48 protein-coding genes and 7 pseudogenes (1 of these 55 cut by a window edge) are annotated in these 57179 nt (G+C 72.5%); 30 read left to right on the top strand and 25 right to left on the bottom strand.

Translation table 11 applies throughout. From position 1 onward, the window contains the following. Positions 1–164: 164 nt before the first annotated feature. A pseudogene (locus tag BLW82_RS04265) lies at positions 165–358 on the top strand (class II fructose-bisphosphate aldolase); the annotation flags it as partial. 37 nt (positions 359–395) lie between these two features. Here BLW82_RS04265 and BLW82_RS04260 read toward each other — a convergent pair. Continuing rightward, complete coding sequence (locus tag BLW82_RS04260) at positions 396–1526, bottom strand: methyltransferase (protein ID WP_093497534.1); 1131 nt, start codon at positions 1524–1526, stop codon at positions 396–398. Between the two features lie 67 nt (positions 1527–1593). On the opposite strand from BLW82_RS04260, the gene BLW82_RS04255 reads away from it, so the two are divergent. Further along, the gene (locus BLW82_RS04255) at positions 1594–2244 is read left to right on the top strand and encodes an alpha-ketoglutarate-dependent dioxygenase AlkB family protein (RefSeq protein ID WP_093497533.1); all 651 of its coding nucleotides are present in this window, start codon (positions 1594–1596) and stop codon (positions 2242–2244) included. Between the two features lie 102 nt (positions 2245–2346). Next, complete coding sequence (locus tag BLW82_RS04250) at positions 2347–3582, top strand: ROK family protein (RefSeq protein WP_093497532.1); 1236 nt, start codon at positions 2347–2349, stop codon at positions 3580–3582. 143 nt (positions 3583–3725) lie between these two features. Here BLW82_RS04250 and BLW82_RS04245 read toward each other — a convergent pair. From BLW82_RS04245 to BLW82_RS04230, 4 genes and pseudogenes are all read right to left on the bottom strand, one after another. Next, positions 3726–4633 (bottom strand): annotated as a pseudogene (locus tag BLW82_RS04245) (phosphotriesterase). Next, positions 4630–5214: a DUF4865 family protein gene (locus BLW82_RS04240; RefSeq protein WP_093497531.1), complete on the bottom strand. Its 585-nt coding sequence runs from the start codon at positions 5212–5214 to the stop codon at positions 4630–4632. The pseudogene BLW82_RS04245 and the gene BLW82_RS04240 overlap by 4 nt, the downstream one beginning before the upstream one ends. Positions 5215–5229: 15 nt before the next feature. Further along, positions 5230–5618 (bottom strand): annotated as a pseudogene (locus tag BLW82_RS04235) (cupin domain-containing protein). A 5-nt stretch (positions 5619–5623) separates the two neighbouring features. Continuing rightward, on the bottom strand, positions 5624–6193 hold the full coding sequence (locus BLW82_RS04230; RefSeq protein ID WP_093497530.1) for a TetR/AcrR family transcriptional regulator: 570 nt from the start codon (positions 6191–6193) through the stop codon (positions 5624–5626). Between the two features lie 159 nt (positions 6194–6352). On the opposite strand from BLW82_RS04230, the gene BLW82_RS04225 reads away from it, so the two are divergent. After that, positions 6353–6643: an SHOCT domain-containing protein gene (locus BLW82_RS04225; RefSeq protein WP_093497529.1), complete on the top strand. Its 291-nt coding sequence runs from the start codon at positions 6353–6355 to the stop codon at positions 6641–6643. 49 nt (positions 6644–6692) lie between these two features. Here BLW82_RS04225 and BLW82_RS04220 read toward each other — a convergent pair whose 3' ends face one another. Then, entirely contained in the window at positions 6693–7298 is a 606-nt protein-coding gene (locus BLW82_RS04220; protein WP_093507845.1) for an ATP-binding protein, read from the bottom strand. 213 nt (positions 7299–7511) lie between these two features. Beyond that, entirely contained in the window at positions 7512–7835 is a 324-nt protein-coding gene (locus tag BLW82_RS04215) for a hypothetical protein (protein WP_093497528.1), read from the bottom strand. 368 nt (positions 7836–8203) lie between these two features. On the opposite strand from BLW82_RS04215, the gene BLW82_RS04210 reads away from it, so the two are divergent. Further along, complete coding sequence (locus BLW82_RS04210; RefSeq protein WP_093497527.1) at positions 8204–9328, top strand: L-cysteine desulfhydrase Cds1; 1125 nt, start codon at positions 8204–8206, stop codon at positions 9326–9328. A 4-nt stretch (positions 9329–9332) separates the two neighbouring features. Here the strand turns inward: BLW82_RS04210 and BLW82_RS04205 are convergent, their stop codons facing one another. Together BLW82_RS04205 and BLW82_RS04200 are read right to left on the bottom strand one after the other, a co-directional pair. Next, positions 9333–9803, bottom strand: a complete 471-nt coding sequence (locus BLW82_RS04205; protein WP_093497526.1) for an SRPBCC family protein — start codon at positions 9801–9803, stop codon at positions 9333–9335. A gap of 88 nt (positions 9804–9891) precedes the next feature. After that, on the bottom strand, positions 9892–10710 hold the full coding sequence (locus BLW82_RS04200; protein WP_093497525.1) for a DeoR/GlpR family DNA-binding transcription regulator: 819 nt from the start codon (positions 10708–10710) through the stop codon (positions 9892–9894). Positions 10711–11003: 293 nt separating this feature from the next. Between BLW82_RS04200 and BLW82_RS04195 the strand changes: the two are divergent. Continuing rightward, positions 11004–13349: pseudogene (locus BLW82_RS04195) on the top strand (hypothetical protein). Here BLW82_RS04195 and BLW82_RS04190 read toward each other — a convergent pair. The 4 genes from BLW82_RS04190 to BLW82_RS04175 form a co-directional block, all read right to left on the bottom strand. After that, a complete protein-coding gene (locus tag BLW82_RS04190; RefSeq protein WP_177232829.1) occupies positions 13350–15788 on the bottom strand; it encodes a right-handed parallel beta-helix repeat-containing protein in 2439 nt (812 codons plus the stop codon). 175 nt (positions 15789–15963) lie between these two features. Beyond that, complete coding sequence (locus tag BLW82_RS04185) at positions 15964–16569, bottom strand: Rv1733c family protein (protein WP_093497524.1); 606 nt, start codon at positions 16567–16569, stop codon at positions 15964–15966. A 283-nt stretch (positions 16570–16852) separates the two neighbouring features. Then, on the bottom strand, positions 16853–17677 hold the full coding sequence (locus BLW82_RS04180) for an MOSC domain-containing protein (protein ID WP_093497523.1): 825 nt from the start codon (positions 17675–17677) through the stop codon (positions 16853–16855). Between the two features lie 42 nt (positions 17678–17719). Then, positions 17720–18178 (bottom strand): DUF6643 family protein, encoded by a 459-nt coding sequence (locus tag BLW82_RS04175; RefSeq protein ID WP_093497522.1) that lies wholly within the window; start codon positions 18176–18178, stop codon positions 17720–17722. A 298-nt stretch (positions 18179–18476) separates the two neighbouring features. Here BLW82_RS04175 and BLW82_RS04170 point away from each other — a divergent pair, with 298 nt between their 5' ends. Beyond that, on the top strand, positions 18477–19742 hold the full coding sequence (locus tag BLW82_RS04170; protein ID WP_177232828.1) for a TerD family protein: 1266 nt from the start codon (positions 18477–18479) through the stop codon (positions 19740–19742). Positions 19743–19753: 11 nt separating this feature from the next. Here BLW82_RS04170 and BLW82_RS04165 read toward each other — a convergent pair whose 3' ends face one another. Continuing rightward, a complete protein-coding gene (locus BLW82_RS04165; protein WP_093497520.1) occupies positions 19754–20947 on the bottom strand; it encodes a glycosyltransferase in 1194 nt (397 codons plus the stop codon). A 39-nt stretch (positions 20948–20986) separates the two neighbouring features. Here BLW82_RS04165 and BLW82_RS04160 point away from each other — a divergent pair, with 39 nt between their 5' ends. Then, positions 20987–21778, top strand: a complete 792-nt coding sequence (locus BLW82_RS04160; protein WP_093497519.1) for a glutamate racemase — start codon at positions 20987–20989, stop codon at positions 21776–21778. An 89-nt stretch (positions 21779–21867) separates the two neighbouring features. Beyond that, entirely contained in the window at positions 21868–22425 is a 558-nt protein-coding gene (locus BLW82_RS04155) for a hypothetical protein (protein WP_093497518.1), read from the top strand. Positions 22426–22435: 10 nt separating this feature from the next. On the opposite strand, the gene BLW82_RS04150 is transcribed toward BLW82_RS04155, so the two are convergent. Beyond that, positions 22436–23407: an O-antigen ligase family protein gene (locus tag BLW82_RS04150; protein ID WP_256216182.1), complete on the bottom strand. Its 972-nt coding sequence runs from the start codon at positions 23405–23407 to the stop codon at positions 22436–22438. A gap of 250 nt (positions 23408–23657) precedes the next feature. On the opposite strand from BLW82_RS04150, the gene lnt reads away from it, so the two are divergent. From lnt to BLW82_RS04130, 4 genes are all read left to right on the top strand, one after another. After that, on the top strand, positions 23658–25271 hold the full coding sequence (gene lnt, locus BLW82_RS04145; RefSeq protein ID WP_093497517.1) for an apolipoprotein N-acyltransferase: 1614 nt from the start codon (positions 23658–23660) through the stop codon (positions 25269–25271). A 66-nt stretch (positions 25272–25337) separates the two neighbouring features. After that, positions 25338–25817 carry an NUDIX hydrolase gene (locus BLW82_RS04140; RefSeq protein WP_093497516.1) on the top strand — a complete coding sequence of 160 codons (480 nt, stop codon included), beginning with the start codon at positions 25338–25340 and terminating at the stop codon, positions 25815–25817. 54 nt (positions 25818–25871) lie between these two features. After that, positions 25872–26696, top strand: a complete 825-nt coding sequence (locus BLW82_RS04135) for a 3-hydroxybutyrate dehydrogenase (RefSeq protein ID WP_093497515.1) — start codon at positions 25872–25874, stop codon at positions 26694–26696. A 76-nt stretch (positions 26697–26772) separates the two neighbouring features. Beyond that, positions 26773–28740, top strand: coding sequence for a helix-turn-helix domain-containing protein (locus BLW82_RS04130; protein WP_093497514.1), 1968 nt, complete (start codon positions 26773–26775; stop codon positions 28738–28740). A 31-nt stretch (positions 28741–28771) separates the two neighbouring features. On the opposite strand, the pseudogene BLW82_RS04125 reads toward BLW82_RS04130, so the two are convergent. Both BLW82_RS04125 and BLW82_RS04120 read right to left on the bottom strand, forming a co-directional pair. Next, positions 28772–29862, bottom strand: a pseudogene (locus BLW82_RS04125) (MFS transporter); the annotation flags it as partial. Then, positions 29828–30031: pseudogene (locus BLW82_RS04120) on the bottom strand (transposase); the annotation flags it as partial. The pseudogenes BLW82_RS04125 and BLW82_RS04120, both read right to left, overlap by 35 nt. 103 nt (positions 30032–30134) lie before the next feature. On the opposite strand from BLW82_RS04120, the pseudogene BLW82_RS43075 reads away from it, so the two are divergent. From BLW82_RS43075 to BLW82_RS04085, 7 genes and pseudogenes are all read left to right on the top strand, one after another. Further along, a pseudogene (locus tag BLW82_RS43075) lies at positions 30135–30257 on the top strand (IS5/IS1182 family transposase); the annotation flags it as partial. 200 nt (positions 30258–30457) lie between these two features. Then, on the top strand, positions 30458–30961 hold the full coding sequence (locus tag BLW82_RS04115) for an RNA polymerase sigma factor (RefSeq protein ID WP_256216181.1): 504 nt from the start codon (positions 30458–30460) through the stop codon (positions 30959–30961). After that, positions 30958–31773: a zf-HC2 domain-containing protein gene (locus BLW82_RS04110; RefSeq protein ID WP_093497512.1), complete on the top strand. Its 816-nt coding sequence runs from the start codon at positions 30958–30960 to the stop codon at positions 31771–31773. Before BLW82_RS04115 ends, BLW82_RS04110 begins: the two co-directional genes overlap by 4 nt. Beyond that, complete coding sequence (locus BLW82_RS04105) at positions 31770–32603, top strand: ABC transporter ATP-binding protein (RefSeq protein WP_093497511.1); 834 nt, start codon at positions 31770–31772, stop codon at positions 32601–32603. Before BLW82_RS04110 ends, BLW82_RS04105 begins: the two co-directional genes overlap by 4 nt. Further along, the gene (locus BLW82_RS04100) at positions 32600–34000 is read left to right on the top strand and encodes a hypothetical protein (RefSeq protein ID WP_093497510.1); all 1401 of its coding nucleotides are present in this window, start codon (positions 32600–32602) and stop codon (positions 33998–34000) included. The genes BLW82_RS04105 and BLW82_RS04100 overlap by 4 nt, the downstream gene beginning before the upstream one ends. Next, entirely contained in the window at positions 33997–34572 is a 576-nt protein-coding gene (locus tag BLW82_RS04095; protein WP_093497509.1) for a hypothetical protein, read from the top strand. Before BLW82_RS04100 ends, BLW82_RS04095 begins: the two co-directional genes overlap by 4 nt. Before the next feature lie 891 nt (positions 34573–35463). Beyond that, positions 35464–38790: a S8 family peptidase gene (locus tag BLW82_RS04085; protein WP_177232827.1), complete on the top strand. Its 3327-nt coding sequence runs from the start codon at positions 35464–35466 to the stop codon at positions 38788–38790. A gap of 142 nt (positions 38791–38932) precedes the next feature. Here the strand turns inward: BLW82_RS04085 and BLW82_RS04080 are convergent, their stop codons facing one another. The 5 genes from BLW82_RS04080 to BLW82_RS04060 form a co-directional block, all read right to left on the bottom strand. Continuing rightward, positions 38933–39931 (bottom strand): helix-turn-helix domain-containing protein, encoded by a 999-nt coding sequence (locus BLW82_RS04080; protein WP_093497507.1) that lies wholly within the window; start codon positions 39929–39931, stop codon positions 38933–38935. A 127-nt stretch (positions 39932–40058) separates the two neighbouring features. Beyond that, positions 40059–40475, bottom strand: coding sequence for an extradiol dioxygenase (locus tag BLW82_RS46180; RefSeq protein WP_371131472.1), 417 nt, complete (start codon positions 40473–40475; stop codon positions 40059–40061). 91 nt (positions 40476–40566) lie between these two features. Continuing rightward, entirely contained in the window at positions 40567–44280 is a 3714-nt protein-coding gene (locus BLW82_RS04070) for a S8 family serine peptidase (protein ID WP_177232826.1), read from the bottom strand. 102 nt (positions 44281–44382) lie between these two features. Next, positions 44383–44811, bottom strand: coding sequence for a hypothetical protein (locus BLW82_RS44220; protein WP_093497505.1), 429 nt, complete (start codon positions 44809–44811; stop codon positions 44383–44385). Positions 44812–44992: 181 nt separating this feature from the next. After that, positions 44993–46504 carry a hypothetical protein gene (locus BLW82_RS04060; RefSeq protein WP_093497504.1) on the bottom strand — a complete coding sequence of 504 codons (1512 nt, stop codon included), beginning with the start codon at positions 46502–46504 and terminating at the stop codon, positions 44993–44995. A gap of 571 nt (positions 46505–47075) precedes the next feature. Here BLW82_RS04060 and BLW82_RS04055 point away from each other — a divergent pair. The 4 genes from BLW82_RS04055 to BLW82_RS04040 all read left to right on the top strand — a co-directional run bounded on the left by BLW82_RS04055 (position 47076) and on the right by BLW82_RS04040 (position 51098). Further along, positions 47076–47648, top strand: coding sequence for a TetR/AcrR family transcriptional regulator (locus tag BLW82_RS04055; RefSeq protein ID WP_093497503.1), 573 nt, complete (start codon positions 47076–47078; stop codon positions 47646–47648). A 40-nt stretch (positions 47649–47688) separates the two neighbouring features. Further along, complete coding sequence (locus tag BLW82_RS04050) at positions 47689–48672, top strand: zinc-dependent alcohol dehydrogenase family protein (RefSeq protein ID WP_093497502.1); 984 nt, start codon at positions 47689–47691, stop codon at positions 48670–48672. 255 nt (positions 48673–48927) lie between these two features. Beyond that, the gene (locus tag BLW82_RS04045; RefSeq protein ID WP_093497501.1) at positions 48928–49683 is read left to right on the top strand and encodes an IclR family transcriptional regulator; all 756 of its coding nucleotides are present in this window, start codon (positions 48928–48930) and stop codon (positions 49681–49683) included. 98 nt (positions 49684–49781) lie between these two features. Further along, complete coding sequence (locus BLW82_RS04040) at positions 49782–51098, top strand: PP2C family protein-serine/threonine phosphatase (RefSeq protein ID WP_093497500.1); 1317 nt, start codon at positions 49782–49784, stop codon at positions 51096–51098. 79 nt (positions 51099–51177) lie between these two features. On the opposite strand, the gene BLW82_RS04035 is transcribed toward BLW82_RS04040, so the two are convergent. Continuing rightward, positions 51178–51603: an ATP-binding protein gene (locus tag BLW82_RS04035; RefSeq protein ID WP_093497499.1), complete on the bottom strand. Its 426-nt coding sequence runs from the start codon at positions 51601–51603 to the stop codon at positions 51178–51180. 199 nt (positions 51604–51802) lie between these two features. Between BLW82_RS04035 and BLW82_RS04030 the strand changes: the two genes are divergently transcribed. The 3 genes from BLW82_RS04030 to BLW82_RS04020 all read left to right on the top strand — a co-directional run bounded on the left by BLW82_RS04030 (position 51803) and on the right by BLW82_RS04020 (position 54551). Further along, positions 51803–52570: an IclR family transcriptional regulator gene (locus BLW82_RS04030; protein WP_093497498.1), complete on the top strand. Its 768-nt coding sequence runs from the start codon at positions 51803–51805 to the stop codon at positions 52568–52570. Between the two features lie 54 nt (positions 52571–52624). Then, a complete protein-coding gene (glpK, locus tag BLW82_RS04025; RefSeq protein WP_093497497.1) occupies positions 52625–54145 on the top strand; it encodes a glycerol kinase GlpK in 1521 nt (506 codons plus the stop codon). Positions 54146–54320: 175 nt separating this feature from the next. Then, positions 54321–54551 carry a hypothetical protein gene (locus BLW82_RS04020; protein WP_093497496.1) on the top strand — a complete coding sequence of 77 codons (231 nt, stop codon included), beginning with the start codon at positions 54321–54323 and terminating at the stop codon, positions 54549–54551. Between the two features lie 360 nt (positions 54552–54911). Here BLW82_RS04020 and BLW82_RS04015 read toward each other — a convergent pair whose 3' ends face one another. Further along, positions 54912–55124 (bottom strand): hypothetical protein, encoded by a 213-nt coding sequence (locus tag BLW82_RS04015; RefSeq protein WP_093497495.1) that lies wholly within the window; start codon positions 55122–55124, stop codon positions 54912–54914. A gap of 80 nt (positions 55125–55204) precedes the next feature. Between BLW82_RS04015 and BLW82_RS04010 the strand changes: the two genes are divergently transcribed. Then, positions 55205–55732 (top strand): MarR family winged helix-turn-helix transcriptional regulator, encoded by a 528-nt coding sequence (locus BLW82_RS04010; protein WP_093497494.1) that lies wholly within the window; start codon positions 55205–55207, stop codon positions 55730–55732. Positions 55733–55762: 30 nt separating this feature from the next. Here the strand turns inward: BLW82_RS04010 and BLW82_RS04005 are convergent, their stop codons facing one another. Continuing rightward, entirely contained in the window at positions 55763–56674 is a 912-nt protein-coding gene (locus BLW82_RS04005; RefSeq protein WP_177233258.1) for a LysR family transcriptional regulator, read from the bottom strand. A 137-nt stretch (positions 56675–56811) separates the two neighbouring features. On the opposite strand from BLW82_RS04005, the gene BLW82_RS46175 reads away from it, so the two are divergent. Both BLW82_RS46175 and sfnG read left to right on the top strand, forming a co-directional pair. Next, positions 56812–56895, top strand: coding sequence for a putative leader peptide (locus tag BLW82_RS46175; RefSeq protein WP_350760414.1), 84 nt, complete (start codon positions 56812–56814; stop codon positions 56893–56895). A 127-nt stretch (positions 56896–57022) separates the two neighbouring features. Continuing rightward, positions 57023–57179, top strand: the beginning of a protein-coding gene (sfnG, locus tag BLW82_RS03995) for a dimethylsulfone monooxygenase SfnG (RefSeq protein WP_093497492.1). The gene runs 965 nt beyond the window's last position; the window shows 157 of its 1122 coding nt (coding positions 1–157); it begins with the start codon at positions 57023–57025; its stop codon lies beyond the right edge, outside the window.

Here is a 57179-nt window from a genome sequence, read left to right as displayed (position 1 = left end):
GCACCTGAATTCGTGCGGGATGCGTGGTTGTGCTTGGAGGGTGGCTCTATCGTGCACAAACAATCATCCGCTCGATCGGCATCCCCACCCTGGCCACGGCGACCTGGACGTTCGGCCCCGCGCCGGCCGGACTCTCCCGACAGGTCACCGCCACCGGCACACTCCTGGGCCGGCCGCCGAAGTCCGGTCCGCCGTCGCCGCGTTCCACGTCATCACCCGGGGACACGTGGTGGCCGTCATCGCCGGCGCCGAGGCGGCCGGTTCACCCGTCGTCCTCCAAGTCGGCGAGAACGCCGTCAAGTTCCGCCTCGGAAGCCTCCTCCCACCGGCTCGCGCCGCCACCGCGGCCGCCGAACGCGAGGTGACCCGGATCATCGCCGCGCTCACCGGCGGGACTACCCGCGCCTGACCGCCTTCAGCACCACGAACTTCGGGTCGCTCGCGACCAGTTGACTGTTGCCGAACAGGCGGCGCAGCGTCACGTGGTAGCCCAGGTGCCGGTTGCCGACCACCCACAGCTCGCCGCCCGGCCGCAGCGCCCGCTTCGCCCCGCTGAACATCCGCCACGCCGTCGCGTCGGTGGTCGCCTGGTGGGAGTGGAACGGCGGGTTGTTCAGCACCACGTCCACGCTGCCGGCCGCGACCCCGGCCAGCCCGTCGCCGACCCGGAACTCGGCGTGCCCGGGCACCCCGTTCGCCTTGTAGGTGGCCTCCGCCGAGGCCACCGCCTGGAACGACTCGTCCACGAACAGCACCTCCGCCGTGGGGTCGGCCAACGCCACCGCCGTGCCCACGACCCCGTTCCCGCACCCCAGGTCCACGATCCGGCGGCCGCGCCCGGGCAGATGCGCCAGGAAGAACCGCGTCCCGATGTCGAGCCGGTCGGCGCAGAAGACCCCCGCGTGGTTGACGACCGTTCGACCGGAGACGGCGCCGATGCCGGCGGGGAGCGCGTAGCTGTACGGCCACGGGTTCTCCGGGCGCTCCAGCGACGGATCCGGCGTGCAGTGGATCAGCCGGGCCTTCTGCTCGGCCAGCGAGGTCCGGGTCGGCCCGAGGATCCGCTCGAACAACCGGAGCGTCGACGTGTGGATCTCCTTGACCATGCCGGTCCCGATCACGACCGTCCCCGCGTGCACGGCGGGCGCCAGTCGCAGCAGCTGGTCCTCGAGCAGCGCCAGGCTCTTCGGCACCCGTACCAGCAGCACGTCCACCCGGTCCGGCGGCGGATCCTGGGTGGTCAGCAGCTGCACCGCGCCCGGCTCGACACCCGCGCGCGCCAGGTTCGCGCGGGTCGCCTCCTGGCTCAGGTACGAGTCGGTGATCTGCGCCGGCCGGTGCGCCGCCAGCGCCGTGACCAGCGCGCCCCAGCGGTCGCCGAGCACCACGACCGTGCCCGAAAGGTCGGTCCGCTCCTGGTCGAGATGGCGCAGCAGGTACGCGTCGGAGGCGTCCCAGGCACGCAGCCGGTCGCGCGGATCCTCCGGGAAGCGGGACAGCTCGTACTCGCCCCAGGCAGTCGTCATACGGTCGCTCATCGTGCGTCCAGGCTAGCGGAACCGCAGCTCAGGCCCGGTCGGGCAGGATGGGGGCATGGAGGATGAACTGTTCCCGAGGGCGCGCGCCCGCATCGCACCGGGCGCCGTGCACGTCCCCGACTGGCTGGACCCGGACCGGCAGCGCGCGCTGCTCGCCGCCTGCCGCGACTGGGCCCGGCCACCGGCGGGCCTGCGCACGGTCCGCACGCCCGGCGGCGGCACGATGACCGCCCGCCAGGTCTGCCTGGGCTGGCACTGGCATCCGTACGCCTACGCCCGCACGGTCGTCGACGGCGACGGCGGCCCCGTCAAGCCGTTCCCGGCCTGGCTCGGCGACCTGGGCCGCCGCGCGGTGACCGACGCCCTGGGACCGGCGGCGGCCGGCGGATTGTCGTACGACATCGCACTGATCAACTTCTACGACGCCGACGCCCGCATGGGCATGCACCGTGACGCCGACGAGAAGTCGGACGCACCGGTGGTGTCGCTGAGCCTCGGGGACACCTGCGTCTTCCGCTTCGGCAACACGGAGACACGGACGAAGCCGTACCAGGACGTCGAACTGCGATCCGGGGACCTCTTCGTGTTCGGGGACGAGTCGCGGCTCGCCTACCACGGGGTGCCGAGGGTCTACCCGGGGACGGCACCCCCGGAGCTGGGCCTGACCGGCCGTCTGAACGTCACGCTGAGAGTGAGTGGCCTGTGAAATGCCCGAGCCCGAGCGCCTCGTAGCGGGCGTGGGGAACCGGGAACCGGCCACAACGCACCGGCGCCTTTCAGGACTGCGGATCATGGCAGACTCCCTCTCATGAGCGGAAAGGCGGCCCCCGGCCCGACGGGGAACGGAACCTCGAAACCCCGGCTGGACCGAGGACGTGGCGCACTCGGGCCCGCCCTGGAACTCGTCCACACCGGCCGCGCCCCCACCCGCGCGGTGCTCACCGCGGAACTCGGCGTCACCCGGGCCACGGCCGGCGCCGTCGCCGCCGAACTGGAGGCGCTCGGCCTGATCAGGGTCGACGCCCACCCGGGCGCCGCCGCCGGTTCGCAGGGCCGCCCCTCGCACCGCCTGGAGGTCGCCGAGAACGGCCCGGTCGCACTCGCCGCGCAGGTCCACGCCGACGGCTTCCGGGCGGCGCTGGTCGGCCTGGGCGGCCGGATCGTCGCGACCGCGCCGGGCTGCGAGACCGTCGACGCCGACCCGGCGAAGGTGCTCGGCTCGGTGGTCGAGGCGGGCGCCGAACTGCTGCACAGCACCGGCCTCCGCTGCGTCGGCGCGGGTCTCGCCGTGCCGTCCGCCGTCGCCGAACCGGAGGGCCTCGCCCTCAACCCCCTCCACCTGGCCTGGCCGGCGGGAGCGCCGGTACGCCGGATCTTCGCGGAGTGCGTGCGCGCGGCCGGCATCACCGGCCCGGCGTTCGCGGGCAACGACGTGAACCTGGCCGCGCTGGCCGAGCACCGGCACGGCGCGGGCCGGGGCGCCCGCGACCTGCTCTGCGTGGCCACCGGGCACCGGGGCGTCGGCGGTGCACTGGTCCTGGACGGCCGCCTGCACACGGGGAGTTCGGGTCTGGCCCTGGAGGTCGGCCACGTCGCCGTGAACCCGGACGGCCGCCCCTGCCACTGCGGCAGCCGGGGCTGCCTGGACGTGGAGGCCGATCCCCTGGCGCTGCTGATCGAGGCGGGCCGCGCACCCGGCCCCGAGGTGTCGCTGCTGCGGCAGGCCGAGGACCTGATCCGCGACCACTACGCCGACCCGACCGTCCGCGGGGCCACCGAGGCGCTGATCGACCGCCTCGGCCTCGGGCTTGCGGGCCTGGTCAACATCCTCAACCCCGACCGCATCATCCTCGGCGGCCTGCACCGCACCCTCCTGGACGCCGACCCGGAGCGGCTGCGCGCCGTCGTCGCCGACCGCAGCCTGTGGGGCCAGAGCGGCAGCGTGCCCATCCTGCCGTGCACGCTGAGCCACAACAGCCTGGTGGGAGCGGCCGAGCTGGCCTGGCAGCCGGTACTGGACGACCCGCTCGGGGCACTTCGGTAACGGCCCACCGCGGCCCGGTCACCACCGTGCCGGCAGGCTCCACGACGGCGCCACCAGCGGCCGCCCGAGGCCGGACCGGCGCACGCGGCCACGACGGCGCCGCAGTCGGCACCCGGCAGGCCGCGGCGCTTCCCGCGGAGCGCTCAGCGCCAGTCGACGGCGAAGGCCCGAGCGGGGTTGTCCACGAGGATCCGGTCGACGGCCTCCGCGCCCGACTCGGCCTCCAGCCGCGCCCGCACCCGCCACAGCAGGTACGGCATCCCGGGTCCGCCGTCCACCGACCTTGCCTCCGCCACCACGGTGTCACCGCCCAGCAGCAGCCGTCCCCGAACCCCGCCTCGGCCAGGGCCCGTACGGCCTCGGGCATCCGCCAGTCGGTGGCGTGGTCGGCCCGGGACGGCCCGTCGAAGGCCAGCCAGCAGCCGGAGGCGGCGGCCTGCCGCTGGACGGTGAGGTCGGGGGAGCGGTTCAGGTGGCCGAGGATCACCCGGTCGGCGGGGACGCCCAACTCCCCGCAGAGCAGGTCGAGTACGTCGAGGGCGCCGGTGCCCAGCTCCAGGTGGACGGCGACCGGCGCGCCCGTCGCGTGGTGGGCCTCGGCCGCCGCGGTCATCGTCCAGCGGGCGTGCGCGTCGAGGTGGTGGAAGCCGCCCGCCACCTTGACCAGACCGGCGCGTACCCCGGACGTACCGATGCCCTCGGTCAGTTCGGAGACGAACACCTCGGCGAGCCGTCCGCGCAGGCCGTCGAGCGACTCCGGTGCGTAGTGCGCCGCCTGGTGGAGTCCTGTCGCGCAGACCACGTGTACCCCTGTGGACCGGGACAGCAGGGGAAGGTCGGCGGCCCGCCGCCCCATACCGGACGGCGTCCACTGCACGACGGCCGCGCCGCCCGCCGCGCGGAACGCCGCCAGTTCGGCCCGGGCGGCGCCGGCGTCGTCCAGTTCCTGTCCCGGCAACCGGGGGCTGCGGAGGAAGAGGTGGTCGTGCGCGTCGCAGACCCCCAGCTCGGCGGGCCGGATGTCACCGAGGACCGTGCGGACAGCGCTCACCACTGCCGCCCTCGCGGCAGCGCACCGCGCCCCGGCTCGGACAGATGCAGTACCTGGAAGACATCGCCCTCGGCCTTGGGCGCAGCGTGCTCCCAGAGCGAGAAGTGGACCAGCTCCCAGGCGTCCGTGTCCACGGCGCACGCCGCCAGCACGGCACCGTCCTCGGCCGCCAGCCTCCCTGTCTCGTCCGCCGCGTCGGCCATGAAGGCGGCCAACTCCACACCGTCCGGCACCGGTCGGCGCCGCCGCACGGCGAACGCGGCGGGGGAGCCGGCGGCGCTGCCCTCCTCGAAGGCCAGGCCCGTCCACTGCCGCACGTGCGGCCGGCCGAAGTCGTCGACGGGGCCCTGGAAGGGGCCTCCCCACAGGAAGCCGTTCATGCCCCGCACGGTGTTCCAGAGGTAGAACGGGCCGTACTGGTTGACCGGCGAGCCGTGCCGGCCCCGCTCGCGCATGAGGTAGGTCTTGACGCCGAGGCCGTCCCAGTCGTCCAGCAGATGCCCGACGCGCGCGACACGGGCGCGGACGACGTCCATGTCGTAGTCCGCGGGCAGGGTGAACTCGTACTGCATGGCGTGCATGGCGCTGGTCCCTCCTCAGGCCGGGTAGTCCGTCACGTGTTCGTGCCACTCGGTGGTCGTGCCGTCCTCGGCGGCCTCCACGACCGCGAGATGCGTCATGAAGGTGCGTGGCCCGGCGCCGTGCCAGTGCCGTTCGCCCGGCTCGATCCACACCGTGTCGCCCGCGCGGACCGCCTCCGGCTCGCCGCCCCGCGCTGCACCAGCCCCTCGCCCGCCAGGACGGGCAGCACCTGACCGTGCGGATGCCGGTGCCAGGCGGTGTGGGCGCCGGGCGGGAAGTGGACGCTGAACACGCGCAGCCGGGACGGGGCGGCGGGTGCCGCGATCCCGTCCAGCCACACCGTGCCCGTGAAGTTCTCCGCCGGGCCCCGCCGGGTGTCCGGGCGCTCTCTGGGGATGTGCACGTACGTCAACTCCTCAGCAGGGACAGCAGTCCGCGCACCCCGGCGTCGAACGCGGCGGGGGAACCCGACGCCCGGGCGAGCACATAGCCGCCCTGCACGGTCGCGAGCACGGTCGCGGCGATCTCCTCGCCGTCCACCTGGGACCCGAACTGTCCTAGTTCCTTGCCTTCCTCGACGATCCCGGCGATCAGTTCCAGGATCCGGTCGAGTGTCTCGTCGACCGGCGCGCGCAGTTCGTCGCTCGCGACGATGTCCGGGTCCATGGTCAGCCGGCCGACCGGGCAGCCGCGCAGCACGTCGCGCTCACGCCGCAGATACGCCTCGATCCGCTCGTACGGGGTGCCCGGTCCGGTGAGCACGGCCTCGGCGGTGGCCAGCAGTTCCTCGGCGGTCCGCCGGATCGCGGCCAGCGCCAGGTCCGGTTTTCCCTTGAAGTGGTGGTACATGCTGCCCTGGCCGGCGCCCGCGCGCTCCAGGATCGCCTTGGGGCTCGTGCCGACGTAGCCGCGATCCCACAGCAACTCGCGGGTGGACTCGATCAACCGCTCCGACGTGCTCACACCGCGACTGTACATACTAGTAGTTACAGAATGCCAGTCCTTTCGGGAGCAGGGATGGCACCGCCGCGTACTCCCCGGGAGGTACGTGCGGTGCCGTCGGTCGCACGACGACGCCGGGCCCTCCCAGCGGTCAGTCTCGGTACATCACACCGAGACCCTGGGGAGTTGACCGGCATGGAGACCCTGGCGAACTGGAACGGCGGGCCCGGCCCGTGGATCCTGTTCTTCCCGCTGATCTGGGCGGCCGTCGTGATCGGCGTCGGCGCGTTCCTGCGTCGCGCCGTGTGGCGTGGCCGCGGCGGGCCCTGGCGCCCGATGGACGCCGGCCGGCCGGCCGGTGACTCGCCGCTCGCGGTCCTCGGCCGCCGCTTCGCCTCCGGCGAGATCGACGAGGACGAGTACTGGCGCAGGCTGTCCGTCCTGGAGGAGCAGTTCGGCCGCGTCGGCAAGGGCGGCGCGGTATGACGGACCGGTGAGGCCGGGGTGAGACTCGGCGAGGAGGCTCACCGCCCGCTCAACTGGCGACAGCCGAGCGGGCGGGAGTGTGTGCGGCACCGGGGACCGCGGCGACCGCGTGGGCGGGCGCGGGGGCGGCGGCGCCGACGGGGGCGGACGCGACGGCGGGTGCGGGGGAGGCCGCGGGTTCCGGCTCGACGATCCGGTGGGGTGCCGGTTCGGCGGCGCGGTGCTGCGGGCGGGCGGCGGCCCTCGGGGTGGCCGTCGGTGCCGGCAGGGTGAACCACACGACCTTGCCGTCGTCGTGCGGGCGTACCCCCCAGCTCTCACTGACCGCGGCCACCATCGCGAGGCCTCGCCCGCAGGTGGCCATCGGCGCGATCTCCGTGCCGTCCTCGACCACCGGAAGGCGCGGATCGTGGTCGCGGACCGAGACCGTGAGGCGGTCGAGCTGGAGCTCGATCTCCACGGTGCAGTTCTTGTCGGTCCGGGCGTGCCGGTGGACGTTGGTGAGCAACTCCGTCACACCGAGCGCGGCCCGGTCGATCAACGGGTCCAGATGCCAGTAGCGCAACTGTGCAGATACGATTCTGCGGACCTGACCGATCCGCGACGGCAAGGCTTGGAGCTCCACCGAGCAGTGTCTGCTTGGGTGTTTGATCACGACTGCGACTCCCCGACGTGAGGTCCGGAAGAACACGGAGAACGGATCCAGCAGCGCGCCGCCGTCCATGGGGCCGCCTGCTGTCGTGGCCGGCGGACTGCTTCGAAGCGTTATCGCCGGTAAACCCAGAGTGACGTGAGACAAGCGTGACCCAGTGCGTTCGGTCCCGCAACTCGCCGTGGTCCGGCGGTCACGCCCGCAGGTCGGTGCGGTTCAGTGATCACGCCCCGCGGCCCGCCGTACCGCCTCGATGAAGCGGCGCGCGGCCGGCGGTCCCGGCTCGCCCGGCGCCGGGTCGTGGTCACCGAGGGTGAGTGAGTAGCGCTGGCCGTTGAGGTCGGCCAGGGCCCGGTCCTCCGACGCGAACCACGGCTTCGAGGCCCGTACCGCCTGGACGGGCGCGCTGTCGATCTCGCTGCCGTAGCTCGTGAGCAACTGCAGCCTGCCGTCCCTTATCCGGACCTGCCCGGCCCGGGTGAGCGAACGCAGCCGCTTGTCGATCCGCACGCCCGTCGCCGTGAACTCCGGCTCCGCCATCCTGCCCCGCCCCTTTTCGAGTACGTCGGCCGCCGTCCGCAGGCTTGTGGCCCCGGTCCGGCGCGCTCCGGCTCGTTTCGTGGTCCAGTGTGCGCCCCCGTTCGGGACGTTCGTCCCGTCCGGTGGCAGTCTGCCCGCCTCCGGCGTGGAGCACCAGTGCGCACGGGGCACCGGACGGGGGGCGCTCGGAGCATTCGCCGCCGTGCGCCCCCGAAGGGTTCGCGCCACTGTCCGGCGCTGTCCCCCAGGGGTGCCTTTGAGGCGCTCAAAGATGCGTTTATGCAGGTGAGGGGCGTGCGGAAGGTGTCTATGATCGGTGCGTCGGCTGCGTTCGGGCGCCGTCGGCGCGAAGCGTAAGGAGTCCCGCCGTGAGCACCACCCCGCAGATCCGGCCCGGCGCCACCCTCGACGTCGACCGCAGCGACGCCGTCTACCGCGACTGGCTCAAAGAGGCCGTCCGCAAGGTCCAGGCGGACGCGAACCGCTCGGCGGACACGCACCTGCTGCGCTTCCCGCTGCCCGAGGCCTGGGGCATCGACCTCTACCTCAAGGACGAGTCGACGCACCCGACGGGAAGTCTCAAGCACCGGCTGGCCCGCTCGCTCTTCCTGTACGGCGTGTGCAATGGCTGGATCCGGCCGGACCGCCCGGTGATCGAGGCGTCCAGCGGCTCGACGGCCGTCTCCGAGGCGTATTTCGCCAAGCTCATCGGCGTGCCCTTCATCGCCGTCATGCCGCGCACCACCAGCGCCGAGAAGTGCCGGCTCATCGAATTCCACGGCGGCCAGTGCCACTTCGTGGACGACTCCCGGAAGATGTACGAGGAGTCCGCGCGCCTGGCGGTGGAGACCGGCGGCCACTACATGGACCAGTTCACCTACGCCGAACGGGCCACGGACTGGCGCGGCAACAACAACATCGCCGAATCCATCTTCCGCCAGCTGGAGTTGGAGCGGTTCCCGGAACCGGCCTGGATCGTCGCCACGGCGGGCACCGGGGGCACGTCCGCGACGCTCGCGCGCTACGTCCACTACACCCAGCGCGACACCCGGATCTGTGTCGCCGACCCCGAAAACTCCTGCTTCTTCGACGGCTGGACCACCGGCGATCCGGACGTCACCTGCGACTGTGGGTCCCGCATCGAGGGCATCGGGCGCCCACGGATGGAGCCGAGCTTCGTACCGGGGGCCGTCGACCGCATGATGAAGGTGCCGGACGCGGCGAGCGTGGCCGCGGTGCGGGCCCTGGAGCGCGCGATCGGGCGGAAGGCCGGCGGGTCGACCGGGACCGGGCTGTGGAGTGCGCTGAAGATCGTCGCCGAATTGGTGGCCGAGGGACGGCAGGGCAGCGTGGTTACCCTGCTGTGCGACCCGGGGGACCGGTACCTCGACAAGTACTACTCGGACGCCTGGCTCGCCGAACAGGGCCTGGACGTCGCGCCGTACGCGGCGGCGATCGACTCGCTGCTGGAGACGGGGGTCTGGCCCGGCTGAGGCACTACCCGGACAGGCGCCGGTCCAGTTCGACGACCGCGCCCCGGAACGCCCGGCCGAGCCCGGCACGTGCCGCCCTGACCACGAGACGGAACGGTGCCGTGCCGTCCACGGCGAAGGTCCACTGCACGCGGGTGCCGCCGCCGGACGGGACGAGCCGCCACTCCTCCGCGATGGCGTGCGCGCCGGGCGCGTTGGTCAGGTCCACCCGGTAGGCGTACACCTCCGCCTCCTTGGCCGCGATGACCGTCTCCCGGAACCGCCCGCCGCCCTTGAGCCGGATGTCGCGCCCGGCACCGTCGTCGACCGACTCGGCGTGGGTCACCGCGTCGAACCACTCCGCCCAGCCCGGTACGTCGTCGTTGAGCGCGTGAAAGACCCGCCCGGGCGGTGCGGACATCTCCTGCGCGAAGACCAGGCGTACGGGCGCGGTCTCGACGAAGTCGAGCCCCACGGGGCGCAGACGGCGTGCCATGGAAGAGAACCCCCTTGACCGGAAAGGCGGTTGACCGGCTCGGCCACGATAACTGGCGGGCCGTCAGATGTCTGTACCGCCGGCGCGATCAGGCCTCCGCCTCGCCCGCCACCACCAGCCGGCGCAGATGCTCCGAGATCTCCGCACGCGCGTCGGAGGGCAGCCCCGCGTCCGTGACCAGCGTGTCGACCTGCTCCAGCTTGGCGAACGAACTCAGGCCCACCGTGCCCCACTTGGTGTGGTCGGCGACCACCACGACCCGCCGGGCCGACTGCACCAGGCGGCGGTTGGTCTCCGCCTCCGCGAGGTTCGGTGTGGAGAGGCCGGCCTCGGTCGATATGCCGTGCACGCCGAGGAAGAGCAGGTCGAAGTGGAGCGCCGCGATCGCCTGGTCGGCCACCGGTCCCACGAGGGAGTCGGACGGGGTGCGCACCCCGCCGGTCAGGACCACCGTCGCCGCGCCCTGGCGCTGCCCGGCGACGCGCTGGGCGGCGTGGAAGACGTCCGCGACCCGCACCGAGTTCGTCACCACGGTCAGGTCGGGGACCTCCAGGAGGTGATGCGCCAGCGCGTACGTCGTCGTACCGCCGGACAGGGCGATCGCCGCACCCGGCACGACCAGTTCGGCGGCGGCCCGGGCGATGTCCTCCTTGGCGGTCAGCTCCAGCCCCGACTTGGCCTCGAAACCCGGCTCGTGCGTGCTCGCCTCGACCACCGGCACCGCACCGCCGTGCACCTTCTCCAGCACACCCTGGCGGGCCAGCGCGTCCAGGTCCCGGCGGACCGTCATGTCCGACACACCGAGCTTGCGGGTCAGTTCGTTGACGCGTACGCCGCCCCGGCGCCGGACCTCGTCCAGGATCAGGGCGCGGCGCTGCTCCGCGAGGAGGTTCTGGTTCTCACTCACGTACGCTCCGGTCCTCTCGCCTCAAGCCGTCCGACACGCCCCGCGTACCGGCCCCGACCAGGACATTCCGTCCGGCTCCGGTGCACGGGCGCCCCATCCTTTCACGGGACCGCGCAGGTTGCGCCACTCCCTGTGTCCGCGCACACATGTCATGTGGACACCATGTGTCGCACTGGGCGTCACGCACCACGGGGAGATTCCGTGACGAGTGGTGTGCGTCACACCGGAATCGGCGATCCTGGGACCCGCACGGACACAGACCATCGGTGCGTCACGGGGGAAGTGCGAGAAGAGTGGAACGCGCGCAGGACATCGCCACCGGCGGCGACCCCGCCGGGCGGCCCACGACCGCGAAGCCCGGCCCGGCCGGCCCGCCGGCCGCACCGGAGATCGACCTGGAGCTCCTGGTCCACGGGGTCGGCGGCACCACGCCCGGGAAGATGCTCGACGACCCGCGCACGGTGCGGATCACCGGCGACGACACCGCCGCCGTCTTCCGGCGCGCCGAGGACGTCGACGCCGAGTCCCGGCCCGGCGACTACCGCGACCGCACCGTGCCCGAGGCGTACGTCTGGTGCAACCTCACCTCGGGCAACGCCTCCCGCGCACTGTGGCTGCTGCTTCTGCCGTTCATGGTGGTCAACCTCGCCCACTGGATGCGCCCCGCCGCCGAGGACCGGCCGCGCACCGTGCGCTTCTACGGCCTGGTGGTCCGGCTCGCCGGGCTCACCCTCACGGTGTTACTGACGGCCGCCGCCTGCGAGGTCGCCCTGGACCTCGCCGCCTGACAGTGCGCGGGCGTCACGGCCTGCGCCCGCCGGCACACCTGGCTCGGTTTCCTGTCACCGGCCGGCTCCGACGGCGGCTGGTGGAGCGCCCCCGGACGCAGGCTCGCCCTGGCGGCCCTGGTCCCCACCGCCCTGACCGGCCTGCTCTGGTACCTCTCCCACCGCACCTGGAGCGCCTACGAGTCCACCCGGCCCATGGCCAACGACCCGGAGCCCGGCCACACTTCCCTCGGCAGCCCCGGCTTCTGGTACGGGCGCCGACTGGTCGCCCGGCTGCGTGCCGCGCACACCGCGGCGGGCCTGCTCACCGTCGCCGCCGCGGTCCTCGCACCGGCGGCGGCCTTCGACCGCGGGCCGGGCGGGGCCGCCGTACTGGACACGACCGGGTGGCTGCTGACCGGTGCGCTCGTCGCCGGGGCCTTCGCCGTGGTGTGGGTGGTGTGCCGCCGGGGCCGCAGCGAGAACCTCGTCGACCAGGAACTCGACCGGCACCTCGTACGACGCCTGCCGCTCGGCGCGCTCGCCCTGCTGGTGCTCGCGGCGCTGTACGCCGGCTGGTCCCGGCCGGGGTGGCACTCCGCGGGGCGGCTCGCCGGGGACACCGCCTTCGGCGGTCTGGCCCTGTCCCAGGGCGCGCTGGTGATCGTCCTCGCCGCCGTCGCCCACGACCTGCACCGCCGGCTGCCCGACGCGCGCGCCGCGATGCGCGGCCTCGGCGGGCCCGCGGTCGCGCTGCTCGCCTGTGCGCTCGGCGGGGTGATCTCGGGCGGGGTCGCCCAGCGGTTCTCCGACTGGCTGGACGGCACCGGCACTTCCATTCCCGGACCGCCGGTACTGCTGACCTGGCAGGCGTCGGTGATCCCGCCGGTACTCGTGGTGCTGCTCGCCGCGGTCGCCCGGCTGTCCTGGCACACCTCGCGGCTCGGCCGCACGGAGCGTGCCGCCGTCGCCCTCGGACACCCCGGGGAGCCGGAGGACTCGGCCCGCAGCCGCCGTATCGCCCGGGTCCGGGCCAGGGCCGGGCTCACCGACCGGGCGCCGTACGTGATGACCGTGCTGTGCGCCGCCACGCTGGTGCTGGGCGCCGGGGCGCTGGTGGGCGCACTGGCCACCGGAAAGACCCCGGACACGGCGGCCGACCGGACGTACCCCCTGGTGCACGGCGCGGCCCAGACCTCGCAGGCGCTCGGCTCCTGGCTGGTCGGGCTCGGCTTCATACTCTTCGTCACCTGGGGCCGGCGCGCCTACAAGGACGCCTCCGCGCGGCGCACCATCGGCATCCTCTGGGACGTCGGCACCTTCTGGCCGCGCGCCGCCCACCCCTTCGCCCCACCCTGCTACGCCGAGCGTGCCGTCCCCGACCTGACCTGGCGGATGGCCACCTGGACCCGCCGCACCGGCGGCCGGCTGGTCATCTCCGGGCACTCCCAGGGCAGCGTCCTCGCCGCCGCGGCCGCCTGGCAACTGACCCCGTCGGTCCGCGGCCGGGTCGCCCTGCTGACGTACGGCTCACCGCTGGAGCGGCTGTACGGCCGCTGGTTCCCGGCCCACTTCGGCCCCGCCGAACTCGGCTCCCTGCACCGCGAGGTCGCCTGCTGGCGCAACCTCTACCGTCTCACCGACCCGATCGGCGGCCCGGTCCGGATCCCCGAGGCCGACGGCCCCGAGGTCGACCACCCGCCCCTGAAGGACCCCCTCGCCTACGGCCGCACCCCCGGGTACCCGCTCCCGGCGCCGATCCTGGGCCACTCCGACTACCAGGCGGACCCGGCCTTCGCCGAGGAACGGCGGCGGCTGCTGGCCCGGCTGCGCCCGGAGCTGCCCGAACAGCGGGCGCAACCGGGCCGCTGATCAGCCGAGTTCGGGCAGGTCCTCCGGGTACAGCAGCGTGAGGTCGTCGGTGGTCGGGTCGGCGAGCTGGGCGACCCGGCTCGCGTGCCGCTCCACCATCGCCTCGAAGGTCTGCCGGGCGGTACGGCCGTTGCCGAAGGCGGGGCCCTTCGGGAGCACCGTGAAGTACTTCAGCAACGCGTCCGAGGCACCCGGAGCCAGCCGGTACTCGTGCTCGTCGGCCTGCTGCTCCACGATCCGCAGCAACTCGTCCGGGCCGTAGTCGCTGAAGGTGATGGTCCGGGAGAAACGCGACGCCACACCGGGGTTGACCGAAAGGAAGCGCTCCATCTCCTCGGTGTAACCCGCGACGATCACCACCACGGCGTCCCGGTGGTCCTCCATCAGCTTCACCAGCGTGTCGATGGCCTCCTTGCCGAAGTCCCGCCCCGCGTCCTCCGGCGACAGCGCGTACGCCTCGTCGATGAACAGCACCCCGCCGTGGGCCCGCTGGAACGCCTCCTGGGTGCGGATCGCCGTGGAGCCGATGTGCTCGCCGACCAGGTCGACGCGGGACACCTCGACCAGATGGCCCTTCTCCAGCACCCCGAGGGAGGCGAGGATCTCCCCGTAGAGGCGGGCGACCGTCGTCTTGCCGGTACCGGGGGAGCCCGTGAACACCAGGTGCCGCTTGACCGAGGCGGCCTTCAGCCCGGCCCGCTGGCGGCGCCGGCCGACCTCGATCATGTCGGTCAGCGCACGCACCTCGCGCTTGACGCTGTCCAGGCCCACCAGCGCGTCGAGCTCACCGAGCACGGCCTTCGAGGTCCGGGCCGGCTCCTGGGCCGCGGCGGGGGCGAGGAGCGGTTCCTGCTCGGTGCTGCGCTGGCCGGGGATCGCGCCCAGCAGGCCGGTCGACTGGTGCGAGGTCTGCACGACCGTCTCGCGCGCCGCGGGCGGGCGCAGGCCGCCGCTCTCGTCGCTGGTGCAGTCCTCCACCAGCGGGCCGCCGCCCGACCCGGCGTCCGGACCGCCGTCCGCGAACTCGTAGCCCCCGCGCGCGCACCGCTCCGTACGGCACCTGCGCAGCGTCGTACGGCAGCCGTCGATCACGTGGAAGCCGTAGCCGCCGCTGCCGGTGACCCGGCAGTTCTGGAAGGTGCCGCGACCGCCCGCCGACACGTAGAAACCCGCCTCGGCCGGGGAGTCGACCGTGCAGCGCTCGATGGTGGGGTCGGCGCCCTTGGTGACGATCACGCCGGTCTGGGTGCCGTCCACCGTGCAGTTGCTGAGGGTGCCGCCGCTGCCGTGGTCGCGGAACCAGGCGCCGGTGGCCGCGTCCCGGATCCGGCAGTCGTCGAGCTGCGCGATGGCGCCGTCGCTCACCGACACCGCCGTGTTGCGCACCTGGGAGAGGTCGCTGTCGACGACGTCCGCGCGGGAGCCGCGGTCCAGCACGAACAGGGCGTCCGGCACGTCGTGCACCCGGCAGGAGTCCAGGACCACGGTGGCGCCGTCGCTGACCCACACCGCCGGATAGTCGCCCGTGCTGTCGAAGATCTCGCACTGGTTCGCGTCCACGCGGGTGCCCGGGTCCCACACCGACAGCCCGTTGCGCCCGAACTGACGCACGGTCGTCCGGGTCAGCGTCAGCACCGACCGCGAGCGCAGGTCGACCGCGTTCTCCGGGATGTCGTGGATGCGGCAGTCGGCGAGGGTGAGCACCGCGTCCGTGTCGAGGGTGACCCCGTCGGCGGTGGTGCGGTGCACATCGCAGTCGGTGAGGTGCGCCGTCGCCCGCGCGGTGACCTGCACGCCGGAGCCTCGCACCTCGTAGATCTCGCAACCCACCGCTTCCAGCGCGGAGTTCTCTCCGGTCGCGGTCAGGCCGGCGCCCGAGGCGTGGTGCACCCGGCAGCGGTCGAGCCGCGGGCGGCCGCCGCCGCGGACCGCCACACCCGCCTGGCCCGCCGCCACGATCTCGCACTCCTCGAACACCCCGCCGCCGCCGTCGAGTACGGCGATGCCGATGCCCGCCGGGTTGTCCACGGTGCACCGCCGAACCGTCGGCCGGGCGCCGCCGCGCACCTCGATCCCGGCGGCGGACCGGGTGACGATCCGCACGTCCAGCAGTTCGGGGGTGCCCTCCTCGACCAGCAGCGCGGGCGCGGCGGCGTCCTGACCCTCGACATGCAGGTCCTGGACGACCGCCGAGGCGCGCACGGTGAGCGGGACCCCGTCCACGGGGGCGATGCGCACCGAACCGGGCGAGCCCTCGGGCCCGCGCAGTGTCACCGCCCGCTGGACGACGAGGTTCTCCCGGTAGGTGCCGGGCGCGACCGTGAGGACGTCGCCGTCGGCGGCGGCCTCCAGGGCGGCGGCGAGCGACGCGTACTCACCCGTGCGGCGCCGCCACCGCGATGTGCCGGTGTGCGTCACCTGGACCGTGCCCTGTGCCATGGCGTTGCCGTGCCCCCACCTCGTCGTACAGATCGCTCGCTCGCCCTGCGGGCCGCACCGCGGACGGTGCCCGGCCCCTGCGGTCCGCTCGCGCGCGGGTCGATGCCGAATGCGCTTCGGCCGGTCCACCGTAGCGTGCGCCGGGGTGGTGGGTTGACCAGAGACGGAAAGGCCGTCAGCTGCCCGTCCCGGCCTTGCCCCAGTCCGGGCCGGCCCGGTCCCAGGCCTGGTCCCACCGTGCGTACCTGCGACGGACCATACGCCAGACGATCATCCGTCTGATGCCGTCGACCAGCCCCGCGGTCAGCAGGGCCGCGCCGAACCCGGCCAGCACGGCGTGCGTCGTCGCCGTCACGGCGTCCAGCGGGCGGGCGGTGATGACCCCCTGCTGGTCGGTCCAGACGTCGAAGTGGTCGCCCCTGTGCGGGGATTTGAGGGTCGTCAGGACCGGGCCGTGCTGCCGGGTGCCGTCCGGCGCGGTCCAGTCGGCGAGGACGCGGCTGCGGGGGTCGTGGGCGCTGGTGGCGTCGGGGTCGGGTTCCACCGGGGCGCCGCCCAGCTTGCGCACCACCGTGGCCAGGACGAGGTGCCGGTCGTGCTGCTGCTGCCGGACCGACCGCTGGAGGCTGGACTGGGCGGCGGCCCCGACGAACGAGCCGAGCACCGGCGCGGCCACCACGATCAGCACCAGTGCCGCCAGGGCCACCCATGCCTCGGCGAGGTCGGTCGTCCGGCGCAGCGGATTGTGCCGCCAGCGCCACAGGCCGCGGATCGCTCGCACCGACCACCACCCCCTTCCCGCTCCGTGATAACCCCCGTCCGGTCCGTTCACCCGGGCCCCTGGCCGAAGAGAGAGCGAAGTCACCCCCGGCAGGGACTCTCATGAACTTCTCACGACCTCCAACGACCGGGCCGTGGCCCCGGGTTCCCGCCGGGAGACGGAGATCGCCCGGTGGAGGGGACGAGGACGGAGCACGGTCAAGGTGGTGCGGTCGGACCGGCGGACGGTCGAATGCGGCGCGCGGGTGGCCCGGGCCGCGGACGTCCGCCGCCAGGACCAAAAGTCAGCCGAGGACCCGGACCGGGTCCCCCACCCGGATCGTGCCGGGGGAGCGCGGTACCAGGTTCTGGCCGAAGACCAGCCGGCTGCCGAAACGGCGGTGGCGTGCCAGCGTCCGCAGTGGCTCCCGGCCGCGCTCGGCGGTGACCTGGTCGGTGGTGGTCACGACGCACCGTCCGCACATCTTGGCTACCCGGAACTCGACCTCGCCGATGGCGATCCGGTTCCAGTCGTCCTCCGCCCAGGCCTGGGCGGACCGCACGACCACGTTCGGCCGGAACCGGTTCATGGGCAGCGGGCCCTCGTCGGGGTACTCGCCCCGCGCGATCAGGGAGTTGAGGGCGTCCAGCGAGGCCTGCGTGGTGAGCAGCAGGGGATAGCCGTCGGCGAAGCTGACGGTCTCGCCCGGCAGCGCGTGGTCCGGGTCGATCGGGCGGCGGCTCGCGGGGTCGTCCATGTGGGCGAGGCGGACGTCGGCCTCCAGGTACGCGCCGCACCACGCGTGGGCGGCCTTCGCCGCGAGGACCGCCTCCACCCGCGTGCCGAAGATGTCCACCGGCACCGTGCCTCCCGGCTCCGGGACCGGCACGGTCAGGGGCGGGAGTCCGGGCGCGGACAGGCGTACGCCGCCGCCGGGCAACGGCTCGGCAGCGGCGAGCGCGAGGCGCGGCTGTACGCGCTGGGTGACGACCTTTCCCCCGTCGTCGATCAGAACCCAGCGTCGGTCACCGGCCAGCCCCCAGGGCTCCACGACGGCCTCCCGGGGCGAGAAGCCCCGGAGCGACTTGACCGGGTGAACGTGGATCGACTGCAGTTCCGCCATCCCCATGACGCCATCGTGCCAGGTGGCACGGACATTAGGGGATGCCGGTCAGTAGCCGCGGTACTGCTGCTGTTGCTGGTTGTTGTACGGGTCCTGGTACGGAGCCGGCTGCGGAGGGCGCGGCGCCGCCGGGCGCATCGCCTCGTAACCCGTGCCGCCCATCATCGGACGGGGCGGCTGCGGCTGCTGCGCGGGGTAGCCGCGCGGTCCCGTCGCCTGCTGGGGGATGTACGCCGTGGGCGCCTGCTGCAGCGGAGCGGGCTGCTGCATCTGCTGCGGGTAGCCGTAACCCGGGGCCGGCTGGGAGGGACCGGCCGGAAGGGCGGGCAGTGCCGACGGCAGCGCGGGCAGGTTGCTGAAGCTGCTGGGCGCGTCGTAGGCGGGAGGAACCCGGATCGGGGCGATCTGAGGGGTGCCCCGTTCGGCCACCAGCGAGTCGTAGATCGGAGTGTCCGGGAAGGAGGCGGAGTAGTAGCCGCCGCCATAGGTGGAGCGGGGGGAGGTCATGGCACATAAGTTAAGCCCACGATGTGCTGGTTGGGGAGACCGATAAGAGGGTTGTTTTCCGTGTCGGCAGTGACGCTGGATCCCCAATCCGAGCGAACTCGGCAAAAAAGGACGGCAATCAGCGTTTGGATCGTGTAATGGCCGAGTTCCGAGCCGGTTACCGGCGGTTGGACAGGGGGTCTTCCTGTGCCGCTCATGGGAGATCCCTGCCCCCGGGAATAGGTTGTGAGGGTAGGGATGACCTGGGGCGGCCGGGGCGTGCCCGGCGGGCCGACACATGATGGGGGCGGACATGTCAATGTCGAAAGGATCGAATACGCCGGTGCCGACCACGGCACTGCGGGTCGAAATGGGCTGGCGCTCCGGCCCGGGTGTCCCCGACGCTGACGCCTCGGCGCTGCTGCTGGTCGCAGGAAAAGTGCGCTTCGACGGTGACTTCGTCTTCTACAACCAGCCCGCGCACGCCTCGGGCGCGGTCCGGCACGAGGGCAAGCGGCGCTCCGGCGACCTGGTCACCGACACCCTTCTCGTCGACCTCGCGCGCGTGGAGACCCCGGTCGAGCGGATCGTCCTCGCGGCCTCGGCCGACGGCGGAACGTTTGGGCAGGTCCCCGGCCTCTACGTCGAGGTCCGGAACGCGGCCGACGGAAGTGTGGCCGCCCGGTTCGACAGCACGGGTGCCACGGTGGAAACCGCTTTCGTGCTCGGTGAGTTGTACCGCCGCCAGGGCGGCTGGAAGTTCCGTGCGGTGGGGCAGGGATACAGCAGCGGGCTCGAGGGGCTCGCCACCGACTTCGGGATCACGGTGGACGAGCCGCAGCACCCGGCGCAGCCGCCCGTGCCGCAGGGGGCGCCGCCGGCCTCGCCTCCGGTCGCCCCGCCGGCCCCAGCCCCGGCCCCAGCCCCGCCGGCCCCGGTCGCCCCGCCGACCGCACCGGTACGGCTGTCCAAGGTGACGCTCACCAAGGCGGCCCCCTCCGTGTCGCTGGCCAAGCAGGGCGGCACCTCGGGCGCGCTGCGGGTCAACCTCAACTGGCAGGTCCGCAAACAGCTCCCGGGCTGGGGCGGCCGGCACGGCGGGGCGGGCGACCTCGACCTCGACCTGTGCGCCCTGTACGAGCTCGCCGACGGCCGCAAGGGCGTCGTCCAGGCGCTGGGGAACGCCTTCGGCTCCGTGAACCGGCCCCCGTACATCCACCTGGACGGCGACGACCGCACCGGCGCCCTGTCCAGCGGCGAGAACCTCACCGTCAACCTCGATCACAGACAGGACTTCCGCCGCATCCTGGTCTTCGTGACGATCTACCAGGGCGCCACGTCCTTCGCCGACCTGCACGCCACGGTCACCCTCCAGCCCCAGCACGGCGCCCCGGTCGACTTCTCCCTGGACGAGTGCACGGTTCCCTCGACCGTGTGCGCGCTCGCGCTGCTCACCAACACCGGCGGCGACCTCGTCGTGCAGCGCGAGGCCCGCTACCTGGTCCCGGAGCGGGGGGTGAGCCCGCAGCGCACCGTCGACCGCGCCTACGGCTGGGGCATGAACTGGACGCCCGGCCGCAAGTGACCCGCGGGCGGTCAGCCCTTGTCGGTGACGGCGTCGGGGCGCGCGTACGTGCGGCCCTTCCAGGACGCCCCGCGACCCCGGTAGTGCTGCACCGCCGAGTCGACCGTCATGAGGAGATAGAGGAACGCGGTGAACGGCAGCAGCGGAGCGAGCCACGGCGGCTGCCGGTAGTAACGGAGCATCGGCAGGTACGTCGCGGTCATCACCAGCCAGGCCGTGGCGCCGGCGAGCACCGTCGGCGTGCTGCCGGTGGCCGCCCCCGCCAGTACCGCCGCCGGCGGCACCAGGTAGACCAGCGCGAGACCGGCGACCGTACCGAGGAGCAGCAGCGGATTGTGGCGAAGCTGCGCGTACGCGCTGCGGGAGACCATCCGCCACAGGTCGTGCAGGCGCGGATAGGGGCGCACGCTGTCCACCCGGTCCGTGAGCCCCAGCCAGACGTGCCCTCCGACGCCCTTCACCGCGCGGGCGAGCGCCACGTCGTCGATCACGGCGTGCCGGATGGTGTCGGGGATGCGCGCCCGCTCCGCGGTGTCGGCGCGCAGCAGGACGCAGCCGCCCGCCGCTGCCGCCGTGCGCGACGCCTTCCGGCCGATCCGGCGGAACGGGTAGAGCTGCGCGAAGAAGTAGACGAAGGCGGGCACCACGAGCCGTTCCCACAGACTCGCCACCCGCAGCCGGGCCATCTGCGAGACGACGTCGAAGCCGCCGGTGCGGGCGGCCGCCACCAGCAGCCGCAGGCTGTCCTGCTCGTGCGCGATGTCGGCGTCCGTCAGCAGCAGGTACTCGGGGCCACGCGCGCGTGCCAGCGTGATGCCGTGCCGGACCGCCCACAGCTTGCCCGTCCAGCCCGCCGGCGGCTCACCGGGCGAGGTCACCGTCAGCGGCAGCCCGCCGTGGTGCGCGGCCAGCTCCCGGGCGAGTTCCCCGGTTCCGTCCGTACTGCCGTCGTCGACCAGGAACACCTCCGCCCGCCCCGGATAGTCCTGCGCCAGCAGTGACGGCAGACTCAGGGGCAGTACGGCGGCCTCGTCCCGGGCCGGGACGACCACGCACACGTCCGGCCACTCGGCGGGTTCCCGCCGGGGCGGCAGCCGGACGTCGGTGCGCCAGAAGAAGCCCTGGCAGAGCAGCAGCCACAGCCAGGCGGCCAGGGACACGGCGGCGGTCCACGTGAAGACGCTCACGCGCGCAGTCTGCCCCATCCGGCCTGCCCCCAACGGCCCATCGTCTATCGTGGCCGGGTGAAGATCGCGCTCATCGACTCCGGAATCGGCCTGCTGGCGGCCGCCGCAGCGGTACGGCGGCTGCGCCCCGACGCCGATCTCGTCCTCTCCTTCGACCCGGCGGGCATGCCCTGGGGCCCCCGTACCCCCGAAGGTGTCACCGAGCGCGCCATGGCCGTCGCCGAGGCCGCCGCCGCCCGCCGGCCCGACGCGCTGATCATCGGCTGCAACACGGCGACCGTGCACTCCCTGCCCGCGCTGCGCGCGCGTCTGGAGCCCGGCATCCCGGTCATCGGCACGGTCCCCGCGATCAAGCCGGCCGCCGCCGGCGGCGGTCACGTCGCGATCTGGGCGACCCCCGCCACCACGGGCAGCGCGTACCAGCGGGGCCTCATCGAGGACTTCGCGGGCGGCGTACCGGTCACCGAGGTGCCCTGCTGGGGACTGGCCGAGGCCGTGGAGCACGCCGACCATGCCGCCATCGACGCCGCCGTGGCCGCGGCGGCCCGGCTCACCCCCGACGACGTCACGACCGTCGTCCTGGGCTGCACCCATTACGAACTCCTGGCGGAACGTATCCGCGCCGCCGTCCAGCGCCCCGGCGCCGCCCCCCTCGTCCTGCACGGCTCCGCGGGCGCCGTGGCCGCCCAGGCGCTGCGCCGGATCGGTGCGCAGCCGACCCCCGGCGCACCGGCCACCGGCACGGTGACCGTGCTGCTCAACGGCCGGGAGGGCGAACTGCCCGAGGACGCGCTCGGCTACACCGAGGCCCGCGTGCTCCGCACGGCCAGTCCCGCCGCGTCCCAGTGAACCCTTCGCAGCCGGGCATACCCCCGATGTGAGCAGTCACCCTCCGCGACGCGGTGCCCGCGCAGCGAAACCTGAGTAATCTCGTAGACATGAGGGACCACCCCCGCGACCACTCCCCGGACGAGGACGCCTCACGCCCGGATGTCTGGACCGGGCGCGCCACGAACCGGGTCCAGTGGCTGCTGGCGCTGGTCGGCGCGGCCTGCATGGCGCTCGGTATCGAACTGGCCGTGGACTCCGCCTGGAACTCGGGCGTCACCGCGCTGGTGATGGCCGTCGTGGGCTGTATCGCCGTCGGACTGCTGGTCCTCTTCGGCACCCTCGCCTTCGTGCACGTCGACCTGAGGCTCGACAGGGAGTGTCTCGAGATCCGCTGCGGTCATATAGGAGTACCGCGCCGTCGTATTCCGCTCTCCCATGTGGCCGGCGCCGACTTCTCCGCGCAGATCACCCCGCGCCACTGGGGCGGCTGGGGCTACCGCTGGCGCCCCGAGAAGGGCACGGCCGTGGTCGTCCGCCGTGGCGAGGGCATCGTCCTGCGGCTGTGGGACGGCCACACCTTCACGATCACCGTGGACAACGCCGAGTCCGCGGTCCGTGTCATCCGGGAGCGCCTGCGGACGATCACCCCGGGCACGGCCCACTGAGGCAGCAGGCTCAGCTGTCGGGTGCCCCCGCCATCCAGGGGCGTGCCGTCGCCAGGCCCGCCAGCAGACCCGCGCCCACCGACACCGTCGTGAAGCTCAGCGCGTTGCCGACCGTGGCGATCACGGCCAGGGCGGTGAGTGCCGCGCCCGCCGTGAGGACGACCGGGGTCGGGCGGGGGGACCGCCACAGGGCGTAGAGGATCCAGCAGAACGCGGTGGCCAGCAGCAGGACGCCGACCAGGCCCTGTTCGGCGGCCAGCTGCAGCGGCGCGGAGTGCGGCTTGCCGTCCGGCAGCAGGGCCTCGGACGCGGTGCCGCCGAACTCGCCGAAACGCCCGGGGCCGACGCCCACGGCGGTGTTCCGGTGCGCGAGCCCCAGGGCGTCCCGCCAGAGCCGCACGCGGTGCTCCGTGAGCGGACCCGCGAGGGCGGAGGCGAGGCCCGCCGGCAGGACGTCCGCGGCGACCGCCCAGACCGTGCCCGTCACCAGTGCGGCCGCCAGCGCCAGCCCGGCCACGGCCGGACCCCGCCGCGGCATCCGGCCGGCGGCGAGCGAGCACACCAGGACGACGGCACTGGCCGCGCAGCCGGCCGCCGAGCCCACGGCCGCCCCGGTCACCACGATCCCGGCGGCCAGCGCCCGCAGCCCGAACCGCAGCGCCGGAACCGGCGACGCCCACGCGGCGCAGCACGCGCCGCCCGTCGCGAGCACCAGCAACGCCGCGACCGCGCCGGCCTGGCCGAGCGGAGTCGTGAGCTGGGGGCCCTGCGCCGGCCGGGGCATCACCACCGCGCAGGCCAGCCCGGCCAGCGCGCCCGCACCCGGCGCGGCCACCGGCAGCAGCGCCCCGGACATCCGCCCCGCGGCATAACCGGCGGCCACCGCGAGCACCGCCAGCAGCACACCCTCGGGCCGTCCGTCCCGGCCGGTCGCCGCGATCAGCGGCCACGCGGCGCACGCCCCGAGCACCACGACGCCCACCACGTCAGAAACGTTTCGTCTGTCAGTGTCGTCGCCCGCGACCCTGTCGGCAGCGGACGTCGTCCCGGTCGACCCCACCGTCGCCCCCCCCGTACCCCGGTCCCCCGACCTGCGGCGGGCCCCGCCGCCCGCCTCGGCACACCGTAACCGGTGATGCCCGCTTTGTGGACGACTTGCGCGGGAGCGGTGTGATTCCTGCCCGCCGGGACCGTGCTGTCGGCCGCAAGGTCAACCGCCGTACACTCCCGGAGTGACCGTCACCGCAACTTCCGTGGGCCAGTCGGACCAGCTCACGCCGCGTCCCGCGCCCCGCGCCCGCGCGCTCCGGCTGCTCCGCCGCCTGGTCCCGGCCGCCGTCTCCGCGCTCAGCGGAGTGCTGCTGTACGTCAGCTTCCCGCCGCGCACCCTGTGGTGGCTGGCGCTGCCCGCCTTCGCCGGATTCGGGTGGGTGCTGCGCGGCCGCTCCTGGAAGGCGGCCTTCGGCCTCGGCTACGTCTTCGGGCTCGCTTTCCTGCTGCCCCTGCTGGTGTGGACCGGTGTCGAGGTCGGCCCCGGGCCGTGGCTCGCGCTGGTGGCCATCGAGGCGATCTTCGTCGCGCTGGTGGGGGTGGGAGTGGCCGCGGTCTCCAAGCTGCCGGCCTGGCCCCTGTGGGCGGCCGCCATATGGATCGCGGGCGAGGCGGCACGCGCGCGTGTCCCCTTCCGCGGCTTCCCCTGGGGCAAGATCGCCTTCGGTCAGGCGGACGGCGTCTTCCTGCCGCTGGCCGCGGTGGGCGGCACCCCCGTGCTGGGTTTCGCCGTCGTCCTGTGCGGCTTCGGTCTGTACGAGGCGGGGCGGCTGGCCGTCGAGGGCCGACGCACCCGTGAGGTCCGGCGCGGGGCGGCGGCCGTGGCCCTGCTGAGCGTGGCCGTGCCCGTGGTGGGCGCGGTCGCGGCGCGCGGGCTGGTGAGCGACAAGGCCGAGGACGGTTCGGTCACCGTCGCCGTCATCCAGGGCAACGTCCCGCGGGCCGGCCTGGACTTCGCCTCGCAGCGGCAGGCCGTGCTCGACTACCACGTGAAGGAGACGCTCAAGCTGGCCGCCGACGTCAAGGCGGGCAAGGTCGCCAAGCCGGACTTCGTGCTGTGGCCGGAGAACTCCTCCGACGTCGACCCGTTCGCCGACGCCGACGCGGCCGCCGTGATCGACGGGGCGGCCAAGGCGATGGGCGTGCCCATCTCGGTCGGCGGGGTCGTCGAGCGGGGCGGCAAGCTGCTCAACGAGCAGATCCTGTGGGACCCGGTCAAGGGCCCGACCTCGACGTACGACAAGCGTCAGATCCAGCCCTTCGGCGAGTACCTCCCGCTGCGCGGACTGGTCGGCGCGATCAACAAGGACTGGACCAGCATGGTCCGGCAGGACTTCAGCCGGGGCACCAAGCCCGGTGTGTTCGACATCGACGGCACCAAGGTCGGCCTCGCCACCTGCTACGAGGCCGCCTTCGACTGGGACGTGCGGGACACCGTCACGCACGGCGCGGAGATGATCTCAGTGCCGAGCAACAACGCCACCTTCGACCGCAGCGAGATGACCTACCAGCAGCTCGCCATGTCCCGGATCCGCGCGGTCGAGCACAGCCGGACCGTCACCGTGCCGGTGACCAGCGGCGTCAGCGCGATCATCATGCCGGACGGGAGGATCACCCAGAAGACCGGCATGTTCGTGCCCGCCTACCTGGTGCAGAAGGTGCCGCTGCGCACCTCCGAGACGCCCGCGACCAAGCTGGGCATCCTCCCCGAGATCGCGTTGGTGCTGGTCGCGGCGGGCGGGGTCGGCTGGGCGATCGGGGCCGGGATGCGCGGCCGGCGCGCCGGTGACGCGTAGCCGTACACCCGCTGTACGCCCCGTTGCTCCGGCCGGTGCGCGGAACCCGGCCGTTAGGGTCGGTCCATGGCTACTCCTGACTTCATCCGCACGATCCGGGCCACCGCCGGGCACCAGCTCCTGTGGCTGCCCGGGATCACCGCCATCGTCTTCGACGACACGGGCAGAGTGCTGCTCGGCCGCCGCACCGACACCCGCAGGTGGTCCGTGATCGGCGGCATCCCGGAGCCGGGGGAGCAGCCCGCGGCCTGCGCCGTGCGGGAGGTCTTCGAGGAGACGGCGGTGCGCTGCGTCGCGGAGCGGGTGGTCCTGGTCCAGGCCCTGAACCCGGTCACCTACCCGAACGGCGACGTCTGCCAGTACATGGACATCACCTTCCGCTGCCGGGCCGTCGGCGGCGAGGCCCGCGTGAACGACGACGAGTCGCTTGAGGTGGCCTGGTTCGACGTGGACGCCCTGCCGGAGCTGAACGAGTTCGGGGTGTTCCGGATCAAGCAGGCCATGTCGGATGCACCCACATGGTTCGACGCTACGACTATCGGCTGAAGTATGTGTGCTGACGCCACGTGGGGGTGGGGGGTCGCCACCTAGGGTCGACCCATGAGTTCGCCCAGCACCCGCTCCGCCGCCCTCCCCGGCCCCGCACCCGTCCCGGACCTGCGCGGCCGCACCGCCCTCGTCACCGGTGCCGCCGGGGGCATCGGCCGCGCCTGCACCCTGCGTCTCGCGGCCGCCGGCGCCCGGGTCAGAGCCGTCGACCGGGACGAGCCGGGACTGGCCGAACTGGTGGACTCGGCCGCACGGGGCCTTGACCCGGCGGGCGGCGGGGCCGTCGAACCGTACGTCCTCGACCTCACCGACCTGGACGCGGCCGAACGCGCGGCGGCCGGCACCGACGTCCTCGTCAACAACGCGGGCATCCAACTGGTACGCCCCATCGAGGAGTTTCCGCCGGACGTCTTCCACACCGTACTGACCGTGATGCTGGAGGCGCCGTTCCGGCTCATCAGGGGCGCACTGCCGCACATGTACGGGCAGGGCTGGGGGCGGATCGTGAACGTGTCCTCCATCCACGGGCTCCGCGCCTCCCCCTACAAGTCCGCCTATGTGGCCGCCAAACACGGGCTGGAGGGACTGTCGAAGACGGCCGCCCTGGAGGGCGGGCCGCATGGGGTGACCTCCAACTGTGTGAACCCGGGCTATGTGCGCACCCCGCTGGTCGAGAAGCAGCTCGCCGACCAGGCACGGGCGCACGGCATCCTCGAGGAACGGGTGCTGTCCGAGATCCTCCTGACCGACAGCGCCGTCAAGCGGCTCGCCGAACCGGAAGAGGTCGCCGAGGCCGTGGCCTATCTCTGCGGCCCCCGGGCATCCTTCGTCACGGGTACCTCGCTGGTGCTCGACGGCGGCTGGTCGGCCCACTGAAGGTGCGGCACGTGTCGGCCGGGCGAGTTTTCCACAGGCCCGACGGGCCCCAGCGGTGATGCGGAATCCTGTGACCATGTCTCGCGATCACGTGCAGTCCGCCCGGCGGCCGGTCCCGGCCCCGGCGGCCGGTGTCCCCGACCTGGGCGGCGAAGCGCCCTGGGATGCCGAACCGGCGTACCTCGAACTGCTGGCCAGGGGTGCCTCGGCGGAGGCGTACGAGCAGCCGGTGCTGCTCGCCCGCGCCGAGAACCGGCCGCCGGAGCGGATCGCCGCCGTGGAGCGGGCCAAGCTCCTCGCGCTGCGCGTCCGCACCGAGCTGGAGGGCAGACGCCGACGCGAGGCCGAGCTGTCCGCCCTGTTCGAGACCGCGCACGACCTGGCAGGCCTGCGGGACGTGGACGCCGTGCTCCAGGCCATCGTCCAGCGTGCCCGCTCCCTGCTCGGCACCGACGTCGCCTATCTGAGCCTGAACGACCCGGAGCGCGGCGACACCTACATGCGGGTGACCGAGGGGTCGGTCGCGGCCCGCTTCCAGCAGTTGCGCCTGGGCATGGGGGAGGGGCTCGGCGGGCTCGTCGCGCAGACCGCGCGGCCGTACGTCACCGACGACTACTTCAAGGACGACCGCTTCGAGCACACGCTCACCATCGACGCCGGGGTGCGCGACGAGGGCCTGGTCGCCATCGTCGGTGTCCCGCTCATGCTCGGGCCGCACGTCATCGGGGTGCTGTTCGCGGCGGACCGGCGGGCCCGCGTCTTCGAGCGGGAGCAGATCGCGCTGCTCGGCTCCTTCGCCGCGCTCGCCGCGTCCGCCATCGACACGGCGAACCTTCTCACCGAGACCCGTTCGGCCATGGCCGGACTGGAGCGGGCCAACGAGATCATCAAGGACCACAGCGCGGCCATCGAACGTGCCTCGGACATCCACGACCGGCTCGCCGAACTCGTGCTGCGCGGCGGCCAGGTCCACGACGTGGCCGCCGCCGTCTCTCAGGTCCTCGGCGGCACGGTCGAGTTCACCGACACCGCCGACCCGCGGTCGCTGGAGACGTCGCGCACGGAGGGGCACGCGGTACGGCACGGCGGCGACTGGATCGCCGCGGTCGCCGCGGGCGGCGAACTCCTCGGCGCGCTGGTGCTGCGCGACCGTCCCGGTCTCGACCCCGTCGACCAGCGCACCCTGGAGCGCGCCGCGATGGTCACCTCGCTGCTCCTGCTGGCCGGCCGCTCCGCCGCCGAGGCCGAACAGCGGGTGCGGGGCGAGCTGCTGGACGACCTCCTCGACGCCCGTGACCGCGAACCGCGCCACCTGCGGGAGCGCGCCGCCCGGTTGCACGCCGACCTCGACGCCACCCACGTCGTGCTCGCCGCCCGCCCGGAAGGACCGGCCGCGGACGCCGAGGAGGCGGCGGCAGCGCGCCGTCGGCTGTGGTCGGCCGCCTCCCGCCTCGCCACCGCCCGGCACGGCCTGGCCGCCGCCCGCGACGGCGGCACCGTCCTGCTGCTGCCCCTCGCACCTGGTGACACCGCCGCCGACGTGGCCCGGCGCACCGCCCGGCACCTCGGCGCCGCCGTCCGCCGGCCGGTGACCGTCGGCGCCTCCGCCCCCGTCGCCGGCCTCGCCAGCCGCCCCGACACCGTGGCCGGCGCCTACGCCGAGGGACGCCGGTGTCTGGACGCGCTGGACCTCCTGGGCCGGGGCGGCGACGGCGCCGCGGCAGAGGACTTCGGCTTCCTCGGCCTGCTGCTCGCCGGGGAACGGGACGTCAACGGGTTCGTCACCCGCACCATCGGCCCGGTCGTCGCCTACGACAGGCGGCGCGGCACGGAACTGGTACGTACCCTCGACGCGTACTTCGCCTGCGGGACGAGCCCGGCCCGCACGAAGGACGAGCTGCACGTCCACGTGAACACCGTGGCCCAGCGGCTGGAGCGGGTGGCCCGTCTCCTCGGCGACGACTGGCAGAGCCCCGCCCGGGCGCTGGAGATCCAGCTGGCGCTGCGCCTGCACCGGTTGGGGGCGCCGCCGGAGCGCCGCTGATCCCCGGGGACAGGGGACCAGCGGCGCGGACTCAACGGGCGGGTACGTCTTCGCCGCGCGCCGGGACGGGCGTGGCGCCGTCGTCGGCCAGGTCGCGCCGCCGGGTCTCCTTGGCCACGCCCACGGCGATCAGGGTGAGCACGGACGCCGCGATCACGTACAGGGTGATCGGGGTGGAACTGCCGTAGTCGGCGAGCAGTGCGGTGGCGACGAGCGGGGCGGGGGCGCCCGCGGCGACGGAGGCGAACTGGGCGCCGACGGAGGCGCCCGAGTAACGCATCCGGGTCGCGAACATCTCGGCGAAGAACGCCGCCTGCGGCGCGTACATGGCGCCGTGCAGCACCAGACCGACGGTCACCGCCAGTACCAGGTACCCGAACCGCCCGGTGTCGGCGAGGGCGAAGAACGGGAACATCCACAGTCCGATCCCGGCCGCGCCCAGCAGATAGACGGGCCGCCGTCCGACCCGGTCCGAGAGCGCGCCCCACGCGGGGATGACGGCGAAGTGCACGGCGAGCCGATGAGTACGGCGTTCAGCGCCGTCTGCTTGGAGACACCGGCGGAGGTGGTGGCGTAGACGAGGACGAAGGCGGTGATGACGTAGTAGCTGATGTTCTCCGCCATGCGCGCGCCCATCGCGACGAGCACGTCACGCCAGTGATGCCGCAACACGGAGACGCGCGGCGGCTGTTCGGGCCTCTCAGCGCTGCGCCGGGCCTCGGACCGGGCCAACGCCGCACGGGCCACGGGCGATTCGTCGACGGAGAGCCGAATCCACAGACCGACGACGACGAGCACTCCGGAGAGCAGGAACGGGATCCTCCAGCCCCAGCTCGCGAAGGCGCCGTCCGACAGGACGGTGGTGAGCAGCGACAGCACGCCGGTCGCCGGCAACTGGCCGGCAGGCGCCCCGGTCTGCGGCCACGACGCCCAGAAACCCCGCCGGCGCGCCTCCCCGTGCTCGGAGACGAGCAGGACGGCTCCGCCCCACTCACCGCCCAGCGCGAACCCCTGGACGAGCCGCAGGAGGGTCAGCAGGACGGGCGCCGCAGCGCCGACCGTCGCATGCGTGGGCAGCAGTCCGATCGCGAACGTCGCCCCGCCCATCAGCAGCAGACTCGCTCGACGGCGTTCCCGGTCGCCGCCCGTTGTCGATGTCGTCCTGCCGCAACCACTTCGACAACGTGACGGGATGGATGCCGAGCTCCATCGCCGTCTGTCTGGCCTGCTTGCCGGCGCGGACCTGCGCGATGGCACGTGCCCGGAACTCCGGAGGACAGGGACGAGGCATGACTGCCAGCCTTCCGTGAAGGGCTGTCAGTTAGCCACCAGAACTGGAACCTGAGAGGTGGGGCAGGTCACCCTGTCACCCGAACGTGCAGCAGACCCGAAGCACCATGGCCTGGCTCGCTGGATGCCGTCGCCTCCGTCGTCGCTACGAGCGCAAAGCCGAGCACTTCCTCGCCTTCACCAGCATCGCTTGCACCCTCATCTGCTACCGCAGACTTGCCAAATGAGATGACCTCTAAGGTCACCGTGGCCAGTCTCGTGGCCACGGATGGCAGGGCGCGTCCCAGGCGGTGCTTGCGGAGGTGCATATGTGACGGGTATCACACCGGGCGAAAAACCTGCCGTTTGGGCCGGGCGTCTAGCAGGCGTGAGACCAGTCAGGGTGACAGCGCTGCACAAGCTGGACGAGGAGCGTCTCGTCCGGTTGGTGGCCAGGGGCGACCGTGCCGCGTTCGAGGAGCTGTACCGGCGTACGTCGCCGTGGTTGGCGGTGCGGCTGCGCCGCCGCTGTGCGGACGAACAGATCGTCACCGAGGTCATGCAGGAGACGTATCTGGCCGTGTGGCGCGCGGCGGGCTCGTTCGCCGGAGCCGCCGCCGGAGGGACGGCTGTCGGATGGCTGTGGACGATCGCAGCGCGTCGCTTGGTCGACGCGTTCCGGCGCAGGGCTCACCACGCGAAGCCGCCGCCCGCGGCCGCCTTGCGGCCCGTGGCGCCCGCCGCCGAGGAGGAGGTGCTCGCGGCGACCGTGGACGGGGACGTCGGGGACGCGCTGCGGCGCCTCGCGCCGGAACTCAGGCACGTACTGCAGGCCATGGTGCTCGACGGGTTGTCCGTCCGGGAGACCGCCGTCCTGCTCGGGCTGCCCGAGGGCACGGTCAAGACCCGTGCCCGCCGGGCACGGATCGCTATGCGAAAGGCGCTGGCATGAGCGTGGAACACGCCTCGATGCGGATCATCCACGGTTACGCGCGCGGCGACACGGAACTCGCCGCCGACCAGGTATGGGCACTGGAAGCCCACCTGGAGGCGTGCGAGGTGTGCCGTGACCGGCTGTCGGCCGCCGTCACGGCCGAGGCGCCCGCCGTGGCCGCGCTGGTCGAGACCCTGTGGTCCGGCCTCCAGGCCCAGCTGACCGCCGGCCCTTTGCGGCGCCGGCGGCGCTGGGCGGCGCGGCTGTCGGGGTGGCTGACGCCCACGATGGTGCCGTGGCTGGCCATGGTCGGGAGCGTGACGCTGATCGCGCTGCTGCTGGACCTGGTCGGCCCCGGCTCTGGTGAGGTGTCGCTGGTGCTGCTGTTCTCCCCGGTGCTGCCCGTGCTCTGCGTCGCGGCGTCGTGGTCGCAGGGTCTGGACCCGTCATACGAGCTGACGGCCTCCGTACCGAGGGCCGGGCTCTATCTGGTGCTGCGACGCACCGCGTCCGCACTCGTCGTGGTCATTCCCGCGCTGCTGGTGGGCGGATGGGCGACGGGGCTGATGACGGCCCAGTGGCTGCTGCCCTGTCTGGCCTTCACGGCGACGACGCTGGCGCTCGGCAGTGTCTTCGGTGTGACCCGCGCCGCCGTCGTGCTGGCCGCCGTGTGGGCCGCCGTGATCGTGGCGCCGACCCTGGCCACCAGCCGTACGAGCTTCGCCCTGCAGACGGACGGTCTGCCCGTATGGGGGCTGATCCTCGTGCTCAGCATTGGTGTCGTGATCGCCCGCAGAGGCGCGTACTCCGTGCTGGGAGCCCATCAATGACCATCAGAAAGGGACACCACATGACATCCGCGGTGAACGCGGCCGACATCGCACCGACGGCCTACGCCTGGGAGATCCAGGCAACCGGGCTGAAGGTCAGGGTCGGCAGGAACCGGATGGCAGTCGACGGCCTCGACCTGTCGCTGGGAACCGGCGTACACGGTCTCCTCGGCCCCAACGGGGCAGGCAAGACCACCCTCATCCGGGTGCTGGCCACCGTACTGCGCCCCACCGAGGGCACCCTGGAGCTGCTCGGCGAGTCCGTGGGCGGCCTGGGCGAGCACCGTGCGCTGCGCCGCCGGATCGGTTACCTGCCGCAGGAGTTCGGCTACTACAAGCGCTTCACGGTGCGCGAGTTCGTCGAGTACATGGCGTGGCTGAAGGAGGTACCGAAAGCGGACATCCCCGCGGCTGTCCAGCGGGCCGTGGAGCGGGTCGGTCTGGCCGACCGCGCCGACGAGCGGATGAAGGCCCTGTCGGGGGGCATGGTGCGGCGGGTCGGCATCGCCCAGGCCATCGTCAACGACCCGGCGATCCTGCTGCTGGACGAGCCGACGGTCGGCCTGGACCCGGCACAGCGACTGCGTTTTCGCGAGTTGCTGCAGGAGTTGGGAATGGACACCTGCGTGCTCGTCTCGACTCATCTGGTGGAGGACGTCGCCGCCGCCTGCACCGACGTTGTGGTCTTCGCCGAGGGGCGACTGGTCTTCCAGGGTTCTCCGGACGAGCTGGCCTCGATGGGCGGCTCGGAGCACGTGGGTGACAGTCCGCTGGAGCGCGGCTACTCGGCGCTGCTGCTCAACCCCGAGCAGGGAAGGGGAACTTGGTGAACATCCGTGTCCTGGGCATCGAGCTGAGGCGCTCTGTCGCCCTTTGGGCGGGCCCCGTGGTCCTGGCGCCGGCGCTGGCGTTCCTGTACCTGATTCCCGGATCGTGGTGGTCGGGCACCACGGCGTGGACGGCCCAGTGGACGTCGATGGCCCTGTGGACCCGCTCCGTGTTGTTCTATCTGTGGCCGCTTGCCGTGGGGCTCGGGGCGCTGCAGGGCCTGCGTGACCAGCGCTCGAAGATGTCCGAGCTGCTGACGACCACGTCGCGGCCCGCCCGGCACCGCGCTGCCATGCTGGCGGGCGCGACGGGGATCACGCTGGCCTCGGCCTTCGCGCTTCTCGTCCTCGTGGGTGGGGTCCAGGTGCTCGCCAACACCGAGTACATGCACCTCGGGTGGTTGCCGATCTCGCTGGTGGGGGCGTTCTCTCTCGTCGCGGGGGCCGTGCTGGGCATGGGGGCCGGGCGGGCTCTGCCGTCCGTGCTCACCCCGCCCGCGCTGGCCATGGGCGCCTTCGTGTTCACAGCCCTCATGTACATGTCGCTGGGCCGGACGGAGACGATCACGGCGGCGGGGGCCCCGGTCACGGAGCCGAACCGGGTCTCGCTGCTGTCACCGACGGTGGAAGACGCACGCGAGGCGTTCGTCACGCTCTCCGCCTCCGTGCACGTCGGGCAGACGATCTGGCTGCTCGGTATGGCCGCGACCGGCTTCGCGCTGCTGGTCGCCGCGACTCCGCGCGCCCGGCTGCTGGCCCTGACGCCCGTCCTGGCGGGCGCGGTGATCGCCCTCCTCATCCTCCCTTCCGATCCGCGCCGGATCTATGTCGTCGACAAGGCCGCCGCGGTGCAGGTGTGCGACGGCCCGGTGTGCGTGACGAAGACGCAGCGGGCACGACTCGCCGACGTGGCCGGTCCCGGTAAGGAGGCACTGCGGCTGCTGCACGGCGCCCTGGGCAGCCAGGCGCCGGTCTCGGTCCGGGAGAACACCGCCATACTGCCGGAGGGCTCCACTCCGCGGTGGTCCCGTAAGACCGTGCTCTTCGACTTCGACGACGACATCATCGCCGCCGCCGCGAAGGGCAAGGAGCTGACCTGGGCCCTGATCGCCAAAGGCATGGTGCCAGGATGCACCCCCACCGGCTGGAGCAGCTTTGGACCAGATGAATTCGCGCAGACCGTCGCCATAGGCTGGGTCCTCGGGGACCTCAAGCCGCTTCCCGGCACGTTGTCAGCAGGTTTGCGCCGCGAGATCGACGCCGAGACCCGCCCAGTGTGGAAGGAACTCAAGGCGCTTCCGCGGGCCGAGCAGCTCTCGCGGATCAATGCGATGCGCGCCGCAGCACTCTCCTGCAAGGGCGACACGTTCGACGCGCTGAAAGGCGGTGCGTCCCGGTGAGATGGCTGACGCTGTATGCGCGCTCGCGTCAGGTACCCGCGTCGCTCGCAGCGGTGGTGATCGGCGCGGTGACGGTGTGGTCACTCGCCCGGGACGGGAGCTCGGGGCCCGGTAATCCGAAGCTGCCCGTGCTCATCCTCACCACGGGGGTGATGGCGGTCTCGGTCGGGCTCGGCGGGCAGGACCTCGCACTGGACCGGACGGCCGCGATCCGCTGGATACCTCGCAGGGCGGCGCATGTGCTGCTCGCCGGCGCGGCCGTCGCCGGTGTGCTGCTGACAGTGCAGACCGTGGGGGTGTCCATGGCCACCACTGCGTTCGTCGTCCGGAACAGCGCGGGCCTGATGGGACTGGTCGCCCTCGGCGCTGCGCTCTCAGGCAGCCAGTACGCCTGGACGCTGCCGTTCGCTTGGCTCTCGTTCGTGTTCTTCGCCCCGCCCCCGACGAGTGTGCCGATGCAGGCGGTGATGTGGATGCTGCTGCCACCCGGCACGACAGCGGCCACCTGGACGGCCCTCGTCCTCGCGGTCGCTGGCACCACGGCCTACGCCGTCGCGGGTCCCAGGCGGTAGCCGGGCCGGGGCACGCCGCGCAGCTCGGCGACCCGACGACGCTACTCGGCTTCATCCACGCCACCTTCAACCTGGCCACCATGTAGCCGAAGTGACGGCCTGGACCTACCCAGTAATCGACTCAGCCGACGTTGGCGTTCGGACCCCATCTTGAGCAGGCCCCGGAAACGCCAAGATCCAGCCCGATTAATGCGATCGGACGGGATCTCATCAACCAGCCACACCTGGCGTCGTGAACGGTCCTGGCGGTGTGCCGACGTCGACTCCGGGGGCGACGTCGATCACGTACTGCCTCCCTTGGCGCCGGATGCGCCACCGTAGGTTGTCGCTCGGGCCGGCGGGCGGCCGCGGTTCGCCGGACGGCTGCCCGGAGGGTGGAGCATGGCTCGTCTTCGAGGACGAGGCCGGTTTTTCCATGATGTCGCCGCACGCGCGAACGTGGTCGCAGCGAGGACGTACCCCGTGGTGCGGGCCCGCGGCCCCTCCGGCAGGCGCGTCTGCATCGCCGCGCTGACCTGCTACTAACCCCGCTGCGGGTCGTGTCTGATCTGCCGGCCCGCCGTGACTGCGGCAACCGCGGCGGCCGCCGGAGCTCCGCCGGGCGCAGCCGAAGGGTTTGTGGTCGAGCCGGTGAGGAAAGGCTGTGCGTGATCTCCCGCGGCCGGCTCGACATCACCCGGGGATCGGCTCGCTCTGTTCGTCCATGAGCCGCCAACCTGGACGCTTTTGCCCTCTTTGTGGGGTATAGGGGTTGGCGTAAAGGTGACTTGACGCCTGGTGGACAGGGCAAAATGCTGACCTCGGCACTTGACGGCACCACGCTGTCCTCCCATGAGAGACATGAACAACAGGTGGCGCCGGGGGATCCGCCCTCCCCGCCCTCGGCATACGGTGGCAGCCGCCGCCCTCGTGGCGCTCGTGGCCGGACTGACCGCCGCCCCCGGCGCCGCTCAGGACCTCGGCCCGGGCACCGGGCGAACGGAAGCCGCCGCGCAGGCCGGAGCGGCCCGGTCGCCGATCATCTCCCGGCATCAGCTCACACTGATCACCGGCGACCGCGTCACGCTGGAGACGGACAGCTCGGGCAAGCAGAGTGTGTCGGTCGAGCCCGCCAAGGGCCGCGAACGAGTGGCGTTCATCAAGCGCCAGACCGGTCGCGACTGGACCGTCATACCCGCCGACACGCTCCCGCTGCTCGCGACGGGCCGCCTCGACAAGGCGCTGTTCAACGTCTCCGCCCTGGTCCGGGGCAAGTACGCGCAGCGGTCGAGCCTGCCGCTGATCGTCGAGTACGCCGGCGACGCGGGCACCGCCCGGCGACAGCTCACCGCCGCCGGTGCCGACGCCGTCCGCCCCATCGGCGGGACCCCCTTCGCGACCCTCGGCGAACACCGCGCGGACGCCGCCGGGTTCTGGAAGGGCATCGCCCTCGGCCGGGCGGGCGCCACGTCCTTCGGCGCGGGTGTGCGCCGGGTCTGGCTGGACGGCCACTCCAGGATCCAGCTCGACAGCACGGTGCCGCGCATCGGCGCCCCGCACGCCTGGGAGGAGGGCTACACCGGCACCGGCGTGAAGGTCGCCGTCCTCGACACCGGGTACGACCCCCATCACCCGGACCTCAAGGGCGTCGTCACCGAGTCCGCGAACTTCACCACCGAGCCGAACACCGACGACCTGAACGGCCACGGCACCCACGTGACCTCCACGGTCGCCGGTTCCGGTGCGGCCTCGGACGGCAAGTACAAGGGTGTGGCACCCGGCGTCCAGATCCTGTCCGGCAAGGTGTGCACCGCGGACGGCAACTGCGACAACGCGAACATCGTCGAGGGCCTGGCCTGGGCCGCCCAGCACGGCGCCAGGGTGATCAACCTCAGCCTGGGCGACACGGACACGCCGGAGACCGACGCCGTCGAGGCCATGGTCGACACCGTGTCCCGCGACTACGGCACGCTGGTCGTGGCCGCGGCCGGCAACAGCGGTCCCGACAAGGTCTCCTCACCCGCCTCCGACGACCGGGCGCTCGCCGTCGGCGCGGCCGACGAGAACGACGACCTCGCCGGCTTCAGCTCGGTCGGCCCGCGGGTGGGCGACTCCGGCCTCAAGCCGGACATCATCGCCCCCGGCCTCAACGTCGTCGCCGCACAGGCAGGCGGCACCACCGCCGACGACGGCTACGTCGCGATGAGCGGCACCTCCATGGCCACGCCCCACGTGACCGGAGCCGCCGCCATCCTGTTCCAGCAGCACCCCGACTGGACGGCCGAGCAGGTCAAGCGCCAGCTGATGCAGTCGGCGACCGGCGCCAAGGAGCACGGCGCCTACTTCCAGGGCGCCGGACGCGTCGACGTCGCCCGGGCGGTCGACCAGGACGTCACCGCCGACACCACCGCACTGGACTTCGGGCAGATCCGCTGGACGGACGGCAAGCGGCCGCCGGTGACCAAGACCATCACCTACCGCAACCCCGGCGCCGCCCCGGTCACCCTCCAGCTGAAGGACAACCCGAGCAGCGGCAAGAAGGACGTGCCGGCACCGGCCGGCGTGTTCCGGCTCAGCGCCGACTCGGTCACCGTGCCCGCGCACGGAACAGCGGACGTCACCCTCACCGCGACGCCGGAGGCCACGACCACGTACGCCGCCTACAGCGGCGTGGTGAGCGCGACCTCGGCGGACGGCCAGGTCTCGGTGCGCGTCCCGTTCGGCATGGACGTCGAGCAGCCCTCCTACGACCTGCGCATCGACATGAAGAGCCGCACGGGCGCCGCCCCCGACAACGCCTACCTGCTGGTCAACTCGGCCGACGGCAAGGCGTACGACGTCGAGGCGCTCGGCAAGAGCAGCACGGTGGTGCGACTGCCGAAGGACACCTACTCGGTGAGCGGCTTCTACTTCGACGCCGCCTTCACCGAGAGCACCATCGTCGGTGTGCCGAAGGTCGTGATGACCGCCGACCGGCAGGTGACCATCGACGCCCGGAAGGCGAAGCCCGTCACGGTGTCGGCACCGAGCAGCTCCGCGCGCATCATGTCGGCCGAGATCGGCACGATCAGCATGGCCGACCAGCTCCTCTCGGTCACCATGTACAACGCGATCGGCACGGACCACATCGACGGCGTGTACGCGCTGCCGACGGCCCGGGACAAGGAATCGAAGTTCACCTACCTCGTCAGCAGTGTCTGGGGCGACCCGGCCGGCCCCGACGGGAATCCGTCCTCGGTCTACTACCTCACGCGACCGGTGCACGGCGCGATCCCGGCGGACCCCGCCTATCACCCCCGCAAGTCGGAGCTGGCCCGGGTGAACACCACGTTCGCCGCGACCGCGCCCGGCACCACGGCCACGCGCATCGTGTGGACGTACGTCGACAACGTCCGCTTCAGCGGACGGGCGATGGAGGGGGTCCCGGTCCCGACGCGACGCGTCGACTACTTCTCGGCGGCCGACGGCCTGCGCTGGCAGACAGCCTTCGACCAGAACAGCTTCCTCGACCCGAACGCGCACGGGCAGAGCTACCTGAGCGACCTGCACGGCTACAAGGCCGGCTCCCAGGTCGAGGAGCGCTGGAACGGCGGGATCCAGGCCGTGGGTCTCTCGGACCAGATGGCCGCCTTCCGCGAGGGTGACACGATGTACCGGCCCTTCCAGTCGGCCGCCAACGGCAACCTCGACCTGGTGGCCGACACCACGGCCGGGCTGCCCAAGGTGGAGCTGCGACGCAACGGCGAGCTGGTCTCCCAGGACTGGAGCATGAGCGACGTCCCGGCCGACGCCACCCCCGCCGACTACCGTCTGACGGTCGAGCACAACCGTGACCTGGCTCCCAGCTCCGTCTCCACGAGTGTCCGGGCGGAATGGCGGTTCCGGTCGCAGACCACGACGACCCGGCAGGCGCTGCCGCTGTACGCGGTCCGTATGTCGCCGAAGCTGGACGAGTGGAACCGGGCCGAGGCCGGCCGCAGGCTCGACATCCCGGTCCTGATCCAGCGGACGGCCGGCGCCCCGGCCTCGCCCGTCCGGGTCTTCACCACCGAGGTCTCCTTCGACGAGGGGAAGACCTGGCAGTCGGTGCGGATCAAGGGCTCCGGCATGGAGCGCACCGTGACCGTGGAGCACCCGCGCAGCGCCGCGGGCGGCTCGGTCAGCCTGCGCGTCTACGTCGAGGACGCGGCGGGCAACTCCTTCAAGGAGACCGTCATCAAGGGCTACCTGCTCAAGTAGCCGCCTTCGCGGAGCAGCCGCTTCCTCGAGCAACGCTTCCGCGAGCAGTGCAGCCCGGCCGCAGCGGCCGGACGGTCGAGGACAGGGCCCGCCGGACACATCCGGTGGGCCCTGTTCGTGTGCGGTGCGGCGTCCGCCGTACTCAGAGCCAGTCGCGGCGGGCCGCGTGCCAGCCCAGCTGCATACGGGTCACGACGCCCGCCAGGCTCATCAGGCCCTGGATGCGCCGCTGGACGGTGCGCTTGCTGACCCGCAGCTGTCCGGCAATCGCCTCGTCCGTCATGCCGGCGACCATCAGGGAGAGCAGGTGCCGGTCCTCCCCGACCGGCGAGGCGGTATCCGTGGTGCCGGCGCCGCCGATCTGGCCCTCCTCCGTCACCCGGAGCGGGGCACCGACCTCCCAGTGGTGTTCGAACAGGGCGATGAGCGCGTCCAGCAGGCTGCTCTCCCGCACCACCGCGGCCCGCAGTTCCCGGGGATTGCGGGATGTGCCCGAGGCGGCCAGCGGCAGGATGGCCACCGAGCGGTCGGCGATCGCCATCCGCAGCGGCAGCAGAGGCACCGCCCGGGCGACCTCTCCCGCGCGCACGCCCTTGACGACGCAGTCCACCGCGTCGGGGTAGTCGAAGTACGCCTGCTCGTACAGGGCCCGGTAGAGCACGCCCCGGTCCAGCGCGTCGAACTCCTCCTGGTTGCTCTCCGGCGACATGGCCACGTACTGGGCCTTCACGAACCACATCATCTCGCGGTCGGTGCCGTGCTGGAGCTGGCGCAGATGCTGGCGCAGCGCCGCCGCGCCGGTGATGATCTCGACGGCCTCGCACGTGCTCCGGGCCCATACGCTGCGGCGGTGTGTCTCCGCCAGTTCGTAGACGGCGGCCCGGGTCTGTTCCAGGGCGTCGAAGTGGCGTTGGAGCCGGGGCATGAGGGCCACCTGCGGCGGCACGACCGTGAACCATTCGGGACTGTCCTCGGCCGCCGACGCCAGGCCCTTGTGCTCCAGCGCGCGCAGCAGCAGCCGCGCGGTCACGACGTCGAGGTCCGAGCGGCCGGATATGTCCTGAGCGGACGCAGTCCCGGTGGCGACCAGAAGGCGGTACACCTCACTCTCGTCGGCCGTCAGGCCCACCGTCTCCAGCATGTCGCCACCTCTCTCAGATCCGGGCCGCCTCCGCCCCGGTTTCCACGGGGGAACGCGTTCGGCCCGGCGGATGATTCCGCCGGGCCCTGTGACCAGGCACCGCGTCGGTTGTCGCCGGCGATCTGGTTCACCGTGACGGGGAGGTGCCGTCGCCATCCGGCGGACCCCGGGCGGGGCCGCTCGAGTACCACAGACTGTGGGTCATCGGGTGGCGAGGTGCGTACGGCGGCGGTTCGGCGCCACTGGGCGGACGCACCGCCGTCAGCCTGTCCCAGCGCTGCTCGCTGACCGACACATCGGACAGAACTCGTGCTGGGGGGCGTCCTCGGCGGGGTGTACGGCGATCTCTGCCGCGGGGCGGCTCGAAGATCAGCCACCCGCCGCCCGCGTCGACAGCCGGGAAGGCGACGACGTCGCGGATGAAGGCGCGGTCGGCCGCCGCGTCCTGGCTGTAGAGGATGAGGTGGGTGCCGTGGATCATGCGGGGCCACAGGCGGTCCACGAGCACTCGCCTGCCGTTCCGCGACGAGGTGTCCTCATGGATCCTCCGGCACCTGGGAACGCCGCGTGGGCGGGGCCGCCGGCTGCGGTCCCGCCCACGCGGTGCTGTCCCGGGTGGTCTCCCGGGGGTGACGTCAGCGCAGGCCGAAGGCCCGGGTGATCGTCTGCGAGACGGTGTTGCCCGCGCTGTCCCGGGCGCCGACCCGGAGGGTGACGAAGTCGGCGGACCGCGGCGCGCGCAGGCTGGTGCGCCACCCGTCGTCGCACCGGCTGAGGTCGGTCCGCTGCCAGGTCGCACCGTCGTCGTACGACACCTCGACGGTCGGCTTCCCGATGGCGGCCGTGGTGCCCGGCAGGTGCGAGGCACTCACCGTCAGACCGGCGTGCCGGTCGGCACGGCCGGACTTGTCGGTGTCCACGCCATAGTCGAGCTGGATGAGCGGCAGGGACGCCGCCGCGTCGCTGCCCGTGACCGCGGAGGTGAAGTCCCACTCGGTCAGCGTGTGCGTCGAGTACGGGTCGGCCCAGGTGCCGCGGTCGTTGTCGACGACCAGCCGGTAGGGCAGCGGCTCGGCGCCGAGGCCGGGAACCTGCAGGTACTCGGCGTTGCCCCAGTCGAGCTGCTGGTCGCCCTGGTAGAGCGACATCCAGTCCTTGACGTCGAAGTTCGCGCCGGCCTCGCCGACGTGGCCGGATCCCGAGTCACCCCAGCCGGGCGCGGTGATGTACATGGTGTCGAGGTAGCGCACCGGCTGGTAGTTGACCGGTCCCATGCGGGGCCGCTGGATCGGGCCGAACCAGCTGACCTTGCCGGTCTTGCGCGCCGGGTAGGTCAGCGGCTCGATCGAGTGCTGCCCGGTCTCGCCCTGGATGAAGGCGTCGTCCAGCCACGTGGTGCCGGCGGTGACCCAGTCGGTGCGCTCGCCCTGGGCGGGCGCGGTGAGCTGGTTGCCGACGGCCCAGCCGCGCCAGACGTCCGGGCGGAACTCCATCGCCTTGCCCTGCCGGTAGTTCCGGAAGGACACGTTCACCCGGCCGAGGTCCTTGGACTCCTCACGCCAGGTCGGGTCCGCCGGAACGGCGCCCGTCCAGTGGTGCACGACGTCGTAGACGTAGTCGGTCGTGGGGTGCGAGGTGACCTTCAGCGAGACCGCGCCGTGCCGAAGCCGGCCGAGCAGGTCGGCGCCCTGGTCGGCGTTGAGCGTCGCCACCGTCACCGGGGCCGGGCTCTCCGGACTCCAGGGGTTCTCGTCCCAGGGCTGCAGCCGGCCGACGCCGTCGTTGACGACCAGCAGCAGCCGGGCGCCGGCGGCCGCGGCGGCCTCCGCCTGGGCCTTGATCCCTGCCGTGCCGGCGCCGCGCACCACGACGGCCTTGCCGCGCACGTTCTGCCGCGCGAGCTCCTCGGCCGTGCCGTCACCGGCGAAGACCGCCGTCAGGTTCCGGGTACCGGCGGGCAGCGGCGTGGCAGCGCGCTTGACCAGCGGGTCGTTGTAGGTGGTCGACTTCGTGCTCAGGGTCAGCGCAGGCTGTTCGAGGCGGAAGCGGGCGCCGGTCTCGAACTCGCCGTCGGTGACCTTCTTGCCGGTCGGGAGCGCCCAGATGCTGTCGTACGACGGGTCCGGCAGCATCGACGTCTCCACCAGGCTGTCGCTGAAGGACCGGTGGGCATCCAGGCGCGGCGCGACGGCGGTGGTCTGCTGCGGCACGCGCGCCAGGATCCGGCGTGCCTGGCGGCCGTCCAGGGTGACGGTACGGTCCTGGTCCAGCTTCACGTCGTTGAAGGCGAGCAGCACCATGCCGCGCGAGTGCGGGCCTTCGGCGCCCTGCACGTCACCGGTGAGCCAGCCGCTGTAGCTGCCGACGGGCAGCCGTGCCGTGCCGGTGCCGGACGCGTCGAGGTCCAGCACCGTGAAGAGGTGCTCGGCGGTCAGGACGACCCGGCCCGCCAGCGGCTTGCCCGAACGGTCCTTGGCGACCACGGTCAGATTCTGCCGCTGGCCCTCGCGGGCCGCGCCGATCAGGGTCCTGGCGCGGACCGTCCCGGCGCCGTCCGTACCGGTGATCATGGCACTGACCGACTGGTCGCCCGCCAGCTTGTCCAGAGCCGCGGTCAGCGTGACCGCGGCGGTGCCGTGCGCGGGCACGGTGACATGGTCCTCGGAGAGGCTGAACAACCCGGCCGGGACGGTGCCGTTGACCGCCAGGCCGAGGCTGACCGGGGCGTCGCCGACGTTGGTGTACGTCACCGTCTGGACGTCGGTCTCCCCGGGCTTCGGGGGCCACGTGTGGAAGCCCGAGTAGGCGGTCGTGGTCGCGAAGACCGTGGCGTGCACGGCCGCCAGCGCGTCGAGCCGGCCGGCGCCCGCCTGGTACGGGGTGTACGCCGGGGTTGCCTTGGCGCTGCTGACCAGAGCTTCCTTGAGCTGGGTGCCCGTCCAGTCGGGGTGCTCGGAGGCGAGGAGCGCGGCGGCACCGGCGACGTGCGGCGTCGCCATCGACGTGCCGCTCATCGTGGTGTAGTAACCGGAGCCGCGCTTGTAGTGCGAGCGCGCCGCGACGATGTCGACGCCGGGCGCGGTGATCTCCGGCTTCAGCCCGCCGTCGCCGTCACGCGGGCCCTGGCTGGAGAAGTCGGCGAGCGTGTCGGTGGAGTCGACGGCGCCGACGGTCAGCGCGGAGTCCGCGGCACCGGGGCTGCTGATGGAGTGCGGGCCGCCGTTGCCCGCCGCGATCACGAACAACGCGCCCGTCTCGTGGCTGAGTTCGTCGACGGCCTGGCTCATCGGGTCGGTCTTGTCACCGTCGCCGCCCAGACTCATGCTGATGATCCTGGCCTTCTGGTCGCGGGCGGCCCACTCCATGCCCGCGATGATCCAGGACTCCTGACCGCTGCCCTCGGAGTTGAGCACCTTGCCGACGGCCAGCCGGGCGCCGGAGGCGACACCCCGCTCCTTGCCGTCGGAGGCACTGCCCGTGCCGACGATGGTCGAGGCGACGTGCGTGCCGTGGCCGTTGTAGTCGGCGATGTCGTCCTCGTCGGGGACGAAGCTGGCGCTGTCGGACACCTGCCCGACCAGGTCCGGGTGTTCGGTGTCCGCGCCGCTGTCGAGCATCGCGACCTTCACGCCCTGGCCGGTGTCGCCCTCCGCCCATACCTTCTGCGCGCCGATCTGGGCGGTGGAGTCGGCCAGGTCGGCCTTTACCTTGCCGTCGAGCCACACGTGGGCGACGCCGCCCGCGAAGGACGGCTTCGCGGACCGGGCCGCCGCGCCGGAACCGCCGGTGAGCGAGGACCAGAACTCCGGTGCCTGCTTGTGGTTCTGGGCGAGGGCCGCGCCCTGGATGCTGTCCAGGCGGCGGACGTCGGCCGAGCCGGCCACCTTCGTCCGGGTGCGGGCCTTGGCGGCGGCCCCGGTGTAGCGCACGATCAGCGGCAGCCGGGAGCTGTGCGCGTCGTCATAGCCCTCGGCGATCAGCCGCGTCACGTTGAAGAGCTGCCTGTCGAGTTTGCCGGCGCTCACGTACGGCAGGGCGGCGTCGGGGTAGACATAGGTGGCGCCGTCCACGACAACGCGGTGGAAGCCGGTGGTGGCTCCGCTCGCGGCCTGGAAGGAGCGCACGACGGTGCCGTCGGCGGCGGTCCCGATGGTGACCTTGTCACCCGTGATCAGGGTGACGGTGTGCGTGCCGATACCGCCGGGGATCGTGTGTCCGGCGTCGTTGTGCGACACCTCACCGGCGGAGTACGCGGACACAGCGGCGGTCGCCGGTATGACGCCGAGTGCGAGCGCGGCCGCCACGGCGAGGGCGATCGGCCCGGGCCGGGGGATGGGAACCTTGGGCAAAGAAGACTCCTGAGACGCGGCGAAGAGCGAAAAGATCACTGGATCCTCTGGCCTCCCCCGCCGTCGTTCAAGGGGTAGCCCATGTCGCTCTTGCGCCATGGCTCAGTTGCGCCGCGAGCAGGCGGCAGCCACCCGAAGTTGACCGGCACGCCGCTGCGGACGGTGGGCACCAAGGGCCGCGACGGCTTCGCGTCGGCGCGCGTGCCGGCGTGGCCCCTGGCCGCTCAGCTCTTCGGGGTGAGGTCGAAAGCGGGGTAGGACGGCGTGGGCGGCCCGAAGCCGGACGACGGGTAGCCGGACGGTGCGTGGGATGCCGTCGTCGTCGCAGAGCTGGGGCGCGGACGGCGCGAACACGTGGTGATCGACCACGCGCTCGGCCGGGAAGGTGACGTCGTCGCCGACGACCGTGTCGCCCGTGCTGATCTTGGTCGGCAGTTCGCGGTGCTTGAGCGGTGCGCCGACGTAGATCGCCTCCAGGAAGCCGTCGCCGGGGCCGGCCTTGGCCGGGGCGAAGCCCTTCGGCGGCTTCACGTCGTGGACCTTGCGGCCGTCGATGTGCGGTTCGGTGCGCTTGAGGGGCTGCCTTGAGGAGCCGCAGGGCGTAGTCGTAGTTCACCGCTTCCAGCCGGCCGGCGGTGGTACACACCGCCGCCGGCCCTCCGTAGCAGACGGGCAATGCGCCCTGCACTGGTTCTGACACCCGGACGACGTGTCAGTTCCCACCGCGGGGACGCCGGGAGAGCGCTACGGCCGTGCCACCGGCCAGCAGCAGCGCGCCGGCCGCCCAGGCGATCCAGCCGCCGCCGAATCCGGTGTCGGCCAGCAGCCCGGACCCTGCGGAAGGGCCGCCCGAAACGGAGCCGGACGTTCCGGCCGCGGGGCCGCCCTGCGCCAGCCGCAGGGTCAGCGCCGCGCTGTCGTTGGAGGCGTCGGGGTCGAGCCCCTTCATGACCTCCAGCGTGCGGACCTGGCCCGCGGAGACGGCCGGGGTACGGGGGCCGATGGCGACGGTGAACGACAGGACGTGTCTGTCCCCCGGGGCGGGGTCGCCGAAGTAGCACTGGTAGGAGGACCGGCCCATCCGGGGGCCGGGGTCCGACCCGTCGTCCGTGGGCGGCGGCTGGCAGTTGTCCGGGATCCTCGTGGCCTTCGTGCCCGGCGGCAGCTTGACGAGGACCGGGAGGAAGGCGTCGTCGTCGAGGAGGTCCTGCACCACCGCCGGCCCCCGGTCGACCACCGTGGCGTGCAGCGTGGCGTGACCGCCGCGCCGCCCGCTGACGGTGTCCCCGGTGACGGCGAAGTCGGCGTGGTTGACGCTGTTGACGTAGGTGGTGAAGTACGGGTCGATGTTCCCGTCGGACGGCATCACGCCCTTCGGGACCAGGGTCAGTGGGGCCCCGGGGCCGTTCGCCGGGGCGGCACTCGTCAGCGGGGTGAACTCGTAGAAGATCTTGTCACGCAGGGCCTCGTCGCCGACCTTGACGGACAGCGGCGACGACAACGCGTACTGCCGGCCGGGCTCCACCGGGGTGGGGAAGTCGCACAGGGTCTCCCGCACGACGTGCCCCCCGCGGTCGCTCGCCGGCACGTCGCGGCAGTTGGCCCAGGAGCCCTGGAGGTGCAGCCCGGCGGTGGTGTCGATCCGCAGCTCCACCCCCTTGGCCGCCGGGAGTTGGCCGTTGTTCCACACGTGGAGCGGAAAGGTCAGCGTGTCGCCCGGCACCTGGTGCAGCTGCTCGGCGGACGCGCTCACCTTCAGCTGCGTCGCGCCGTTGGTCAGGGTGAGGCGGTCGCCGGTGACGGTGGCGTCCGACGCCGTGCCGGAGACGGTCACGGTGCCGCTGCTGCCGACGACCGCACCGGGCTTCGGCACCAGCGTGATGGCGTGGAAGTCCGAGGTGGCGGACGCCAGGTCCAGCGTGCAGAGGTTGCCCTTGCAGTGCTCCGACGGTGCCGGCTCGGCGAAGTCGGCCACTCCGGACAGGTCGACGGTCAGGTGGACGTGGTGCGCCGTGCCCCCGCCGGCCACCTTCCACCGGTAGGACAGGTCCACGCTCGGCGGCTCCGTGCCGATGAAGAGCTCGTGCTCGGCGAACTGGACCGTCATCCTCTGTGCGGCGTCCGCGTCGGCGCGGGCCGGACCCGTGCCGAACACCCCCGCCAGCAGCGCCACCGCGCCCGCCGCCGCCGTCGCGACCGCGCGTACCCGTGATCGTCTCGCCATCCGCCGGAAACCTTCCCCCGCGCGCCGGGAGGGTCCCGGCCCGCCGTGCTTCACAGGTTTGACCCGCGAGACGCGGAAATGGTTGCGGCCGGCCGGGCTCAGGTGTCCGCGCTGCCGGGCACGCCGGGTCCAGGAGGCAGGACACGGACGATCACCTGACGGACCGGGAGTACCTCCGGCGGGCCACTCGGGTGAGCATGACTGGGTGACGGCATGGACGTCCCGGGCGACCTTTCACCTTGCGTGTGGCCCAGGCAGCCTCGTGTCGTCCCACGCCGAACGCGGCCTGGCCGACTGGCCGCGCTCACCGTCGATGCGCTGGAGACGCTGACGCGCAACCGACTCACGTGCCTTCAGGCCCGTCGTCCTCGACGGTTTCGTCGCGGAGACCGGCCTGTCCCTCCACCTGCTACCGCCATGACGTCGCGAAACGCCGCCGCCGGGAACTCGTTCGCCGCGGTCGTCCGCCACGCAGGCACTTCCCTTGAGGCGGGCTCGGGTGGTCACGCGGGCCATGTCCTTGCGTCGCTTAATCGAACGTACTAGTCTGTTTGATTAAGGAGGTGGGGTCATGGTGACGCAGGTCAGGAAGACGAAGTCCGAGGAGAGGATCCTCGCTGCGGCGGCCGAGCTGTTCTACGCGAACGGGCTGCGCGGCGTCGGGATAGAACAGGTCATCGCGGCGTCGGGCGTCGCGAAATCGACGCTGTACGTGCACTTCCGCACCAAGGACGAGCTGGTCGCGGCCTACCTGCGACGGACGGACGAATCCTGGCTGGCCCAGCTGCAGGGCGCCGCCGCACGCGCGGGGGACGACCCTCGTGAGCAGCTCGTCGGGATGTTCGACGCGCTGACGGACGCCTTCGACCGGCACGGCTTCTTCGGATGCCCGTTCGTGAGTGCGGCGGTCGAGGCCGACCTGGACTCGGAGGCCCGGGCCATCACCGTGCAGCACACGCGACGCCGTCAGGCATGGCTGACCGAGCTGAGCGGGAAGGCCGGCGCCGGTGCCCCCGAGACGCTGGCCCGGCACATCGGACTCCTGGTGGACGGCGCCCTGGCCGCCGGGCGTCTGCTCCAGGACCGCACGGTCGTGGACGAGGCGAAATCCGCGGCGCGCCTGCTGGTCGCCGGTCACGTGTGATCGCGTGCAGACGCACCCGAGACAGGAAAGAGGCGCACTCATGCGCGCAGTGGTTCTGCAGGAGTTCGGCACCCCGCTGATCCTGAGTGAGATCGAGAAGCCCACCGCCGGCCCCGGCCAGGTGCTGGTCAGGGTACGGGCCAGCGGCGTCAACCCGCTGGACACCAAGATCCGGGCCGGCCGGGCCCCTCACGCCCGACGCACGCTGCCCGCCGTGCTCGGCCTGGACCTTGCCGGCGTGGTCGAGGAAGTCGGCGCGGGCGTCACGGACCTCGCACCCGGCGACGAGGTCTACGGCATGACCGGTGGCGTCGGTGACCTGCAGGGATCGCTCGCCGAGTACGCCTCCGTCGACGCCCGCCTGCTCGCCCGCAAGCCGGGCTCGCTCACCGTGCGCGAGGCCGCCGCCCTGCCTCTGGTCGTCATCACGGCCTGGGAGGGCCTGGTCGACCGGGCACAGGTCCACCAGGGGCAGAAGGTCCTCGTCCACGGCGGTGCCGGCGGAATCGGCCACGTGGCCGTTCAGATCGCCCGGGCCCGCGGCGCCGAGGTCTTCGCCACCGCCTCGCCCGCGCGGCTGGAGGTCGTCAGGAGCCTGGGGGCGACGCCGATCGACCACACCACCACGGACGTGGACGAGTACGTCGCCAAGTACACCGGGGGAGAGGGCTTCGACGTCGTCTTCGACACCGTCGGCGGTCCCGTGCTCGACGCGTCCTTCACGGCGGTACGCACCTACACCGGCCACGTCCTGAGCGCACTGGGCTGGGGCACCCACAGCATCGCGCCACTCTCCTTCCGCGCGGCCACGTACTCCGGCGTCTTCACCCTGCTGCCCCTGCTGACCGGCCGTGGGCGAGAGCACCACGGAGAGATCATGCGCGAGGCGGCCGCCCTCGCCGACGCGGGGGCACTCAGGCCCTTGCTCGATCCGCGGCGCTTCACACTCGCCACCGTCGCCGACGCCCACGCGGCCGTGGAGAGCGGCACCGCCCAAGGCAAGATCGTGATTGACGTCGACTGACACTCGTGGCCGAACTCCTCCAGGATCACGGCCCCCGCCCGCACCGCGCTCGCGGCCCGGCTGCTCGCGTCCCCGACCCCGGGGACGGGCCAGTACGCCGTCTCCGCCCGGGTTCAGCCGCCGTGGCCCGCGGCGCCGCCACGCACATCGTCGACCGCGTGATCGGCGATCCCCACGTCCCGCTCGGCACGCGGGGGCGCTGAGCCGCGAGCCCTGTGCCTTGCCTGCCCGGGGAGACGGGGGCACGCTGGTGGCATGAGCGTTCACGAGCCCACGCTCATCACGTCGGTGCAGCGAGCCTTCCGTCTGCTGGAGTCGGTGAGCGCGCACGAGAACGGCGCGCCCGCGAAGCAGCTGGCCCGGGAGACGGGCCTGCCGCTGGCCACCGCCTATCACCTGTTGCGCACGATGGTCCACGACGGCTACCTGCGGAAACTGGCCGACGGCGGCTTCGTCCTCGGCGACAAGCTGGGCACGCTGCACACCACGGGGCAGTGCCAGGCGCTGCTCAGCCGGGTCCGGCCGGCACTGGCCGCGCTCCGTGACGAGCTGGGCACCGCCACCTACCTCACGTTCTACGAGGAAGGCGAGATCAGCGTGGCCGAGATCGTCGACGGCCCCCGCACCCCCCGGGCCGACCTCTGGGTGGGGTTCGAGGACGCCGGGCACGCCACCGCGCTGGGCAAGTCCGTGCTGCGCGAACTGGACGAGGAGGCCCGCCGCGAGTACCTCTCCCGGCACGACCTCGCCGACCTGACGCCGCGGACCATCACCACCCTCCCGGAGCTGATCCGCAACATCGACGCCTCCCCCATGGCACCAGCCGTCACCGACCTCGAGGAGTACGCGCTGGGCACGGTGTGCGTCGCCGTGCCCGTCTACCGCGGCGACGTCCTCGGCTCGCTCGGCGTCTCCCTCCCGGCGGAACGGCTCTCCCGCCTGCAGGAGGTCCGGGCCCGGCTGCTCCCGACCGCGGCCCGCGTCACCCGGGGCCTCTCGCTCACTATCTGAAATCCCACTCCTTGTGGCTCGCTGACCGAACCTCTTTCCTGGATGAAACGGATAAGTCGGTCTTAACGGCCACGTGGGTGAGGATTACGGGCAGAGACATGAGGCAGGCGCGAGACCATGGTGGCAACCACTGGCCGTTCCGGCCGCTCAGGAAAACGGGGACCGGTCCTGGGACGCCGGTCACCAGGCGTGCCTTCTCCCAGCTGGCCGCCGGAATGCCCGTGGCACCGGTTCTGATCGTCCTGGGCATCGCGCTCGTCGACGTCGTCGGCGGGTCGGGGATGTTCTGGCTGCCCCTGCTGGCGGCCGGACCGGCACTTGCCGCCAGCACCAACGGACACCGGGGCGTCCTGTGCGTCGGAGTCCTGGCCGTGGCGCTGGGCGCGACCCTGGGGTCCCGGGAGGCGGGTTCGGGGCGCGAGCTGGCGGCCGTGCTCTCCGCGCTCGTGGCCGTCACCCTGGCCAGTGCTCTGGCCAGCGCGCTGCGCGGCCGCCGGGAACGGGTGCTCGCCGCCGTCCGCTCGGTCGCGGAGGCCGCCCAGCACGCCGTCCTCAAGCCCATCCCGAAGACCGTCGGCCCGTTCCGGGTGGCGGTCCGCTACAGCGCGGCGGCGGCGGAGGCCCGCATCGGCGGTGATCTCTACGCCCTGGTGCAGACCCCGCACGGGGTGCGGCTGATCGTCGGCGACGTACGCGGCAAGGGGCTGCCGGCCGTGGAGGTCGCCGCGCTCGTCCTCGGTGTCTTCCGCGAGGCCGCATACGACGAGCCCGATCTCCTCGCCGTCGTCGGCAGGATCGAGCGGAGCCTGGCGCGCAACCTCGGCCCCGACGACTTCGTCACCGCGATCGTCGTGGGACACCCGCGGGCCGGCCAGCTCGAAGTGGTCAACTGCGGACACGCGTCGCCCCTGCTGATCACCGCTTCGGGGGGCGTCACCGCGGTCGAGGCCACCCGCCCGGCTCCGCCGCTCGGCCTGCGCGTGCTCGTCGACGAGCCGCCCTGCCTGGAGATCCTGCCCTTCGCCGAGGGCGACCAGCTGCTGCTCTACACCGACGGGGTCATCGAGGCCCGCGACCCGGCTCGCGAGTTCTATCCGCTGGCCGAGCGGGTGGCCCGCCACGTGTCCGGCGACCCGGAGCACATCCTCTCCGCGGTCCACGACGAACTGCTCGCGCACGTGGGCGGACGGCTGCACGACGACGCGGCGCTGCTCCTGCTGCGCATGCAGGACGGGACGGAACCGGTTCCGTCCGCGTCGGAGGACGAGGAAAAGGGTGCGGCGGCCGTCCGGGGACCGGAGGGGCGTGGCGACCACGAGTCCGTCCCGGTGGCGTCACGCACCCGGCCCGTCGCGTTTGACGCGGACGGGGGAAGGCGGTTCGCCGGCGCGTTCTCGTCGGGGGCCGGCCGCTGACGGCAGGGGGTGCGAGTCGTCCGTCGCCGGCGACGCCGTCGTGGTCGGTCGCGCAGTTCCCCGCGCGCCTCCGGGGCGCTCACACCGCGACGAGGTCGGCCCATCGGGTGACTGCGCCCGGGTGGGTGTGGATGCCGTAACGGGTCGCCAGGGCGTGGACGATCTCCTCGCCCCGGCCGTGCTCGTCGGGGTCTATCCCCTCGGGCGGCTCTCCCGCCGTACGCGCGGGACCCGAGTCGGTGACCTCGACGCGCAGCGTGCCGAGACCGGCGTCGCGCGTCCAGGACAGCCGCAGCACCGCCGGGGGCAGTGCGTGGACGATCGCGTTGGTCAGCAGTTCCGACACCACCAGCAGCGCGTCCTCGATGACGTCCGGGGACACCTTCCAGGCGGCCAGAACCGCGCCGGCCCGGCGGCGCACGTCCGGAACGGCACCGGCGACGGGCGCCATCGGGCAGACGTATTCGCTTGCCCCCCGCACCCGCGTGTTGAGCTGTACCGCCATCTCGTGTCTCCATGGGTCAGTGCCACAGGCCCCACGTCACGCACCTCGGTGCGTTGCCAGGCCTCTCAGCACGCTAAAGAGCCGCGCCGGGTCGGTCAATGAACGTGGGTCGGCATTACCGAACGCGGCCCCTGCTGCGGTGCCGCGAGGGCCCTCTGTACGCACGGCAGACGCTCCCGGACGGTAATAAGCTCGGTTCATGACCGGTCCGGTCCAGTCGATCGAACGGGCGGCCGCGATCCTGCGTCTGCTCGCCGGCGGGCCCCGCCGGCTCGGACTCGGAGAGGTGGCGGCCTCCCTCGGGCTGGCCAAGGGCACCGCCCACGGCATCCTGCGCACGCTCCAGCACGTCGACTTCGTGGAGCAGGACGCGACGACCGGCAAGTACCAGCTGGGGGCCGCCCTGCTGCATCTGGGCACGAGCTATCTCGACGTCAACGAGCTGCGGTCCCGGTCCATCAACTGGGCCGACGCCCTGGCAGCCCGCAGCGGTGAGGCGGTGCGCCTGGGCACCCCCCTGGAGGGCAGGGTCCTGGTCGTCCACCACGTGTTCCGGCCGGACGACACCCTCCAGACCCTGGACGTGGGCGCGCTGCTGCCCCTGCACGCCTCCTCCCTGGGCAAGGTGCTGCTGGCCTACGGCACCGCGACCGTCGACTCCGCCGTGGAATCGGGGCTGGACGCGTACACCCGGCACACCCTGGTCACCCAGGAGCAGCTCACCCGGGCGCTCGCCGAGGTCCGGGAAGCGGGCTGGGCCGCCGAGGTGCAGGAGATGAGCATGGGCGAGGCGGGGCTCGCCGTGCCGATCCGGGGGCACGGCGGCCTTGTCGTGGGCGCCATCGGGCTGTCCGGCCCCGTCGAGCGGATCTGCGACAGCCAGGGCCGGCCCCGGCCCAGCCTGCTCACGCTGATCCGGGAGGCCGCGAGAGCGATCTCCCGGGACCTGGGAGCCGCCCGCTGGTAACTCCCTCCGCACCCCCGCCCCCACCCCACGACCCATCGGAAGGCAGACCCGATCATGGTGGAGCGTTATGTGATGTCCATCGATCAGGGCACCAATTCCACGCGATGCATCCTGTTCGACCGGGGCGGGCGGCTGGTGTCGGTCGCGCAGCGGGAGCACCAGCAGCACTTCCCCCGGCCGGGCTGGGTCGAGCACGACGCCGTCGAGATCTGGCACAACTTGCGGCGGGTGATGACCGAGGTCCTCACGGGCGCGGGTACGGCCGTCGACGCGAGCCAGGTCGCCGCCATCGGCCTGGCCAACCAGCGCGAGACGACCGTGCTCTGGGACCGCCGCACCGGTACCCCGCTGGGCCGGGCACTCGTCTGGCAGGACACCCGCACCGCGCCGCTGGTCGAGGAACTCAGGGTCCGGCCCGGCGAGGAGTTCTTCCTCGACCGGTGCGGTCTGCCGCCCTCCACCTACTTCTCCGCGCTGCGCATCCGCTGGCTGTTCGACCACGTCAAAGGCCTGGAACAGCGCGCCAGGGATGGTGAGGTGCTGTTCGGCACGATGGAGAGCTGGCTGATCTGGAACCTCACCGGCGGTGCCGACGGCGGTCTGCACATGACCGACGCCACCAACGCCAGCCGCACCATGCTGATGAACATCCACACGCTCACCTGGGACGAGGAACTCCTGGCCTTCTTCGGGGTCCCCCGCCCGATGCTGCCGGAGATCAGGTCCTCCGCGGAGACCTACGGCGAGGCCCGCGCGCAGCTCCCCGGCGTTCCCATCACCGCCGCGCTCGGCGACCAGCAGGCGGCGCTCTTCGGCCAGACGTGCTTCTCCCCGGGCGAGGCCAAGTGCACGTACGGAACGGGCAGCTTTCTGCTGCTCAACACCGGCACCGATGTCGTGCGGTCCCGGCACGGGCTGCTCACGACGGTCGCCTACAAGATCGGGGACCGGCAGCCCGTCTACGCGCTGGAAGGGTCGATAGCCGTCACCGGCGCGCTGGTCCAGTGGTTCCGTGACCGGCTGGGGCTGATCAACAGCGCGCCGGAGATCGAGACACTCGCCCGGACCGTCAAGGACAACGGCGGCTGCTACATCGTCCCCGCCTTCTCCGGCCTGTTCGCCCCGCGCTGGCGCAGCGACGCGCGGGGCGTCATCGTCGGCCTCACCTCCTACATCACCAGCGGGCACCTGGCCCGGGCCGTCCTGGAGGCCACGGGCTGGCAGACGCGCGAGGTCGTGGACGCCATGAACGCCGACTCCTCGGTGACGCTGAAGGAGCTGAAGGTGGACGGGGGCATGACGGCGGACAACCTGCTCATGCAGTTCGTCGCCGACGTGCTCGACGTGCCCGTCGTACGGCCCATGGTCTCCGAGACGGTCTCCCTGGGGGCGGGCTACGCCGCCGGGCTCGCCGCGGGCTACTGGCCGGACCTGGAGGTCCTGCGCCGCAACTGGCACCCGGCCGCCAGGTGGCTGCCGGGAATGGACCCCGGCCACCGGGAGGCGGAGTACGACAACTGGCAGCGGGCCGTCGAACGGTCGCTGGGCTGGATCCGGTCGCCCGGGTCTCCGTGAGCGCGTTCTCCTGCCCGCCTGGTTTCCGCCGGACGGTTTCCGGGCCTTCTTTCCGTGTCCTTTCCGCCTCCCTGCGGTCTTGTGCTGCCGTGGTGGAAGCCGGCCGGGACGGCGCCTGACGTTCTTTCACGGGCGCTTTCGTGCAGGAGGAGCGAGCGAAGAGCGAAGGGGGAGCGTGTCCGTTCTTCCGTCCACCGAAATGGCCGTCAAGGTCTTCAGCAGTCTGTTCACCGTATTGCCGGAGGACGAGGATTTCGTGGCCCGGGCCCGGTGGGAGGGGCCGTCCGTCCGGCCCGTCCACACGAAGCCCGACTGCGAGATCTTCGTGTCCCCGCAGCGCGGCGTCCGCGTCCGCGAGGACCAGGCGGGGCCGGCGGCCATCACCCTCCGGCCCTCACTGTGTTGAGGTACGCATCGACTTCTCCTTTCGAGTGGCTGGAATAATGCAAGGTCCTGCTGGTTCGGTTCCTCCTGCGGCATTACTGCCTCGCCATGCAGGGTGTCCGAGTGTCGCGGCAGCACGTGCATGTGCGAGGGCACCGTCGGGTGATCTGCATAAAATAGGACAGGTGATGGGCTGTTAATCGCGCTAATGGTCCTTTGCGTGGTCTCCCGGACCTGCCCCGACCTCGTGAAGAGGGGGTGAGGCGCCGGGCCGTGCCGGGCGAGTAGATTTCTCCGGGCAGGCGTGCCGACGAAAAGGCTGATGTTCTTGGGATCCGGGAAAGGCATGAAAAGGGCCGAAGAAATTCTCACCTCCAGGGAATTACTGAGCGCCATCATGGCGCTGGTGACGACCGGGCTCCCTCCGGCGTCCTGGGAGACACCGGACACCGGTCTCCTCCGCGAGCACGGCCTCGTCGACGACCTGCCTGATGGCCCGCGCGCCGGACACCAGGTTTCCCGAGTCGTCCTGCGGCACGTCGCCGAAGGAGTCGAGACCGAGGGCGAGGTCGGACTCGGGGACTGGGTCGGGCATGACGGGACTCCTTCGATTAGTTGACGCATCAATCATTGCTCCCGTATGATTGACATGTCAACAAGAGGGGCGGCGGCACGATGACAGCACGACGGAAGGAACTCCCCACCGCCGAGGAGCTGCGGATCTGGCGGGACTTCATCGAGACGACGGAGACGTTGCGCGCCGGGCTCGCGTCCCGGCTGCAGCGCGAGAGCTCCCTGTCGCCCGGCGACTACGCCGTGCTCCTCGCCCTGCGCGAGGCGGACGGGCGGCGGCTGCGCTCCTCCGACCTCTCGGCCCGCGTCGGCTGGGAACGCAGCCGCCTCTCGCACCAGATCGGCCGCATGGAGCGGCGCGGGCTGATCCGGCGCGAGGAGTGCGTCACCGACAGCCGGGGCGCCGACGTGGTCCTCACGCCGGAGGGCGCGGAGGCGTTCCGCGACGCGTCCCTGCCGCATCTGCGCGCCGTACGGGAGCTGTTCGTGGCCGCCCTCACACCGGACCAGCTCGCCGCGGCGGAGGAGATCAGCACGGCGCTGCGGAACCACCTGGCTGCCGTTGAGCAGCGCCCCCCAAGGGGCGCGGGGAACCGTGCGACCAGCCACGACGGCGCCGCGGCCGACTGACGGCACATCGGGGCCCTTCCGGCGGAGCGCTCAGCGAACGTCCGCGCCCAGCTCCGCCGCCCGCCGCACGAACGCCTCGTACAGGTCCCGGGCGGCCTGCGATACCGACTCGGCCCGCCGGCGCTGGAGCATCAGCACGACCTCGGTGGCGTCCCCGGCCAGCGGCCGGCACACGATCGTCCCGCCGCGCTCCAGCGGGTCCCCGACCACGCTGAAGTCCGGCAGCACCGTCGCGCCCAGCCCCTCCGCGACCATCAGCTTGCCCATCTCGGCCCCGTCCGTCGAGTACGAGAAGACGGGCGTGCGGTCCGCCAGCAGCCGGTGCACGTAGCGGTGCATCACATACCCGGTGCGCATGGCGATCAACGGCACCGTGAGCAGGTCGTCGGCCGACACCTCGGCCCGCCCGGCGAGCGGACTGTCCGGCCGTACGCACACCACCGGCCGCCCGCGCAGCAGTTCGGTGGCCTCGAAACCCGCCGGCACGTCGTCGCCGTCGAGATGGTTCACCAGCCCCAGGTCGAAACCGCCCTCGGCGAGCCCCCGGTGGATCTCCGTCTGCTGGGCGCCCACCACCTCGACCTGGGTGACCGGATGGGTGGCCCGGAAGTCCCGCAGCACCGGGACGAGCAGCGGCACGGTCGCCGTGTTGACCGTGCCGACCCGCACCATCCGGCTGATCCGGTGCTGCTCGCCCGCCGCCACCCGCAGCCGGTCCACCGCCTCCAGCACCTGGACGATGTGCGGCATCAGCTCCTGCCCCGCCGCGCTCATCGTCGCCCCGGTCCGCTTGCGCTCCAGCAGGTCGATGCCCAGCTCCCGCTCCAGGTTCCGCACGGTCTCGCTCAACGCGGGCTGCGACAGGCGCAGTTCGTCGGCCGCCCGGCGCAGCGAGCCGAGCCGGGTCACGGCCGCTATGTATTCCAGCTGTTCGGTCCGCACCCCGGCAGAATGCGTCGCCATTCCGGGCGCGTTCAAGGGTTTCCCTGTCACACGTTCGTGAAATTCAATGGTCCGCGATGCGAGAACGGTCGGGTTTTCCTTGACGGTCCTCGACACCGACTGCGACCATCGACGGCATGAAGATGCGACTGGACCTCACGCGGCGACGCCACGTCGACCTCGCGCGCGTCTCCAGCGCCTCCTGTTGCGCCGCGGCCTGATCACCACCCCGGCAAGATCCGCCGCGCCCTCTTCACCCTCTCCTTTTCCCGCCTGAATTCACCGTGCCGTAGCCGCGCCGGACCCGTGAATTCTCGCGTCCCCGAAGACCCGCAACAGGAGTTCCGCATGCCCGCCGCGCCCGTGAAATTCGCCTACTGGGTCCCCAACGTCAGCGGAGGACTCGTCACCAGCAGGATCGAGCAGCGCACCGACTGGGGATACGACTACAACCGCGAACTCGCCGTCCTCGCCGAGAACAACGGCTTCGATTACGCGCTCAGCC

It is taken from the genome of Streptomyces sp. Ag109_O5-10 (assembly GCF_900105755.1).
Taxonomy (GTDB): Bacteria; Actinomycetota; Actinomycetes; order Streptomycetales; family Streptomycetaceae; genus Streptomyces.
This window is presented reverse-complemented; position numbering and strand designations above follow the sequence as displayed.

Coding starts and splice junctions, on each gene's coding strand:
- BLW82_RS04255 (WP_093497533.1), top strand. CDS start 1,594: ATGGAGGATGAACTGTTCCCGAGGGCGCGCGCCCGCATCGCACCGGGC.
- BLW82_RS04180 (WP_093497523.1), bottom strand. CDS start 17,677: ATGGGGATGGCGGAACTGCAGTCGATCCACGTTCACCCGGTCAAGTCG.
- BLW82_RS04030 (WP_093497498.1), top strand. CDS start 51,803: ATGACCGGTCCGGTCCAGTCGATCGAACGGGCGGCCGCGATCCTGCGT.
- BLW82_RS04225 (WP_093497529.1), top strand. CDS start 6,353: ATGGAGACCCTGGCGAACTGGAACGGCGGGCCCGGCCCGTGGATCCTG.
- BLW82_RS04240 (WP_093497531.1), bottom strand. CDS start 5,214: ATGCACGCCATGCAGTACGAGTTCACCCTGCCCGCGGACTACGACATG.
- BLW82_RS04140 (WP_093497516.1), top strand. CDS start 25,338: ATGGCTACTCCTGACTTCATCCGCACGATCCGGGCCACCGCCGGGCAC.
- BLW82_RS04105 (WP_093497511.1), top strand. CDS start 31,770: ATGACCATCAGAAAGGGACACCACATGACATCCGCGGTGAACGCGGCC.
- BLW82_RS04040 (WP_093497500.1), top strand. CDS start 49,782: ATGAGGCAGGCGCGAGACCATGGTGGCAACCACTGGCCGTTCCGGCCG.
- BLW82_RS04015 (WP_093497495.1), bottom strand. CDS start 55,124: ATGCCCGACCCAGTCCCCGAGTCCGACCTCGCCCTCGGTCTCGACTCC.
- BLW82_RS04260 (WP_093497534.1), bottom strand. CDS start 1,526: ATGACGACTGCCTGGGGCGAGTACGAGCTGTCCCGCTTCCCGGAGGAT.
- BLW82_RS04175 (WP_093497522.1), bottom strand. CDS start 18,178: ATGACCTCCCCCCGCTCCACCTATGGCGGCGGCTACTACTCCGCCTCC.
- BLW82_RS04110 (WP_093497512.1), top strand. CDS start 30,958: ATGAGCGTGGAACACGCCTCGATGCGGATCATCCACGGTTACGCGCGC.
- BLW82_RS04135 (WP_093497515.1), top strand. CDS start 25,872: ATGAGTTCGCCCAGCACCCGCTCCGCCGCCCTCCCCGGCCCCGCACCC.
- BLW82_RS04055 (WP_093497503.1), top strand. CDS start 47,076: ATGGTGACGCAGGTCAGGAAGACGAAGTCCGAGGAGAGGATCCTCGCT.
- BLW82_RS04050 (WP_093497502.1), top strand. CDS start 47,689: ATGCGCGCAGTGGTTCTGCAGGAGTTCGGCACCCCGCTGATCCTGAGT.
- BLW82_RS04230 (WP_093497530.1), bottom strand. CDS start 6,193: ATGTACAGTCGCGGTGTGAGCACGTCGGAGCGGTTGATCGAGTCCACC.
- BLW82_RS04205 (WP_093497526.1), bottom strand. CDS start 9,803: ATGGCACGCCGTCTGCGCCCCGTGGGGCTCGACTTCGTCGAGACCGCG.
- BLW82_RS04215 (WP_093497528.1), bottom strand. CDS start 7,835: ATGGCGGAGCCGGAGTTCACGGCGACGGGCGTGCGGATCGACAAGCGG.
- BLW82_RS04165 (WP_093497520.1), bottom strand. CDS start 20,947: ATGGGGCAGACTGCGCGCGTGAGCGTCTTCACGTGGACCGCCGCCGTG.
- glpK (WP_093497497.1), top strand. CDS start 52,625: ATGGTGGAGCGTTATGTGATGTCCATCGATCAGGGCACCAATTCCACG.
- BLW82_RS04190 (WP_177232829.1), bottom strand. CDS start 15,788: ATGGCACAGGGCACGGTCCAGGTGACGCACACCGGCACATCGCGGTGG.
- BLW82_RS04080 (WP_093497507.1), bottom strand. CDS start 39,931: ATGCTGGAGACGGTGGGCCTGACGGCCGACGAGAGTGAGGTGTACCGC.
- BLW82_RS04010 (WP_093497494.1), top strand. CDS start 55,205: ATGACAGCACGACGGAAGGAACTCCCCACCGCCGAGGAGCTGCGGATC.
- BLW82_RS04130 (WP_093497514.1), top strand. CDS start 26,773: ATGTCTCGCGATCACGTGCAGTCCGCCCGGCGGCCGGTCCCGGCCCCG.
- BLW82_RS04045 (WP_093497501.1), top strand. CDS start 48,928: ATGAGCGTTCACGAGCCCACGCTCATCACGTCGGTGCAGCGAGCCTTC.
- BLW82_RS04155 (WP_093497518.1), top strand. CDS start 21,868: ATGAGGGACCACCCCCGCGACCACTCCCCGGACGAGGACGCCTCACGC.
- BLW82_RS04060 (WP_093497504.1), bottom strand. CDS start 46,504: ATGGCGAGACGATCACGGGTACGCGCGGTCGCGACGGCGGCGGCGGGC.
- BLW82_RS46175 (WP_350760414.1), top strand. CDS start 56,812: ATGAAGATGCGACTGGACCTCACGCGGCGACGCCACGTCGACCTCGCG.
- BLW82_RS04170 (WP_177232828.1), top strand. CDS start 18,477: ATGTCGAAAGGATCGAATACGCCGGTGCCGACCACGGCACTGCGGGTC.
- BLW82_RS04035 (WP_093497499.1), bottom strand. CDS start 51,603: ATGGCGGTACAGCTCAACACGCGGGTGCGGGGGGCAAGCGAATACGTC.
- BLW82_RS04250 (WP_093497532.1), top strand. CDS start 2,347: ATGAGCGGAAAGGCGGCCCCCGGCCCGACGGGGAACGGAACCTCGAAA.